General features: G+C 64.7%; 54 protein-coding genes and 3 tRNA genes (1 of these 57 cut by a window edge). 29 read left to right on the forward strand and 28 right to left on the reverse strand.

Annotated elements, in window-relative coordinates; all coding sequences use genetic code 11:
- Together B4M43_RS05890 and rdgC are read right to left on the reverse strand one after the other, a co-directional pair.
- Positions 1-31, reverse strand: the beginning of a protein-coding gene (locus B4M43_RS05890; RefSeq protein WP_296265035.1) for a bile acid:sodium symporter family protein. The gene continues 932 nt to the left of window position 1, outside the view; only the first 31 of its 963 coding nucleotides appear in the window; the start codon lies at positions 29-31; its stop codon lies off the left edge, out of view.
- A gap of 109 nt (positions 32-140) precedes the next feature.
- Positions 141-1,061 (reverse strand): recombination-associated protein RdgC, encoded by a 921-nt coding sequence (rdgC, locus tag B4M43_RS05895; protein WP_296265038.1) that lies wholly within the window; start codon positions 1,059-1,061, stop codon positions 141-143.
- Positions 1,062-1,269: 208 nt separating this feature from the next.
- Here rdgC and B4M43_RS05900 point away from each other — a divergent pair.
- From B4M43_RS05900 to B4M43_RS05910, 3 genes are all read left to right on the forward strand, one after another.
- A tRNA-Val gene (locus B4M43_RS05900) sits at positions 1,270-1,345 on the forward strand.
- Between the two features lie 13 nt (positions 1,346-1,358).
- Positions 1,359-1,435: transfer RNA gene (locus B4M43_RS05905), tRNA-Asp, on the forward strand.
- Positions 1,436-1,686: 251 nt separating this feature from the next.
- Complete coding sequence (locus B4M43_RS05910; protein WP_296265039.1) at positions 1,687-3,405, forward strand: molecular chaperone HscC; 1,719 nt, start codon at positions 1,687-1,689, stop codon at positions 3,403-3,405.
- On the opposite strand, the gene B4M43_RS05915 is transcribed toward B4M43_RS05910, so the two are convergent.
- The 4 genes from B4M43_RS05915 to B4M43_RS05930 form a co-directional block, all read right to left on the reverse strand.
- The gene (locus B4M43_RS05915; RefSeq protein WP_296265041.1) at positions 3,399-6,059 is read right to left on the reverse strand and encodes a DUF805 domain-containing protein; all 2,661 of its coding nucleotides are present in this window, start codon (positions 6,057-6,059) and stop codon (positions 3,399-3,401) included. The two genes, B4M43_RS05910 and B4M43_RS05915, sit on opposite strands and share 7 nt — an antisense overlap.
- Complete coding sequence (locus B4M43_RS05920; protein ID WP_296265042.1) at positions 6,056-6,748, reverse strand: DUF1266 domain-containing protein; 693 nt, start codon at positions 6,746-6,748, stop codon at positions 6,056-6,058. The genes B4M43_RS05915 and B4M43_RS05920 overlap by 4 nt, the downstream gene beginning before the upstream one ends.
- A gap of 118 nt (positions 6,749-6,866) precedes the next feature.
- The gene (gene map, locus B4M43_RS05925; protein WP_296265044.1) at positions 6,867-7,655 is read right to left on the reverse strand and encodes a type I methionyl aminopeptidase; all 789 of its coding nucleotides are present in this window, start codon (positions 7,653-7,655) and stop codon (positions 6,867-6,869) included.
- Positions 7,652-7,855 carry a ParD-like family protein gene (locus B4M43_RS05930; RefSeq protein ID WP_296265046.1) on the reverse strand — a complete coding sequence of 68 codons (204 nt, stop codon included), beginning with the start codon at positions 7,853-7,855 and terminating at the stop codon, positions 7,652-7,654. The genes map and B4M43_RS05930 overlap by 4 nt, the downstream gene beginning before the upstream one ends.
- 134 nt (positions 7,856-7,989) lie before the next feature.
- Between B4M43_RS05930 and pcaQ the strand changes: the two genes are divergently transcribed.
- From pcaQ to B4M43_RS05955, 5 genes are all read left to right on the forward strand, one after another.
- Positions 7,990-8,922, forward strand: a complete 933-nt coding sequence (gene pcaQ, locus B4M43_RS05935; protein WP_296265048.1) for a pca operon transcription factor PcaQ — start codon at positions 7,990-7,992, stop codon at positions 8,920-8,922.
- A 192-nt stretch (positions 8,923-9,114) separates the two neighbouring features.
- Entirely contained in the window at positions 9,115-9,873 is a 759-nt protein-coding gene (locus B4M43_RS05940) for an FKBP-type peptidyl-prolyl cis-trans isomerase (protein WP_296265050.1), read from the forward strand.
- A gap of 288 nt (positions 9,874-10,161) precedes the next feature.
- Positions 10,162-10,602 carry a YkvA family protein gene (locus B4M43_RS05945; RefSeq protein ID WP_296265052.1) on the forward strand — a complete coding sequence of 147 codons (441 nt, stop codon included), beginning with the start codon at positions 10,162-10,164 and terminating at the stop codon, positions 10,600-10,602.
- Between the two features lie 99 nt (positions 10,603-10,701).
- On the forward strand, positions 10,702-11,043 hold the full coding sequence (locus B4M43_RS05950; protein ID WP_296265054.1) for a helix-turn-helix domain-containing protein: 342 nt from the start codon (positions 10,702-10,704) through the stop codon (positions 11,041-11,043).
- Complete coding sequence (locus tag B4M43_RS05955) at positions 11,040-11,408, forward strand: hypothetical protein (protein ID WP_296265056.1); 369 nt, start codon at positions 11,040-11,042, stop codon at positions 11,406-11,408. The genes B4M43_RS05950 and B4M43_RS05955 overlap by 4 nt, the downstream gene beginning before the upstream one ends.
- A gap of 151 nt (positions 11,409-11,559) precedes the next feature.
- Here the strand turns inward: B4M43_RS05955 and B4M43_RS05960 are convergent, their stop codons facing one another.
- Entirely contained in the window at positions 11,560-13,641 is a 2,082-nt protein-coding gene (locus B4M43_RS05960; RefSeq protein WP_296265058.1) for a carboxy terminal-processing peptidase, read from the reverse strand.
- Between the two features lie 140 nt (positions 13,642-13,781).
- Between B4M43_RS05960 and B4M43_RS05965 the strand changes: the two genes are divergently transcribed.
- The gene (locus tag B4M43_RS05965) at positions 13,782-14,744 is read left to right on the forward strand and encodes an NAD(P)H-quinone oxidoreductase (protein WP_296265060.1); all 963 of its coding nucleotides are present in this window, start codon (positions 13,782-13,784) and stop codon (positions 14,742-14,744) included.
- 60 nt (positions 14,745-14,804) lie between these two features.
- Here B4M43_RS05965 and B4M43_RS05970 read toward each other — a convergent pair whose 3' ends face one another.
- The 6 genes from B4M43_RS05970 to B4M43_RS05995 form a co-directional block, all read right to left on the reverse strand.
- The gene (locus B4M43_RS05970) at positions 14,805-15,455 is read right to left on the reverse strand and encodes an HAD family hydrolase (protein WP_296265062.1); all 651 of its coding nucleotides are present in this window, start codon (positions 15,453-15,455) and stop codon (positions 14,805-14,807) included.
- A 66-nt stretch (positions 15,456-15,521) separates the two neighbouring features.
- The gene (locus tag B4M43_RS05975) at positions 15,522-16,511 is read right to left on the reverse strand and encodes an ABC transporter ATP-binding protein (protein WP_296265064.1); all 990 of its coding nucleotides are present in this window, start codon (positions 16,509-16,511) and stop codon (positions 15,522-15,524) included.
- On the reverse strand, positions 16,512-17,306 hold the full coding sequence (locus B4M43_RS05980) for an ABC transporter permease (RefSeq protein WP_296265065.1): 795 nt from the start codon (positions 17,304-17,306) through the stop codon (positions 16,512-16,514).
- On the reverse strand, positions 17,296-18,135 hold the full coding sequence (locus tag B4M43_RS05985; protein WP_296265067.1) for an ABC transporter permease: 840 nt from the start codon (positions 18,133-18,135) through the stop codon (positions 17,296-17,298). Before B4M43_RS05985 ends, B4M43_RS05980 begins: the two co-directional genes overlap by 11 nt.
- Positions 18,132-18,938, reverse strand: coding sequence for an alkaline phosphatase family protein (locus B4M43_RS05990; protein WP_296265069.1), 807 nt, complete (start codon positions 18,936-18,938; stop codon positions 18,132-18,134). Before B4M43_RS05990 ends, B4M43_RS05985 begins: the two co-directional genes overlap by 4 nt.
- A gap of 62 nt (positions 18,939-19,000) precedes the next feature.
- Complete coding sequence (locus B4M43_RS05995) at positions 19,001-20,065, reverse strand: ABC transporter substrate-binding protein (protein WP_296265071.1); 1,065 nt, start codon at positions 20,063-20,065, stop codon at positions 19,001-19,003.
- Between the two features lie 311 nt (positions 20,066-20,376).
- Between B4M43_RS05995 and B4M43_RS06000 the strand changes: the two genes are divergently transcribed.
- Entirely contained in the window at positions 20,377-21,132 is a 756-nt protein-coding gene (locus B4M43_RS06000) for a UTRA domain-containing protein (protein WP_296265074.1), read from the forward strand.
- Here B4M43_RS06000 and B4M43_RS06005 read toward each other — a convergent pair.
- The 5 genes from B4M43_RS06005 to minC form a co-directional block, all read right to left on the reverse strand.
- The gene (locus tag B4M43_RS06005; protein ID WP_296265076.1) at positions 21,083-23,245 is read right to left on the reverse strand and encodes a mechanosensitive ion channel family protein; all 2,163 of its coding nucleotides are present in this window, start codon (positions 23,243-23,245) and stop codon (positions 21,083-21,085) included. The two genes, B4M43_RS06000 and B4M43_RS06005, sit on opposite strands and share 50 nt — an antisense overlap.
- Before the next feature lie 18 nt (positions 23,246-23,263).
- Positions 23,264-23,899, reverse strand: a complete 636-nt coding sequence (locus B4M43_RS06010; RefSeq protein ID WP_296265078.1) for an RluA family pseudouridine synthase — start codon at positions 23,897-23,899, stop codon at positions 23,264-23,266.
- Positions 23,900-24,081: 182 nt separating this feature from the next.
- Positions 24,082-24,336, reverse strand: a complete 255-nt coding sequence (gene minE, locus B4M43_RS06015; protein WP_296265080.1) for a cell division topological specificity factor MinE — start codon at positions 24,334-24,336, stop codon at positions 24,082-24,084.
- 3 nt (positions 24,337-24,339) lie between these two features.
- Entirely contained in the window at positions 24,340-25,152 is an 813-nt protein-coding gene (gene minD / locus B4M43_RS06020; protein ID WP_296265082.1) for a septum site-determining protein MinD, read from the reverse strand.
- 111 nt (positions 25,153-25,263) lie between these two features.
- Entirely contained in the window at positions 25,264-26,019 is a 756-nt protein-coding gene (minC, locus tag B4M43_RS06025; protein ID WP_296265084.1) for a septum site-determining protein MinC, read from the reverse strand.
- Between the two features lie 111 nt (positions 26,020-26,130).
- Between minC and B4M43_RS06030 the strand changes: the two genes are divergently transcribed.
- Positions 26,131-27,069, forward strand: coding sequence for a lipid A biosynthesis lauroyl acyltransferase (locus B4M43_RS06030; RefSeq protein WP_296265086.1), 939 nt, complete (start codon positions 26,131-26,133; stop codon positions 27,067-27,069).
- A 105-nt stretch (positions 27,070-27,174) separates the two neighbouring features.
- Here the strand turns inward: B4M43_RS06030 and B4M43_RS06035 are convergent, their stop codons facing one another.
- Both B4M43_RS06035 and B4M43_RS06040 read right to left on the reverse strand, forming a co-directional pair.
- Positions 27,175-28,002 (reverse strand): MlaA family lipoprotein, encoded by an 828-nt coding sequence (locus B4M43_RS06035; protein WP_414707814.1) that lies wholly within the window; start codon positions 28,000-28,002, stop codon positions 27,175-27,177.
- Positions 27,995-29,293 (reverse strand): serine/threonine protein kinase, encoded by a 1,299-nt coding sequence (locus B4M43_RS06040; RefSeq protein ID WP_296265088.1) that lies wholly within the window; start codon positions 29,291-29,293, stop codon positions 27,995-27,997. Before B4M43_RS06040 ends, B4M43_RS06035 begins: the two co-directional genes overlap by 8 nt.
- Positions 29,294-29,530: 237 nt before the next feature.
- On the opposite strand from B4M43_RS06040, the gene B4M43_RS06045 reads away from it, so the two are divergent.
- Entirely contained in the window at positions 29,531-29,893 is a 363-nt protein-coding gene (locus B4M43_RS06045) for a hypothetical protein (protein ID WP_296265090.1), read from the forward strand.
- Here B4M43_RS06045 and B4M43_RS06050 read toward each other — a convergent pair.
- Positions 29,867-31,465 (reverse strand): beta (1-6) glucans synthase, encoded by a 1,599-nt coding sequence (locus B4M43_RS06050; RefSeq protein ID WP_296265092.1) that lies wholly within the window; start codon positions 31,463-31,465, stop codon positions 29,867-29,869. The genes B4M43_RS06045 and B4M43_RS06050 overlap by 27 nt on opposite strands.
- A 283-nt stretch (positions 31,466-31,748) precedes the next feature.
- On the opposite strand from B4M43_RS06050, the gene B4M43_RS06055 reads away from it, so the two are divergent.
- Positions 31,749-32,597, forward strand: a complete 849-nt coding sequence (locus B4M43_RS06055; RefSeq protein ID WP_296265094.1) for a glycine betaine ABC transporter substrate-binding protein — start codon at positions 31,749-31,751, stop codon at positions 32,595-32,597.
- A gap of 48 nt (positions 32,598-32,645) precedes the next feature.
- Here B4M43_RS06055 and B4M43_RS06060 read toward each other — a convergent pair whose 3' ends face one another.
- Positions 32,646-33,239 carry a biliverdin-producing heme oxygenase gene (locus B4M43_RS06060; protein WP_296265096.1) on the reverse strand — a complete coding sequence of 198 codons (594 nt, stop codon included), beginning with the start codon at positions 33,237-33,239 and terminating at the stop codon, positions 32,646-32,648.
- A 280-nt stretch (positions 33,240-33,519) separates the two neighbouring features.
- Here B4M43_RS06060 and B4M43_RS06065 point away from each other — a divergent pair, with 280 nt between their 5' ends.
- Together B4M43_RS06065 and nadA are read left to right on the forward strand one after the other, a co-directional pair.
- Positions 33,520-35,016, forward strand: coding sequence for a YdgA family protein (locus B4M43_RS06065; RefSeq protein WP_296265097.1), 1,497 nt, complete (start codon positions 33,520-33,522; stop codon positions 35,014-35,016).
- 385 nt (positions 35,017-35,401) lie between these two features.
- Positions 35,402-36,460: a quinolinate synthase NadA gene (nadA, locus tag B4M43_RS06070; RefSeq protein WP_296265099.1), complete on the forward strand. Its 1,059-nt coding sequence runs from the start codon at positions 35,402-35,404 to the stop codon at positions 36,458-36,460.
- A 73-nt stretch (positions 36,461-36,533) separates the two neighbouring features.
- Here the strand turns inward: nadA and B4M43_RS06075 are convergent, their stop codons facing one another.
- Positions 36,534-37,967 carry a M48 family metalloprotease gene (locus tag B4M43_RS06075; RefSeq protein ID WP_296265101.1) on the reverse strand — a complete coding sequence of 478 codons (1,434 nt, stop codon included), beginning with the start codon at positions 37,965-37,967 and terminating at the stop codon, positions 36,534-36,536.
- 104 nt (positions 37,968-38,071) lie between these two features.
- Between B4M43_RS06075 and B4M43_RS06080 the strand changes: the two genes are divergently transcribed.
- Entirely contained in the window at positions 38,072-38,311 is a 240-nt protein-coding gene (locus B4M43_RS06080; protein WP_296265102.1) for a sulfurtransferase TusA family protein, read from the forward strand.
- An 18-nt stretch (positions 38,312-38,329) separates the two neighbouring features.
- Positions 38,330-39,400: an AI-2E family transporter gene (locus B4M43_RS06085; protein ID WP_296265104.1), complete on the forward strand. Its 1,071-nt coding sequence runs from the start codon at positions 38,330-38,332 to the stop codon at positions 39,398-39,400.
- Between the two features lie 104 nt (positions 39,401-39,504).
- Here B4M43_RS06085 and B4M43_RS06090 read toward each other — a convergent pair whose 3' ends face one another.
- Positions 39,505-39,978, reverse strand: a complete 474-nt coding sequence (locus B4M43_RS06090) for a peroxiredoxin (protein ID WP_296265105.1) — start codon at positions 39,976-39,978, stop codon at positions 39,505-39,507.
- A 10-nt stretch (positions 39,979-39,988) separates the two neighbouring features.
- Entirely contained in the window at positions 39,989-40,549 is a 561-nt protein-coding gene (locus B4M43_RS06095; RefSeq protein ID WP_038412467.1) for a glycine cleavage system protein R, read from the reverse strand.
- Positions 40,550-40,797: 248 nt separating this feature from the next.
- Here B4M43_RS06095 and dapA point away from each other — a divergent pair, with 248 nt between their 5' ends.
- The 7 genes from dapA (at position 40,798) to B4M43_RS06130 (ending at position 46,075) form a co-directional block, all read left to right on the forward strand.
- Positions 40,798-41,676: a 4-hydroxy-tetrahydrodipicolinate synthase gene (gene dapA, locus B4M43_RS06100; protein ID WP_296265108.1), complete on the forward strand. Its 879-nt coding sequence runs from the start codon at positions 40,798-40,800 to the stop codon at positions 41,674-41,676.
- A gap of 17 nt (positions 41,677-41,693) precedes the next feature.
- Positions 41,694-42,809 carry an outer membrane protein assembly factor BamC gene (gene bamC, locus B4M43_RS06105; protein WP_296265110.1) on the forward strand — a complete coding sequence of 372 codons (1,116 nt, stop codon included), beginning with the start codon at positions 41,694-41,696 and terminating at the stop codon, positions 42,807-42,809.
- Entirely contained in the window at positions 42,810-43,568 is a 759-nt protein-coding gene (locus tag B4M43_RS06110; RefSeq protein WP_296265111.1) for an MBL fold metallo-hydrolase, read from the forward strand.
- Between the two features lie 28 nt (positions 43,569-43,596).
- Complete coding sequence (purC, locus tag B4M43_RS06115; protein ID WP_296265113.1) at positions 43,597-44,307, forward strand: phosphoribosylaminoimidazolesuccinocarboxamide synthase; 711 nt, start codon at positions 43,597-43,599, stop codon at positions 44,305-44,307.
- Between the two features lie 91 nt (positions 44,308-44,398).
- A tRNA-Ser gene (locus tag B4M43_RS06120) sits at positions 44,399-44,488 on the forward strand.
- Between the two features lie 157 nt (positions 44,489-44,645).
- Positions 44,646-45,269 carry a dimethylsulfonioproprionate lyase family protein gene (locus B4M43_RS06125; protein WP_296265115.1) on the forward strand — a complete coding sequence of 208 codons (624 nt, stop codon included), beginning with the start codon at positions 44,646-44,648 and terminating at the stop codon, positions 45,267-45,269.
- A 167-nt stretch (positions 45,270-45,436) separates the two neighbouring features.
- Positions 45,437-46,075, forward strand: coding sequence for a LysE family translocator (locus tag B4M43_RS06130; protein WP_296265117.1), 639 nt, complete (start codon positions 45,437-45,439; stop codon positions 46,073-46,075).
- 36 nt (positions 46,076-46,111) lie between these two features.
- Here B4M43_RS06130 and B4M43_RS06135 read toward each other — a convergent pair whose 3' ends face one another.
- Positions 46,112-46,906, reverse strand: a complete 795-nt coding sequence (locus tag B4M43_RS06135) for a dienelactone hydrolase family protein (protein WP_296265119.1) — start codon at positions 46,904-46,906, stop codon at positions 46,112-46,114.
- Between the two features lie 122 nt (positions 46,907-47,028).
- Between B4M43_RS06135 and B4M43_RS06140 the strand changes: the two genes are divergently transcribed.
- The 4 genes from B4M43_RS06140 to B4M43_RS06155 all read left to right on the forward strand — a co-directional run bounded on the left by B4M43_RS06140 (position 47,029) and on the right by B4M43_RS06155 (position 51,334).
- Complete coding sequence (locus B4M43_RS06140; RefSeq protein ID WP_296265121.1) at positions 47,029-47,631, forward strand: outer membrane protein; 603 nt, start codon at positions 47,029-47,031, stop codon at positions 47,629-47,631.
- 69 nt (positions 47,632-47,700) lie between these two features.
- On the forward strand, positions 47,701-48,378 hold the full coding sequence (locus tag B4M43_RS06145) for a response regulator (protein WP_296265122.1): 678 nt from the start codon (positions 47,701-47,703) through the stop codon (positions 48,376-48,378).
- Complete coding sequence (locus B4M43_RS06150; RefSeq protein WP_296265124.1) at positions 48,375-49,721, forward strand: ATP-binding protein; 1,347 nt, start codon at positions 48,375-48,377, stop codon at positions 49,719-49,721. Before B4M43_RS06145 ends, B4M43_RS06150 begins: the two co-directional genes overlap by 4 nt.
- Before the next feature lie 290 nt (positions 49,722-50,011).
- The gene (locus B4M43_RS06155) at positions 50,012-51,334 is read left to right on the forward strand and encodes a dicarboxylate/amino acid:cation symporter (protein WP_296265126.1); all 1,323 of its coding nucleotides are present in this window, start codon (positions 50,012-50,014) and stop codon (positions 51,332-51,334) included.
- A gap of 68 nt (positions 51,335-51,402) precedes the next feature.
- Here the strand turns inward: B4M43_RS06155 and B4M43_RS06160 are convergent, their stop codons facing one another.
- Together B4M43_RS06160 and B4M43_RS06165 are read right to left on the reverse strand one after the other, a co-directional pair.
- Positions 51,403-51,897 carry a SprT family zinc-dependent metalloprotease gene (locus B4M43_RS06160; RefSeq protein WP_296265128.1) on the reverse strand — a complete coding sequence of 165 codons (495 nt, stop codon included), beginning with the start codon at positions 51,895-51,897 and terminating at the stop codon, positions 51,403-51,405.
- 95 nt (positions 51,898-51,992) lie between these two features.
- Positions 51,993-52,592, reverse strand: a complete 600-nt coding sequence (locus B4M43_RS06165; protein ID WP_296265130.1) for a Yip1 family protein — start codon at positions 52,590-52,592, stop codon at positions 51,993-51,995.
- A 258-nt stretch (positions 52,593-52,850) separates the two neighbouring features.
- On the opposite strand from B4M43_RS06165, the gene ttcA reads away from it, so the two are divergent.
- On the forward strand, positions 52,851-53,675 hold the full coding sequence (gene ttcA, locus B4M43_RS06170) for a tRNA 2-thiocytidine(32) synthetase TtcA (RefSeq protein WP_296265132.1): 825 nt from the start codon (positions 52,851-52,853) through the stop codon (positions 53,673-53,675).

Consider the following 53,675-nt stretch of genomic DNA (forward strand, 5'->3'; position numbering starts at 1 on the left):
CGAAGCGACTCAGGGCGGCGAGGGCACGCATGGGGAAGTCCTTGTCTTTATAAGAAGGGAGGTGCGGGTCGTTGCGGTGAGGCCGAGTCCAAGCGCGGGGCGGCACCGACATGGCGCGCGCCCCGCAGGTTAGGGTAGGGTCAGACGCCTTGCGGAATGTCTTCGCCGCCCAGCGCTTCGAACAGCGCCGGAAGGAATTCGGCGAAGGTCATCATCATCAGCTGGAAGCTGGCGTCGAATTGCTGCGCGGCTTCTTCGCCACCGTCCTGCTCGGCTTGCTCCTGCAACAGCTCCTCGAATTTCAGACGCTTGATGACGGTCTTGTCGTCGAGCACGAACGACAGCTTCTCCTGCCAGCCCAGGGCCAGTTGGGTCACCACCTTGCCGGCATTGAGGTGCAGCTGGATCTCTTCGCTAGCCAGGTCCTGGCGCTTGCAGCGCACGGTGCCGCCGTCTTCGTGGGTGTCGCTCAGTTCGCATTCGTCCTGGATGACGAAGTCGGCGACCGGTTGTTGCGTCTTGACCCAGTCGGTGAGGGTGGCGCTCGGGGCGATCTTCACGGCGACCGGGCGCACCGGCAGCGAGCCCATCACTTCACGCAGGGTCGACAGCAGGTCTTCGGCACGCTTGGCGCTGGCCGAATTGACCAGCACCAGGCCCAGGCGCGGAGCGATGGCGGCGAAGATCATGGCGCGGCGGATGAACGCGCGCGGCAGGAAGGCCTGGATGATCTCGTCCTTGATCTGGTCGCGTTCCTTTTTATAGACCTTGCGCATCTGCTCGGTCTCGATCTCTTCGACCTTCTCCTTCACCGCATCGTTGACCACACTGCTGGGCAGGATGCGTTCTTCCTTGCGTGCGGCGATCAGCAGGTATTCGCCGCTGACGTGCACCAAGGGGGCGTCTTCACCTTTGCCGAACGGCGCGACGAAGCCATAGGTGGTCAGCTCCTGGCTGGCGCAGGGGCGGGCCGGCTTGGTGGCCAGAGCGGCCTCCAGCGCTTCGGACTCGAACGGCACATCCTGGGTCAGACGGTAAGTCAGCAGGTTCTTGAACCACATGAGGGGGTAACTCTCCTTAATGCATGAGGCGGGCATTATTCTCCGATGGGCAGATACAGGCCAGTCCTGTCATCGCACAATCGGACGCCCTGCCGGTGGGGCGAAATACAGACACGCTAGGTCCTTGAAAGGCCTGAAAAAAATTTTGAAAAAAGTGCTTGCCAGGGTAGGACCTCCTCCGTAGAATGCGCGCCACACCGAGACGAAAGGGTGATTAGCTCAGCCGGGAGAGCATCTGCCTTACAAGCAGAGGGTCGGCGGTTCGATCCCGTCATCACCCACCACTCGATGTATAGCGCAGCGGTAGTTCAGTCGGTTAGAATACCGGCCTGTCACGCCGGGGGTCGCGGGTTCGAGTCCCGTCCGCTGCGCCATATTGAGTTTCCAGGCCCACTGAACACCTGGAAACGACAGAGAAAGCGACCTTAGGGTCGCTTTTTTTGTGCCTGCGATTTCACTGGCCCCCATGGCTTGCCCAGTGTCATTTGCATGATCCAGGCGCTCGTCCTGTCGAACGCCCATGCAACGCCTTCACCTCATCCTTCCATTGCGTCACAATCCCACAGGTCTGCCGAACGCAACTGCTGGTTGCGCCCGCCATCCACCGCAAGCCAGAGACCGACCCATGCAGGACGCCCCCACCGCCGACACGCCCGTTTCCACGCCTACCATCACCGCGCCGCTCCTGGGCATCGACCTGGGCACCACCAACAGCCTGATCGCCGTTTGGCAAGACGGTCAGGCGCGGCTGATCGCCAATGCCTTGGGTGAGGTGCTGACGCCGTCGGTGGTCAGTGTCGACGAAGACGGCAGCGTGCTGGTCGGCAAGGCGGCCAAGGCGCGTCTGACCACCCACCCCGAGCGCACGGTCGGTGCGTTCAAGCGTTTCATGGGCAGCGACAAACGCTTCGAGCTGGGCGAGCACCGTTTCAGCCCCGAAGAGCTGTCGGCACTGGTACTGGGTGCGTTGAAGCAGGATGCCGAGGCCTACCTGGGTGGCAGCGTCAGCGAAGCGGTGATTTCGGTGCCGGCCTATTTCAGCGACGAGCAACGCAAGCGCACGGTGTTCGCCGCGGAGCTGGCGGGCTTGAAGGTGCAGCGGTTGATCAACGAACCCACGGCAGCGGCCATGGCCTACGGCCTGCACGAACAGAAGTTCGAGCGTACGCTGGTGTTCGACCTGGGCGGCGGCACCTTCGACGTGACCGTGCTCGAATACGCCTTGCCGCTGATCGAAGTGCATGCCTCCACCGGCGACAACTACCTGGGCGGCGAGGATTTCACCGACGCGTTGCTCACCGCCTGCCTGCGCGATTGGAGCCTGCCGTTGGAAAGCCTCGCGCCCCAGGCGCTGGCCAGCCTGCATGACGCCATCGAGCAGCTCAAATGCGAGACGGGTGAGGGCAGCCGTGTGCTCGACTGGAACGGCGATGGCCAGCAACGTCGATGGCAGTTGGACGACAGCACCCTGCAAAGCATCTGGGCACCGCTGCTGGCGCGGGTTCGCGCACCCATCGAGCAGGCCCTGCGCGATGCCCGTCTGAGCCCGCGCGAACTGGACAGCCTGGTACTGGTCGGCGGCGCCACGCGCATGCCGCAGGTGCAACAACTGGTGGCCAAACTGTTCGGCAAGTTGCCCTATCGTCATCTGGACCCGGACACCATCGTCGCCCTCGGCGCCGCAGCCCAGGCCGCGTGCAGGGCGCGCGACGCGGCCATCGACGAACTGATCCTCACCGACGTGTGCCCCTATACCCTGGGGGTCGCCTCGCAGCGCGGCGACGACGTTTCAGGCGCATTCTCGCCGATCATCGAGCGCAACACCGTGATTCCCACCTCCAAAGTGCAGCGCTTCTACAGCACCCACGCCGAGCAGACCAGCGTGCGCATCGCCGTCTACCAAGGCGAGCGGCCCTGGGTGCGCGACAACATCCTGGTCGACAGCTTCGAGATTCCGTTGCAGCCCACCGGTCAGGTGCAGCCGCTGGACGTGCGCTTCAGCTACGACATCAATGGCTTGTTGGAAGTGGACGTGACCTTCATCGACACCGGTCTCAAGCACAGCCACAGCATCGACCGCAGCCCCACCGGCCTCGACCCGCAGGCGCGCCAGGCCAGCCACGAGCGCCTGGCCGGGTTGAAGATCCATCCGCGCGATACGTTGCCCAACCGCACCTTGTTGGCGCGCCTGGAACGCGCCTGGGTGCAGGCCTTGGGCGATGAGCGCGAGTTGATCGCGAGCTGGTTGGACGCCTTCAACGGCGTGTTGGCAGGGCAGCAGCCCGGCGAGATCAGCCGCCAGCGCCAGGCGTTGAGCCAGGCGCTGGACGAACTGCGCTACTGACCGTTGAGCCAGCGCAGCACGGTTTGCAGGCCGTGCTTGAGCTGATCGGGCGCGTTCGGCGGCGAGCCGTAGCGGTTGGGCAGTTTGTCGCCGGGTAGCGCCAGCAGGATCAGTGTCATGAAGGGCACGACGGCGCTCACCCCCAGTACCACCGCCAAGACGATCCCTCCATAGCCCAGATCGCGGACCCGGCGGATCATGGCGCACACCAGCCACGGCACGATCAGCAGCACGATCGCCTCGCGCAGCGCCGCCCAGCCGAGCGCCGCGGGGACGACTTTCAGCCCGAACATCGCCAGCAGGTGCAGGCCGTAGCTTCTGCGGTCCAAACGGCTGCCGAGCTTCCAGAATTTCCAGGCCGGCTCGCTGGGGTAGTTGGCCATGTTCGCCAACATGCGCTCCGACCAGGTCAGCAGCGCCATGATCGCGCAGCGCAGGCCAGGGTCCTGGCGCTCATCGTCCTTGCCCTTTTGCAGGGCTTGCAGCACGGCCGTCCTGGGCGGTCGGCACTCGTCGACCAGATGGTGCAGCGCCTGCAACGCTTGTTTGAACAGCTTGGCGTCGACGCCCAGGGATTGGATCTCGCTGTCTTTGGGTGCCTTGAACTGGCCTGCGATCAGCTGCTGGCGCAGGGTCTCGAACCAGGCGTGCGGCGCCGCCAGTCTTTCCATCCGCTCGCGCATGTGACCGCGCTGTTCTGCCTCGAGCGAGCGGTCATGCAGCAATACCGCACCCAGCAGCAAGTCGCCCAACGCATGGTCGTCGAGTACCCAGGGTTCTTGTACCAGGAAGGAATGAAGCTGCGCGGCGCTCGGCAGGCGGTCGCTCTGCAAGGCCGTGGCCAGGTTCAGCAACTTGATGCCGACCATGCTTTGCAGCGGGTCGTTGGGGTCCAACCAGTCGAGCAGGCCTTCGTTGACGGAGCTGGCTTGGGCCTGGAGCAACTGGCGGTGCAGGCCGTGGAACGGATGCTCGGCCGGATACTGCAGGCGCTGGCTGACTTGTGAGTCGACCAGCTCCATCCAGCGTGCCGGCTGGTCGAGCATGGCCAGCATGAACAGCTGATGACGGTGCCAGTCCCACAGCGCCTCGCCGCCCGGCAGTGACGGCAGCACGATGCCTTGCTCGGCCATACGGCCTTGCACGGCCAGGGCGAAGGGCACGGTGAACATGCTGCGCATCTGGAACTGACGGTTCAGGTTCAGCACGGCGGTCGCCGAGTACGGGCGCATGCGCCGCAGCCATTCGCGGCAGGCCGGATGCACCTCCAGCGCCAGCAGCGATTCCGGCAGGTCCAGCGTGGCATCCTCGCTGTCGCAGTACTCATTCAATGCCGAAGCGACGGTCGAGGTCTCCAGCCAGAGCATTTGCTGCCGGGCCTGGCGTTGGAAACCTTCGAGAATCAACCCATCGAGCGGGTCGTCAGTGGGCGTGGCCTGGGTGATCCGTTGCAGCAGCCCGGCTTCGCCACGGTGCAGCGCCCAGGCTTGCCAATAACGGCGTTGCAACACCGGGTCGGGTTGTTCGTCGAGCAGCCAGGCCAGCAGCGGCAGTTCGTCGTCGCCATCCAGCCGCCAGTCGATGAACGTAGCGGCGATGCCGCCCAACCGGCGGCGCGAGGCTTCGGACCAGCGCGACAGGGTACCGACGTTCTGCGCAGGGGCGCCCAGCAGAGGCTCGCTGAGGCCTTGCGGCAGGGGCTCGGGCGCTTCTTGCCGGTCGAACGCCTGGATCAACAGCGGCAATCGCTCGGGCTGTTCCCGCGCGCAGTAGTCCAGCAGCCAACGCTCGGCCTGCGGATGCCGGTGCTCGCGCCACAGGCGAATCCAACCGCGCAGGGCCTGCTCGGTCTGCATCAGCGCATCGGCTTGGCGGGTCAGCAGGTAGAGCAGGTCGGGATCGTCGGGCGAGGCGTGCAACGCTTCCTGCCAATGGTCGTGGACGAGCGGGTTGGGAATGCCGGCCAGGCTCATCTGCATGTACAGGCGTTCTATCAGTGCCGGGTCGTCCGGTATCGCCATGCAGGTGTGCTGGCCCACGAACTGCTCGAACTCGAACAGGGCGCGGTGCTGGAAGATGAATTCCAGGGTGCGGAAGTACCACAGGCTTTCCATCTGCACCATGGGCGGCCAGGCGCGCATCAGGCCGGTGTCGAACGGGTCGGGAATCTGCAGGTGTTGCAGCAGGGCTTCGAGTTCCTGCGGATTTTCCACGCGCAGGAGTTGATCGGCCCAGGCCAATCGCTGCGCCAGCAGGCCCACGCAGCGGTGCGAGATCGGCCCGCATTCGCCCAGGCAGGCGAGCATCTGCCAGCCGACGGTGTCGAGCTCTTCCAGGGGCAGGTCGTCGAGCTCGTCGACCAGGCGCTGCCAGGCCTGCGGGTCGAAGCGCAGCGTCGGTTCTTCGAGCACGTGGTGCAGTGCCCGCAGGGTCGGGTGCAGATCGTCTGGGGCGGCCTCGTCGACAGAGGGTTCGACGTCGGCTTGGGCCGGTTCCCGGGCCAACCGCTGGGCCTGCTCGTAGGCTTCGCGCAGGGCCTGGAAACCTTCCGGGTCGGTTTCGGGGTGGTGCGCCGGCAGCTGCTTGCGGTAGGCCAGGCGAATGGCGTCGAGGTCTTGGGTCGGTTCGATGCCCAGGCGTATCCAGCACGTCATGACCAGCAGTCCTCTTCCAGCGTGTGCGGGCGTTCGGGTTCGGACAGCCGGGTATCCCACGGCACGTCGACGAACCACTGTTCGGCGCCCAGGCGCAGGTTCAGCGCGATGCAGCGGTTCCAGTGCTCGCTGCCCTGGCGCTGCAACTCGGCCTGCAACTGGTCGTCGCTGCACTCCGACGCGTTCCACAGCGCCTTGCCCACCAGGTAACCGGCGATGTAGCCGTCCCAGCCGTCGTAGTAGTGACGGGCGCGCAGGGCCAGGCGGTAGTGCAGCCACAGGCTTTCTTCGCGGCTCAGGTAGGCTTTCTTGACGCCGTTGCGCAGTAGGAAGCTCATGCGTGCCAGGTCCCAGGCGCGGATGCCGCCCGGGCCGCAGTCGGGGTAGGTGCGCGCGGCGTACTCGTACTTGATGCGTTCGCGTGGCGAAAGCTCGGCCAGGCGGCGCTGCCATTGCAGCGGCAGGCAGCGCTCGTATTGCCAATAGGCGTCGGCCAGCTCAAGGGCGTGGCCGCGGTCGGCCATGCCCAGGGCGTCGAGCAGTTGCGCGCGGTTGCCGATGCCCCAACCGCGCTCGAGGTCGGCCTTGTCTTCGTCTTCGTAGTATTCGGGGGCGGTGAAGCTCGCCCCATTGAGGGCGGCGACGGGGGCGGACAGCAGGTGCAGCCAATGCTGCGCGTGTTCATCCATGAAAGGGCTCCAGGCAAGGCTCACGCGAGAACGATGGATAGGGAAGGGCACGGGCGGAAGGCTGCGCAGCACCCGCTGCTCTGACCGCCGATCCGCCGCTTGGTGCCGTGCGCAGGGGTTACAGCGCCGACAGCGGACCGCCGCGCTCCTGCTCGCGCAAGGTCAGCACTTCGACGCCGCTTTCGGTGACGGCCACGGTGTGTTCCCACTGCGCCGACAAGCCGCCGTCGCGAGTGACCACCGTCCAACCGTCGCGCAGGGTGCGGGTGCCGCGCGCACCCTGGTTGAGCATCGGTTCGATGGTGAAGACCATGCCGGGCTTGAGTTTCATGCCCATGCCACGCTGGCCGTAGTGCAGCACCTGCGGTGCTTCGTGCATGTCCTTGCCGATCCCGTGGCCGCAGTATTCGCGCACTACGCTGTAGCCGGCGGCCTCGGCATGGCGCTGGATGGCATGGCCGATGTCGCCCAGGGTGGCGCCGGGGCGGACCTGTTCGATCCCTTTGCACAAGGCTTCGTAGGTGGTGTCGACCAAGCGCCGGGCCTCACTATTTACTTGGCCAATGCAATACATTTTCGAAGAGTCGGCGATGTAGCCGCCCTGTTCGAGGGTGATGTCGACATTGACGATCGAGCCGTCGAGCAGCACTTCGTCGTCCTTGGGCATGCCGTGGCACACCACGTGGTCGATCGAAGTGTTCAGCGCATAAGGGAAACCGTACTGGCCCTTGCTGGCCGGGCGTGCATCCAGGGCGCGGATGAACGCTTCGGCGCGGTCGTTGATCTGCAGGGTGGTCACGCCCGGGCGGATGAAACCGTCGAGGTCGGCGAACACCTGGGTCAGCAGGCGGCCGGCATGGCGCATCAGCGCCAGTTGTGCCGCGTCCTTGATGATCACGTTGCTCATTGCAGCAGCTCCTGCAGGTTGGCCTGTTCCTGGCGCAGCAATTGGCGCAGCAGTTGCTCGTAGGTGGATTGGGGGTGCAGCTCGGCGAGCATGCCGAGGCGAATCCAGTGTTCGGCCTGGGCGTTGATCGAGCGCGACAGCGCCGTACTGGCGATGCGCAGGTCCTGGTGCAGGGCGTCACCGATCTTGACGATACCCATGGGCAGTCCTCCTGATATACGAAACGTATGCGAAGCATATCGTCCGCAAGTGCGGGTGGGCTAGCGCTGCGTGCCTCTTTCGCAGCGGCGATGCGCTAAGCTGCCGGTCTTTACTGGCCTGCGCCCCTCTGCCGATGAACCTCGATACCCGCATCAAATACCGCCACCTGCTGTGTTTTCTCGAAATCGCCCGCCAGGGCAGCCTGGCGCGGGCGGCAGACGCTTTGGCGATCAGCCAGCCGGCGATCTCGAAAAGCCTCAAGGAGTTGGAGGCGCTGCTGGAGACGCGCCTGTTCGAGCGTTCCCGCCAAGGCGCCCAGCTGACCGTGACCGGCACGCGCTTCATGCGTTACGCCGCGCCCAGCGTGCAGGCCTTGCGCGAAGGGGTGGGCAGTGTCCGCGGCGCAGCGCGTGCGCCTTCGCAGGTGCGCATCGGCGTGCTGTCGACGGTCGAAGGGTTGCTCATGCCCGAAGTGCTGTGCCGGCTGCACCAGCGCCACGAGGCGCTGGTGGTGAGCGTGGCCACCGGGGTCGGCGCGCAACTGCTCGGCCAGTTGCACCTGGGCGAGCTGGAGCTGGTGGTCGGGCGCATGACCGACAGCCCGCAGATCCAGGGCTTGTCGTTCGAGCACCTGTACAACGAGTCGATGAGCCTGGTGGTGCGCGCCGATCATCCACTGCTGGGCGCAGGCGCCAAGGCCCGCGAGCGGGTGAGTCGCTACCCGCTGGTGCTGCCGCCGGAAGGCACCACCATCCGCCGCCATGCCGACAGCCTGTTCGTGCAGTGCGCCATCGAGTTGCCGGCGCAACGTCTGGAAACCTTGTCGCTGTCGTTGAGCCGCCGGTACGTGCTGGGCAGCGACGCGATCTGGGTGGCGCCACGCGATGCGGTGCTGATCGACCTGCGTCAGGGCGATCTGTGCGAACTCGACCTGGGCGGCCAGGAGCCCGGCGGTTCGGTAGGCATCTGCCGCAACGCGGCGCTGCCGTCGAGCCTGCCGGCGCAATGGTTGTGCGAGGTGTTGCGCGAAGTGGCCGAGGCTTACCGCGCCGGCCTCTATCCCTGAAACGGCCCGCCTCGGCGCATCGATGGGGCGGGGCCGTGCGACGCGCTGCCCAGGCGTTCGATGAAGAAGCTTTTACCTGAGGAACTTCATGCCACCCCATGGCTCTCATGCCGGTAGCCATTGGTCGTGACCGCCTGCTAAGCTCGCGGCCTTACCTGATTTGCCCCCCTGGCGCATGAACAAGGAATCAGCATGAAACAACATCGTCTGGCGGCTGCGGTTGCCCTGGTAGGTCTGGTGCTTGCAGGCTGCGACGCGAAGACCAGCGACGTCGAGCTCAAGACGCCTTCGCAGAAAGCCTCCTACGGCATCGGTCTGAACATGGGCAAGAGCCTGGCCCAGGAAGGCATGGACGACCTCGATTCCAAAGCCGTCGCGCTGGGCATCGAAGACGCGGTCGGCAAGAAGGACCAGCGCCTGAAGGACGAAGAATTGGTCGAGGCCTTCAGCGCATTGCAGAAACGCGCCGAAGAGCGCCTGGCCAAGGCCAGCGAAGAAGCTTCCAGCGCCGGCAAGAAATTCCTCGAGGAAAACGGCAAGAAATCCGGCGTGGTCACTACCGCATCGGGCTTGCAGTACGAAGTCGTCAAGAAAGCCGACGGCCCACAGCCCAAGCCTACCGATGTCGTGACCGTGCACTATGAGGGCAAGCTGATCGACGGCAAGGTCTTCGACAGCTCCGTCGAGCGCGGCAGCCCGATCGATCTGCCGGTCAGCGGTGTGATTCCAGGTTGGGTCGAAGGCCTGCAACTGATGCACGTCGGCGAGAAGTACAAGCTGTACATTCCGGCCGAACTGGCCTACGGCGCCCAGAGCCCGAGCCCGCTGATCCCAGCCAACTCGGTACTGGTCTTCGATCTGGAGCTGCTGGGCATCAAAGACCCGGCCCAGGCCCAGCCGCAAGAATCGGCACCCGAAGCGCCGGCTGCCGAGCCTGCACCCGCGCAGTAATCGGTTCTACGGTACGAAGCGCCCCGTCTCGACGGGGCGTTATCGTTTCTGGCCGTCGGTGAACCGCTGCGAACCCTGTCTGGATGCTGCGGTCCCACACAGTACAGGGCTAGCTGAAAGGCTTTAGCTGAAGCGCTTCAAACGGTTACACGTTTGAAATAACTGTGTAAAAAACGCCCGATTTAAGTGCGGCCCTTATCCTGTGGGCGCAATACGCTGAAAACATGACCCTGTTCACAAGGTTATCCACAAAAAATGTGGATAACCCGCCCGTCATTTGGAGGTTTCATGAGCGCACCCTGGAATTTCGCTCGGTTTCTGCCTCTGGCCGAACGCCTACTCAGCCGTGGGCGACTGCCCGCTCTGCTGTTCGCGGTTGCGCGCAAGGGACCGAAGCTGGGCAAGATGCGTGACGATCTGCGCCTGATGCAGTCGCTGTGCCTGGCGTGGTGGCGAGGCGAGTACCGCGCCATCAGTACCCGGGCCCTGGTCACCATCGTCGCCGGCCTGCTGTATTTCGTCAGCCCCATCGACGCCATTCCCGACTGGATTCTGGGCGTCGGCTTTCTCGACGACATCGCCGTACTGGGTTGGGTGATGAAAACCGTGGCCGACGAGCTGGCGCGTTTCCGCGAATGGCGCGACAGCCAATCGCCAGAACGGCTGCGCGTCGTCGAACGCCTGCCTGCCAGCCCCGAGGCGTTGCAGTTGGAAAAGCGCGACCCTTGATTTGGCCTGTGGCATACCCTTCTTCGCCTGCGTGGATATAATCGGCCCTTCGATCATGCCAACCGGGTGCCATGGGCACCCCGAAAACGAGGGTCAGCAATGGGTATTCAGGTCATCAGCCGCGACGGTCAACCCGAGTACGCCGTGGTCCCCTGGGCGCAGTTCCAGGCCTTGCTCAAAGCGGCTGGCGAATCGCCCGCCGAGGCGCCCGCCCCCGAACGCCCCGCCGAAACCGCGCCGCCTGCTGCTCTGCCAGCCTTGATCGAGCTAGGCTCGTTGCGCCAAGCCAAGCAGATCGCCCCCGAAGCCCTGGCGCGCAACGTCGGCATCAGTCCGGCTTACCTGACCATGATCGAGGCCGGAGAGCGTGAACCCGGCGCAGCCATCCGCCGAGCACTGGCCTGGCACCTCGGTGTGGCGGGCTGGAGCGATGAGCCGTGAGCCAGGTCAGGATCAGCCGGCAGCATTGGCAGAACCTGCTCGGCGAGCTGGACCTCGCCCGTCGCCAACGCCACCTGCTGACGTACCGTGCGCTGATCGAGCGCCTGCACTTGCCGACTCCGGCCATGCAGACCCTCACCGCCGCCTTAGAATACCTGGCCATGCTCGATACCCGTGCCGAGCAGCCGTTGCGCAGCGCACTGGTGATCAGCCAGGGCGCGAGCCGGTTGCCGCGTACGGGGTTTTTCGAGTGCGCCGCACGGCTCGGTCGCTTCAGCGGGCCGGCCGATGGTCTGGAGGCGGCGTCATGGCATGCCTCCGAAGTAGCCAGGGTATTCGAATACCGTTATCCCGAAACGGATTAGGCACCAGTAGGCGACCGGCCCATGGGCTCGTGACTTCCCCAACGAGGCAGCGACCCGATCGAACGCTCCTGCGCCCGCCGGTTGCAGCGGCAACAAAAAAGGCCGGACATCCACATGTCCGGCCTCTTCAGTTCTGCCGCTTACCTATCGATCACTTTTTGGAAACCGCACCGCTGGCGCTCAGGTAATCGATCAGAATGCGCCCGGTCTCTGCGAGGTAGGCATCGTCTTCGGGCTTGGTGTCCTTGTCCTCCTCCGGCAACGCGTCTTCGTCGACTTTCTTCAGCTCTTTGAGCGGCTCTTCGCCCTTGGCCTTGCGGCGGATGTTCTCCAATGCCAATTGCTTGGCATCGATCTCATCGTGGCGGGTGCGGCGCTCCTGCTCGTTGAGGCTGACGGTCTTCTCGGTCATCAGCTTTTGCGTCAGCGCCAAGCGGTCGCGGATGTAGATGAACTCGGCGTCCTTCTCGCTACGCGCCTCGTGTTGCGCTTTGAGGCGTGCCAGGTAAGGCTTGAACGGGTCCACGGCGGGCTTGACCACCGGGCGGATGGTATCCCATGGCATGGCCTCGGGCAGGGCGCTTTCACCGATCTCCTTGGTGTCGATGATCGACGGATAGTCGATGTCGGGCAGCACGCCCTGGTGCTGGGTGCTCTGGCCCGAAACGCGATAGAACTTGGCCAGGGTCAGTTTCAGCTCGCCATGGTTGAGCGGCTGGATGGTCTGCACGGTGCCCTTGCCGAAGGTCTGGCCACCGATGATCAGCGCACGGTGGTAATCCTGCATGGCGCCGGCGAAAATCTCCGATGCCGAAGCCGAGAGACGGTTGACCAGCAGGGTCAGCGGGCCTTTGTAGAACGCGCCGGGGTTCTCGTCTTCCAGCACATCGACGCGACCGTCGCTGTTGCGCACCAGCACCGTCGGCCCCTTGTCGATGAACAGGCTGGTCAGTTCGGTGGCTTCCTGCAACGAACCGCCGCCGTTGTTGCGCAGGTCGATGACCACGCCGTCGACTTTCTCTTTCTGCAGCTCGGTCAGCAACTTCTTGACGTCGCGTGTGGTGCTCTTGTAGTCCGGATCGCCGGCGCGGAAGGCTTTGAAGTCCAGGTAGAAGGCTGGAATTTCGATGATGCCCAGCTTGTAGTCGCGGCCGTCCTGCTTGAGGTTGAGGATCGACTTCTTCGCCGCCTGCTCTTCGAGTTTGACCGCCTCGCGGGTGATCGACACGACCTTGCTGGTCTGGTCGTTCGGCGCGTTGTTGGCCGGGATGACTTCCAGGCGCACCACAGAGCCCTTCGGCCCGCGGATCAGCTTGACCACTTCGTCCAGGCGCCAGCCGACCACGTCGACCATTTCCTTGTCGCCCTGGGCCACGCCGACGATCTTGTCGGCCGGGGAGACCTGCTTGGTCTTGGCCGCAGGCCCTGCCGGCACCAGGCGCACGATCTTGACCTGGTCGTTGTCGCTCTGCAGAACCGCACCGATGCCTTCGAGCGAAAGGCTCATGTTGATGTCGAAGTTCTCCGCGCTGTCGGGCGACAGGTAGTTGGTGTGCGGATCGTAGGACATGGCGAAGGTGTTGATGTAAGCCTGGAAAATGTCTTCGGCACGGGTCTGGTCGAGGCGGGCCAGTTGATTCTTGTAGCGTTTGGTCAGGGTTTCCTGGATCTGCTTGAGGTCCTTGCCGGCGATCTTCTGGCGCAGCACTTCGTCTTTGACACGTTTGCGCCACAGGTCGTCGAGCTCGGCGTCGTTCTTCAGCCAAGGCGCGTCCTTACGGTCGACCAGCAGGGTTTCCTGGGTATTGAAGTCGATCTTGTCGACGCCCTTGTTCAGTTCGGCCAGGGCGAAGTCCAGGCGCGCCTTCACGCGGTTGAGGTAGCGCTTGTAGATGGTAAAGCCCGGATCGAGGTTGCCACTTTTGAGGAAGTCGTCGAATTGCGTCTTCCACTTGTCGAACTCGGCGATGTCCGCGGCAGTGAAATAACTGCGCGAGGGATCGAGCAGCTTGATGTAGCTGTCGTAGATGATGACCGAACGGGCATCGTCCAATGGCGGCTTGCTGTAGTGGTGGCGCTTGAGCAGCTCGACCACGTTGAGGCTGGCGACCACTTCGTCGCGGTCGGGCTTCAACGAATCCCACTTGTTGGCTGCCGAAACGTTACCGACCAGCGCGAAGCTGCCCAGACCGATGACAAGGGCGAGTGCGGAGCGAGGTAGGAAGTGCTTCATGCTGATTCGACGTGGGGGCAATTGAACACGCATAGTAGGCCGTCTTTTCCGTGCGCCGGTTCCATCGAGCCGGACAAATACTGCAAAAAGCCCGCGGCGTGGCGCCGCGGGCTCAGTCATGAATCAACTATGGAGGCACTGTGAAGGCATTGCAAGGCGTTGACGGACACGTAGCTTGGGTGGACGCGCCGCGTCCCACCTGTGATGCAGGGCAAGTGCGCATTCGCGTGGCGGCTGCGGGATTGAACCGCGCCGACCTGCTGCAAAAAGCAGGCAATTACCCGCCACCGCCGGGTGCGAGCCCCTACCTGGGGCTGGAGTGCGCCGGTGTGATCGAAGAAGTCGGCGCGGGTGTCGATTTCATCGTCGGCGAGCGCGTCTGCGCGCTGCTGGCCGGTGGCGGCATGGCCGAAGAAGTGGTGGTCGATGCCCGCCACGTGCTGCCGGTACCCGAAGGGCTGAGCCTGCACGAGGCCGCAGCGATTCCCGAGGTGTATGCCACCGCTTGGCTCAACCTGTTCCAGTTGGCGGGCTTGCAAGCCGGTGAAAAGGTGCTGGTACATGCCGGGGCCAGTGGCGTGGGGTCGGCGGCCATCCAGCTGTGCAAGGCGTTCGGCAACCCGCTGTGGGTCAGCGTCGGCTCGGCGCAGCGGCTGGCGTATTGCGAGTCGCTGGGCGCCAGCGGCGGCGTGGTGCGCAACGAGAACCTCGACGCCCTGGGCGAACTGGGCCCGTTCGACGTGGTGCTCGACCCGGTGGGCGCGGGCTACGTGGACATGAACCTGGACCTGCTGGCGCGTGACGGACGCTGGGTCATCATCGGCCTGATGAGTGGGCGCAAGACCGAATTCGACCTGGCCAAGGTGCTCAGCAAGCGCTTGCAGATCACCGGCTCCACCTTGCGCAACCGCAGCGACGAGTTCAAGGCGCAGTTGCTGAGCGATCTGCGCTTGCAGGTCTGGCCGCTGTTCGGCGAAGGCCGCTTGAGCCCGCAACTGGTCGACACCTACCCGATTGCCTTCGCCGAAGCGGCCTACGCCGAACTCGAAAGCAACCAGGTGTCGGGCAAGCTGGTGGTGGTGGTCGATCCGTCCTTGAACTGATCGCCGCGTCGACCTGGCCCGTCGCGTCGGCGGGCCAGGCATCGAGGCTGGATGACGCGGTCAGGCCCAGTCGAGGATGGGCCAGCCGTTGGTCTGCGCATGCTCGCGCAACACTGCGTCGGGGTTGACCGCCCGTGGGTGGTCCACGCGCAGCAATAGCGGCAGGTCGTTGCGCGAGTCGGAGTAGAAACTCGCCCCTTCGAGGTTTTCCTGCTCCTGGTCCAGCCAGGCCATCAACCGCGTGACCTTGCCTTCGCGGTAGCTCAACTCGCCTCGGGTGTTGCCCGTATACACGCCATTGGCCGTCTCCAGGTCGATGGCCAGGAATTCCTCGACGCCCAAACGCTGCGCGATCGGCCCCACCAGGTGCGCGCCCGACGCCGAGATGATCAGCACCCGGTCGCCGTTTCGACGGTGTTCGGCGATGCAGCGGCAGGCGTCGCCGAAGATGATCGGCTCGATGACCTCTTCGACCCAGGGTTGCACCAGGTGCTCGATTTCTTCCAGCGTGCGCCCGGCGATGGGTTCCAGGCTGAAGGCCATGTACTCCTCCATGCGCAAATGGCCCTTGCCATAGGCCTCCTGCAGTTGCGCATCGCGGCGCAGGAACGCTTCGTCGACCCAGCCCAGTTTTGCCATCTGCGCGCACCATAGGGCCGAGCAGTCACCGTGGATGAGGGTTTCGTCGAGATCGAATATTGCCAACGCCATGTGTGAAAAATTCCCCGAATTCGTGTGGAAGTCGTTTGTGCGCGCAAAGCGCCATGCCCGCTAAGCCTAAGCCACTTCGCACAGCGCCGCGGGATCGATGGACAAGGATACTCGCTTACCGTCCTCGTGCAGATCGGCGGCCGAACGATTGAGCACGTCCACCACCAGCTCCACCTCCCGAATCAGCACCCGGTAGCGAATGACGTTGCCCAGCAGGCTGTGGCTGCGGATCAGGGCATCCGGCGCGCCGCCATCGCCCAGACTGATGGCTTCCGGGCGAATGGCCAGGCGGCTCTGCACCGGGCGTTGCAGCAGGCGGCTGGCGGCGTCGGCATCGAGCAGGTTGTAGTTGCCGATGAAGCCGGCGGCGAAGGCGTCGACCGGTGCGGTGTACAGCGTTTCGGCGTCGCCGCTCTGCACGATGCGGCCCTGGTTCATGAGGAAGATGCGGTCCGACATCGTCAGCGCCTCTTCCTGGTCGTGGGTGACGAAGATCGTGGTCAGGCCCAGCTCGCGCTGGATGGCGCGGATCTGTTCGCGCAGATGCTTGCGGATGCGCGCGTCCAGGGCCGACAACGGCTCGTCGAGCAACAGCAGGCGCGGACGGGTGACCAGCGACCGCGCCAAGGCCACGCGCTGGCATTGCCCGCCGGACAGCTGATGCGGGTAACGACCGGCGAATGCGCCCAGTTCGACCAGCTCCAGCGCTTCGCGCACCCGCTGGCGGCTGGCCTCGCCGGCGACCTTCTGCATGCGCAGGCCGAAAGCGACGTTCTGTTCGACCGTCATGTTGGGAAACAATGCATAGCTTTGAAAGACCATGCCGATGCCGCGCTTCTGCGGGCTGACCGGCACCAGGTCCTGGCCGTCGAGCAGGATGCGCCCGCCGTCCACCGGGGTGAGGCCGGCGATGCAGCGCAACAAGGTGGACTTGCCGCACCCGGAAGGGCCGAGCAGGGTGACGAACTCGCCGCGGGCGATCTCGCAGTTGATGTCGTCGAACACGGGGCTGTTGGCATAACGTTTGTGCAGGTGCTGCACGCTGACGAAGCTCATTCAGGTCTTGTCCTTGTTCAAACGGTTGGCGATCCAGGTCATCACCAGCACGAAGCTGAAGTAGGAGATCACCAGCGCACTGTTGAAGTGGCCGCTGCTGTTGCGCATGTTGTTGAGGTACACCTGCAGGGTTTCGTAGCGGGTGCCCACCAGCAGGTTGGCGAACACGAATTCCCCGAACAGGAACGAGAACGACAGCAGCAACGCCACCATCAGACCTTTGCGCAGGTTGGGCAGCACCACCAGCCAGGCCGCCTGCCAGGTGCTGGCGCCCAGCAATTGTGCGGCGTCCATCAGGTCGCGCAGATTGATCGCCTGCAAGTTGTTGGTAATGGCCCGGTACATGAAGGGCAGGGCGATGGTGAAGTAGCAGCCGATCAGGATCCACGGCGTGCCGACCATGGCCAACGGGCCGCTGCCGTACAGCTGCAACAGGCCCACCGATGACACCACCGGCGGCACCGCGAAGGGCAGCAGGATCAGCACGTTCATCAGCCCGTCCAGGCGCGGAAAGTGGTAATGCACCACGAACAGCAGCGGCAGGATCAGCACCACCGACAGCAGCAGCGCACCCACGCACACCAGCAACGACTGGCCGAAGGCCGCGAGAAAGCGCGGCTCGCTCCATAGCGCCACGTACCATTTGAAGGTCAACCCGCTGGGCAGCAGGCTCGCCGACCAGCTGGTGGCCAGCGAGTACAGCAGCGTGCCGGCCAGCGGCAACAGCAGCAGGGTGAACAGCAGGTACACCACCACGCGGTGGTACAGCCCGCCTTTGCCAGGTTCAGCGCGCATGGTAGCTCCTGCGTAACAGCCATTGATGGGCCACCGTGACCACCGTCATCAGACCCACCAACACCATTGCCAGGGCACTGGCCAGGTTCGGGTCGAGGCTGATGTCGCCGGCCACCAGCGCGGCGATGCGGATCGGCAGCACGTTGAAGTTGCCGGTGGTCAGCGCATACACCGTGGCGTAGGCGCCCAGGGCGTTGGCCAGCAGGATCACGAAGGTGCCGAGCAGCGCTGGGGTCAGCACCGGCAGGCCGATGTGGCGCCAGTACTGCCAGCCGTTGGCGCCGAGCAGCGCCGCCGATTCGCGCCAGTCTTCGCGCAAGGCGTCGAAGGCCGGGTAGAGCAGCAGCACGCCCAGGGGGATCTGGAAGTAGGTGTACACCAGGATCAACCCGGTCTTGGAGTAGATGCTGAAGTCGTCGAGCAGGCCGATCTGCTTGAGCAGCAGAGTCAGCGCGCCGTTGAAGCCCAGCAGGATGACGAAGGCGAAGGCCAGGGGCACGCCGGCGAAGTTGCTGGTCATGTTGGCGAAGGCGCTGACGAAGTCACGCAGGCGCGAATCGACCTGGCGCAGCGAGTAGGCACCCAGTACCGCGATGAGCAGGCCGAACACGCTCGACCACAGGCTGATCTCCAGGCTGCGTTGCAGCGCCTGCAGGTAGAACTTGGAGCTGAACACCTTGGCGAAGTTGTCCAGCCCCCAGCCGGCTTCGCCGTGCAGGCTGTTGAGCGCCACCCAGACCAGCGGCGCGACCTGGAACACCACGAAGAACACCGCGAACGGCAGCAGGCAGAGCAGCGCGAGGTAGCGCCCCTTGGGCCGGGCGCTCATCGCAGCAGCGCCCGGCACAGGGGTTTGTCGTGCGCTGCGCCGAGCAGCTCGCACAGGGTGCCGCACAGCTCGGTCTGCTCGGGTCGGGCGTTGGGGTCGAGGCTGAAACCTTCGCCGAAGACGAACAGCGGCACTTCGCGCTCTTCGGCCAGCAGGCCGTTGTGCGAACGGTCGTTGTTCATGCCGTGATCGGCGGTGACCAGCACCTGATAGCCCTCTTCGAGCCAGCGCGGCAGGTAGTCGGCCAGCAGGATGTCCAGGCTGCGCGCGGCGTTGCGGTACTGGCTGCTGTCCAGGCCATGCTGGTGGCCGGCATCGTCGATGCCCATCGGATGGACCAGCAGAAAATTCGGTGCGTGGCGGCGGCGCAAATATTCGGCGTCGGCCAACAGGTGCGAGTCGGGGTAAGGGTCGGCGAAATAGAACAGGCCGTGCTGGATCGGCAGCTTCGGCGCGTGGGTGTGGCGATCGCGTTGTGGGTCGAACGGCGAGCGGTTGTACAGCTCGCTGACCCAGTGGTAGGCCGCTGCGGCCGTGCCCAGGTTGGCCTCGCGCGCATAGTGGAACACGCTGCGCTGGTTGGACAGGCGCGTGACCTGGTTGTGCACGATGCCGCTGTCGATGGGCGCGGTGCCGGTGAGGATGCATTCGTACAGAGGGCGCGACAGCGACGGCAGTTCGCACTCCAGGCGGTACAGCGCGGCGCGGCCGGCTTCGACATAGGCGTGCAGATGGCCCATGGCGTGCCGGGCGACCTGGTAGTTGAGGCCGTCGAGCAGGACCAGGATAACGTTGTGTTTCATGCGGGGCTCCGAACCAGGGCGGGCCGAAGGTGCCAGCAGGCACCCCCGGGGTCAGGCAGGCGTCACTCCATCTCGACGATGACCTGCTCCTGCCACTTCTGCGGCAGCGTCTTGGACGTGCGCTCCCAGGCTTCGGCGTTCTTGATCGGTTGCGCGGGGGCGTACTGCTCGTTGGGCAGCAGCTTGGCCTGGACGTCCTCGGGCAGCTTCAGGTGCTCGGCGCGGATCGGGCGGGCATGGCCGCGTGCCAGGTTGGTCTGGCCGGCATCGCTGAAGATGTACTCGCGCGCAAGCTTGGCGGCGTTGGGGTTTTTCGCGTACTTGTTGATGATCGTGGTGTAGCCCGAGGTGATCGAACCGTCGGACGGAATCAGCACTTCGAAACGCTTGGGGTCGATCTGGTCGCGGTAGCTCAGGCCGTTGAAGTCCCACACCACGCCCACTTCCACCTCGCCTTTTTCCAGGGTCTGGATGGTCGGGTTGGCCAGCGACAGGCGCTTCTGCTGGGCCAGCTTAGTGAACAGTTGCAGGCCGGGTTCGACGTTGCTTTCGTCGCCCTTGTAGGCGATGGCGGCCGCCAGTACGCCGTTGGCGGCCTGGGCTGCGGTGCCGACGTCACCGATGGCGACCTTGTACGTGCCTTTTTCCAAGTCGTGCCAGGTCGTAGGCCGCTGGTCTTCCTTGACCAGGTCCTTGTTGATGATGAACGCGATGGTGCCGGTGTAGGCCAGCGCCCAGTGGCCGTCCTGGTCCTTGGCCCAGGTCGGGATCTGTTCCCAGGTGCTGGGCTTGTAGGGCTGGGTCACGCCCTTGGCCAGGGCGATGGGGCCGAAGGCTGCGCCCACGTCGCCGATGTCGGCGCTGGCGTTGTCCTTCTCGGCGTCGAACTTGGCGATTTCCTGGGCCGAGCTCATGTCGGTGTCGCTGTGTTTGAGGCCGTACTTCTGCGCCAGGTCGTCCCAGGTGCCTTTCCAGTTGGCCCAGGCGTCGGGCATGCCCACGCTGTTGAGGGCGCCTTCTTTGCGGGCGGCGTCTTCCAGGGTTTTCAGGTCGGTGTCCGCGGCCATCGCCGAGGTGCACAGGGCGATGCTCGCGCCCAGCAGTGAGGCCATGAAGAAGTGTTTCATCCGAAGCTCCTTGGGTGGATGCGGTGCATTCAATGTCGAAGGAAAGCGTGCTTGCGAACTGGCTGGTCTAGGTCAGCAACTCTCGGGCCAAAGTAGGCCCTGTGCGTGACAGTTTGATGTAGCGGGGCAGCCGAACTGCGTGGGCGGGCGCCCTGGGGCTCAAGCGTAGACTAGGCTGTGGCGTTGCGATGCCGGACGACGAGGGATGGAGCTAAAACCTGTCACAGCTTGTTCATGGCCCCTGCCTAGGCTGACAGGGTCCGCCAGCGGCCCCATCGAGGTGCTGGACTAGTCCAGGAAGGTAACTTGTGATGCATCCATCGCCACCACGCGCGGTAACAGCCATCTGCCATGCCCTGCAGGAGCAGATCGAACACAGCCTGCTGGCGGCGGGCGAGCAGTTGCCGGGCGAGCGCCGGTTGAGCGAAGTGTTCGCCACCACCCGCATCACCCTGCGCGAAGCGCTGGTGCAACTGGAGGCCAAGGGGTTGATCTACCGGGAAGAGCGGCGCGGCTGGTTCGTTTCGCCGCCACGGCTGACCTACGACCTGATCGAGCGCAGCCACTTCCACGCCATGGTGCAAGGGCAGGGGCGCAGCCCCACCACCGAACTGTTGTCGGCTTGCCTGCAACCGGCCTCGGCAGCGATTTGCGCACGCCTGCAATTGCCGGCGCTGTCGAGCGTAGTGCGTATCTGCAGGTTGCGGCGCATCGACGGACGCGCCGTGCTATATGCCGAGCACTACCTCAACCCGCTGTATTTCCCGGGCATTCTCGCGCTCGACCTGAACCAGTCGCTGACTTGGCTCTATGCGAGCCAGTACGGCATCCACTACGGTCTCGTGGACTTCGAGATCCTGCCCACGGCCTTGCCGACCGCCGCAGCCGGCGCCCTGCGCGTTTCGAGCGGCAGCGCAGGGCTACAGGTGCTGCGCAGCAACAGCGATCAGCACGGCCGGCTGATCGACTGCGATCTGGAATATTGGCGGCACGACGCCATCCGCCTGCGCGCCCACGTCACTCCGTCACCGGCGCCTGGGGCTGCGCCTGCCCACTGCCGGCCGTGACCACCTGCACCGACAGACGCGGCGTGGCCAGGTCCAGGCCCTGTTCGTCGAGCTCGCGCTTGAGTGCCAGGTTGAATGCCCGCGACACTTCCCACTGCTTGATCGGCGCCGTCTTGAACCGCGCGCGCAGGATGGCCGAGCCCGACTCGAAGCTTTCCACCCCCTGGAATTCCAACGGCGACCAGATGTTGCGGCGCATCAGCGGGTCGTTGCGCATCTTCTGCCCGACTTCGCGGATCAGCGTCAGGGCCGTGTCGATGCTCATGCTGTGCGGCACGGCGATGCGGAAGATGGCGTAGCCGAACTCGCGCGAGTAATTCTTGATGCTCTTGATTTCGCTGAACGGAATGGTGTGCACGATGCCGTCGATGTCGCGCAGGCGCACGGTACGGATGGTCAGGCCCTCGACGGTGCCGAGGTGGCCGCCGACATCGACGTAGTCGTCGATGGCCAGCGAGTCTTCGATGATGATGAACAAGCCCGTGATCAGGTCGGCCACCAGCGACTGCGCACCGAAACCGATGGCCAGACCGATCACACCGGCACCGGCCAGCAGCGGCGTGACGTTCATGCCCATGTTGGCCAGGGCCACGATCAAGGCGATGATGGCGATGGCCACGAACAGCACGTTGCGGATCAGCGGCATCATGGTCTGCGCCCGGGCGTTGGCCATGCCCCGTCGCGAGCGCACCAGGGCGTGGTGTACGGCGGTGTCGGCCAGAATCCATACCAGCCAGGCGACGATCAACGTAGTGGCCAGGCCCAGCAGGCGCATGCTGATGTCGTGGCCTTCGCCGTCGGCGAAGCGCAGCATCGACAGGCCCCACACGCGCAGGCCCAGCTCGATGAACACCAGCCAGATGAACAGGTGCGCCAGGGCGTAACCGAAGCTCATCAGGCGCTCGGCATACACCGCGTGGCGTCGCTGCTTGAGCGCCGACTTGGCGGCGTGCCGACGCACCAGGCCGTTGAGCACCATGCACACCACCAGCAGCACGGTGCACACCAGCGACTGGCGCAGGGCCGTGCTGGTGTCGCCTGCGGAAACGAAGGTGGCGAACAGCGAGATGGCCACCAGCACCAGGGCCGGCAGGTACCAGAAGCTGCCGAGGATTTCGATGGTGTCGCTCAGAGTGCGGCGGGTCAGGCGCCGCGACAGCGGCTGGTTGCGGATCAGGTGGGCGATGGGCCGGCGGAAGCGCAGGATGAACAGCCCGGTGCACAGCGCTGCCAGCACGTTGGCGAGCGTGGCGATGGTGTGCGCCAGGTGCGTGCCCAGCGCGGTGGTCAGGCGCGGGTCGCTCATCGCCTCGCCGAAGGCGGCGAAGCTGCCGATCAGCCACAAGGGGTTGAAGGCGCGGTGGCGCAGGATGTGCAGCGCGCGGTGGCGGTGCGGGCCGTCGAGCAAGGAGAAGGCGATCACGCAGATGGCCGAGAAACAGGTACCGACCACCAGGGCGTAGGCCAGCACCATGGCCAGCGACTTGCCCACCGAAGAGGGCAGCACCAGGCTCAGGTAGACCGTGAAGATCAGCGCCACCAACCAGGGGCCGAGCTTGCGCAGGGCAAAGCGCACCAGGTCCCAGGTGCGCGGATGTTGCGGCAGTTCTTCGCTCAGGCCGAAGCGCAGCCGTACGCGGTGGCTGACCCAGTTGAAGGCATAGGCCAATAGGCTCCACAGGGCGATCACGGCCGCGAAGCCGAACAGGATGGCCGGCCATTCCTGCATCGGTACCACGCGCTCGACCAGTTCCGCCTTGGCCTGCTCGAACTCCTGGGACCAGCGCAGGAACGGGCTGGCCTCGCCGCTGAACTGCGCTTCGAAATCGTGTAGTGCGCCAGTGATCAGGCCCAGCACCCCTTGCTCGACGGTGGGCTGCGAGTGGCGCGTGGCGTCGCGCAGCTTTTTCAGGTCGGTGAGCAGCTTGGCGCGCTGTTGGTCGTTCTCGAGGTTCTTGATCACCTCGTCGAGCGACTTGCCCAGTGGTTCGGTGGCTTCGGGTTGCTGCGAGCCGCTGCTGCCGCTACCCAACAGCCCAGGCAATCCGGCCGCCTGGGCCGGGACGACGAACAGCATCAGCAGCAAGGTCAGGCAACGCAGGAAAACTGGCACGGGGGAATCTACCTGGGGTCAGAACGGAGCAGGGCACTCGAAGCTCAAGCGCTCGCCGCTTTGCGGGTGGGTGAAACGCAACAGGCTGGCATGCAGGCACAGGCGCTCATGGGCGGCCAGGGCTTCGGGGTTGGCGTACAGCCGATCGCCCAGCAACGGATGGCCGACCGACAGCATGTGCACGCGCAACTGGTGCGAGCGGCCGGTGATGGGCGTGAGCTCGACGCGGCAGTGGTCGGCATGGCGCTCCAGCACGCGCCAGAAGGTCAGGGCGTGCTTGCCTTGCTCGTGGTCCACCACGTGGCGCGGTTTGGTCGGCGGATCGTAGCGCAGCGGCAGGTCGATGCTGCCGCTGTCCAGCGCCGGCTGGCCCCAGCACAGCGCGGTGTAGGCCTTTTCCGTTTCACGGTCGTGGAACTGCCGCGACAGTTCGCGGTGGCTGGCGGCATCGCGGGCCAACAGGATGATGCCGGAGGTTTCCCAATCCAGCCGATGCACGATCAGCGCATCGGGGTAGCCGTTTTCCTGCAGGCGGGTGATCAGGCAATCCTTGTTGTCGTCGGCGCGGCCGGGCACCGACAGCAGCAGGGTAGGTTTGTTGATCACCAGGATGGCGGCGTCTTCGTGGAGGATCTGGACGTTCGACAGCGGCATTGCGGGCTCTCGGCAGAGGCCAACGGGCGTTGGCAGAGGGCGGAAACGGAAGGGGAGCGGCGCGGCGTCTCCCCGGTCAGCTCGCCACTATACCCGTTATGGGGCTGCCCGTTATGGGGCAACCCGTTATGGCGCGGTGGCTACTGCCGGGGCGACGCTGGGCCGCTCCCCTCGAGGTGCGATCAGCGTTCGGGCAGGGTGATGTTGAGTTCGAGAATCGAACAGTTGCCCTGGTTCTCCAAGGCCACCTGCACATCGTCGCTGCCGATGTTGACGTATTTGCGGATCACCTCGACCAGCTCCTGTTGCAGGGCGGGCAGGTAGTCCGGGGTACTGCGCTGACCGCGCTCGTGCGCCACGATGATCTGTAGACGCTCTTTCGCTACCGACGCGCTGGTGGTTTTCTGCCTGCCACGAAAGAAGTCAAAAAGGTTCATGGTTTATTTGCTCCCGAAAAGGCGCTCGAAGAATCCCTTCTTCTTTCCATCGATGAAGCGCAGTGGCTTCTCCTTGCCCAGCAGACGCTCGATCGTGTCGCTGTAGGCCTGACCGGCATCGCTCTGGTCGTCGAGAATCACCGGCACGCCCTGGTTGGAGGCCTTGAGCACCGCTTGCGACTCGGGGATCACGCCCTTGAGCTTGATCGACAGGATTTCTTCGACGTCTTCGATGCTGAGCATTTCACCGTCGGCTACCCGCTGCGGGTTGTAACGGGTAATCAGCAAATGCTCGACGATAGGGTCTTCGCCTTTTTCGGCGCGCCGCGACTTGCTGGCCAGCAGGCCCAGGATACGGTCGGAGTCGCGTACCGAAGACACTTCCGGGTTGGTCACCACGATGGCTTCGTCGGCGAAGTACATCGCCAGGTGTGCGCCCTTCTCGATGCCGGCCGGAGAATCGCAGACGACATAGTCGAACTGTCCCTTCAAATCCATCAGGACTTTCTCGACGCCTTCGGTGGTCAGCGCATCTTTGTCGCGCGTCTGGCTGGCGGCCAGCACGAACAGGTTCTCGAGGCGCTTGTCCTTGATCAGGGCCTGTTGCAGGTTGGCTTCGCCATTGACCACGTTGACGAAATCGTACACCACGCGGCGTTCGCAGCCCATGATCAGGTCGAGGTTACGCAGGCCGACGTCGAAGTCGACGATCACGGTCTTATAACCACGCAGGGCGAGACCCGTACCGATGGCGGCGCTGGTGGTGGTCTTGCCCACGCCCCCTTTGCCGGAAGTCACTACAAGAATTTTGGCCAAGGTAGGTCACCCCTAGTTATATGGGACGTGTGTCCCGACAAATACACAAAAAATGGCAACGGTACTTAAGTTGCTATAAATAACTTCGGTAAAAATGGCGGCAAGTATCGATCAAAGGCGGGTGATGTTCAACACATCTCCACTGAGACTGACTTGCACGCCCGACCCCCACAGTGGATCGCGGCGCAAGTCTTCGGAAACGCGGTATTGACCGGCGATGGAAACCATCTCGGCGGTCATCTGCTGGCAGAAGATACGGGCGCGGGTATTGCCCTTGATGCCGGCCAACGCACGGCCGCGCATGGCGCCGTACACATGGATGTTGCCGTCGGCGAGAAGTTCCGCACCCGGACTGACCGAGGTGGTGACCACCAGATCGCCACCTTGGGCGTAGATCTGCTGGCCGCCGCGCACGGGCGCGGTGATGATGCGCGTGGCCCGTATTTCCGGTTCCAGCGTCACGACCACGGGCGGTGGCTCGGGTTTCTTCACCTCCGGCTCCGGCTCGAGCGGCCGCTCGCGGGCGCCCGAAGGCGGCAGCACCGGCAGGTCGATGGCGATGGCCGCGGCGATGTCTTCGATGCGGTTGGCGCGCAGGGCCAGGGTGCGCAGGCCGTGGTGGCGGCAGATGCGCATCAGGGCCGGCAGGTCGAGCGGGCCGGCGCTGGCGGGCAACTTGTCCAGCGCCAACACCAGTGGCGTGTTGCTGAAGAAGTTCGGCGCCAGGGCCACTTTCGCCGCCAATTGCCGGTCGAGTGCATCCAGGTCGTTGCGCGCCAGTTCCAGCACGGTAATGGCCAGCATGCTGCCTTTTAGCTGGAAGGCGGCGGAGGTGTCGGGGGTCTGGTTCAGGCTCATGGTCTGCATAGACAGCTTGTTACGGAAAAAGTGCCCTGACTTATAGCGAGAAACCGCGATGGGCCGCAACCGGTGGCAAAGGTTGTAGAATGCCCGGCCTTCGTCTTGCCGGAAGCAGTAATGGATCGTCCGCGTTTTCGCACCGCATTTCTTCATCCCAGGTTCTGGGCCTTGTGGCTGGGGCTGGGCGTGCTCTGGCTGATCGTGCAGTTGCCCTATCGGGCGCTGCTGGCCATCGGCCGGGCGCTGGGCGCGGTCATGTACCGTGTGGCCGGCGAGCGTCGGCGCATCGCCGCGCGCAACCTGGAACTGTGCTTCCCACAGTATTCGAGCGACGAGCGGCAGCGCCTGCTCAAGGAAAACTTCGCCTCCACCGGCATCGCCTTCTTCGAAATGGCCATGAGCTGGTGGTGGCCCAAGGCGCGCCTGGCCAAGCTCGCCCACATCGAGGGGCTGGAACATCTGCAGGCGGCGCAGCGCGACGGCCAGGGCGCGATTCTCATGGCCGTGCATTTCACCACCCTGGAAATCGGCGCCGCCTTGCTGGGCCAGGTGCACACCATCGACGGCATGTACCGCGAGCACGGCAATCCGGTGTTCGATTTCATCCAGCGCAGCGGTCGCGAGCGGCATAACCTCGATTCGCTGGCGGTGGAGCGCGAAGACGTCCGCGGCATGCTCAAGCTGCTGCGCGCCGGGCGTGCCATCTGGTACGCGCCCGACCAGGACTACGGCACCAAGCAGAGCCTGTTCGTGCCGTTGTTCGGCATCCCCGCTGCCACGGTCACCGCCACCACCAAGTTCGCGCGTCTGGGCAAGGCGCGGGTGATCCCCTTCACCCAGCGGCGTCTGGCCGATGGCAGCGGCTATCGATTGGTGGTGCATCCGCCGCTGGCGGATTTCCCGGGAGAAAGCGAAGAGGCCGATTGCCTGCGTATCAATCAATGGGTGGAGGGCGTGCTGAGCGAGTGCCCGGAGCAATATCTATGGGCGCACCGCCGCTTCAAGTCGCGCCCGGAAGGGGCGGCGCCGTTGTACGAGAAACGCAGAAAACGTTGAGCGTCCATGGCTCGATGCAGGACGCGCATCGGTAGGGGAGGGAAGGCCTGTTGGCCAGACACCGGGGAGCGCATCGCGCTCCCCGGTTTTTCTTTGGGGGCGCCGTTATTCGGCGATCTGCAACTTGCGCGATTGGGTGTACACGTAGCGCACCTTCTCGTATTCGAACGGCGAGTTGAGCTGGCCGTAGCGGAAGTTGGTGTTGTAACGCCTGTCCACCGCACGCAGCGCGAAGATCTCCGGATGGCGGCTGGATTCCTCCGGCACGTTCATGTAGTTGATCGACTGCTCGCCCGCGTAGTCGACCACCAGCCCCGTGGTGTCGCGCAGGTTGGACGGGCCGAAGATCGGCAACATGATGTAAGGCCCGTCATGCACGCCATAGAAACCCAGGGTCTGACCGAAGTCTTCGCTCTGGCGCGGCAGGCCCATCTTGGTCGCCGGGTCCCACAGGCCGCCTACACCGATGATGGTGTTGAACATCAAGCGCGCGGTGATCTGCCCGGCGCGCTCGCCCTTGAGCTGCAGCACGCTGTTGAACAGGTTCGACACATCGCCCAGGTTGTTGAAGAAATTGGTCACGCCGGTGCGCACGAAGTGCGGCGTCACGTAGCGATAGCCGTCCACGGCCGGCAACAGCACCCATTGGTCGAAGCGGTAGTTGAAGTGGTAGATGCGCCGGTTGATCGATTCCAGCGGGTCGTAGATGTTCAACGCCGTCAGGGTCGAGCGCTCGAACTCGCGCTGGTTCAGACCGGGGTTGAACTTGAGTTCGCTCAGCGGGTTTAGGAAACCGTCCGGGCCGGGCGTGAGCACGTGGTGCGGGGTGTCGAGCACATCGGCTTCGACCACGCTGGTGCGCGGCGCGACTTCGGCGGCCTGGACGGAGCTGGCGAGCAGCAGGGCGGTGACGATCAGCAGTCGATTAACCACGGAAGAACTCCAGCATGGCGTCGCTGTTGACGCGGTAGTTGAGGTTGCCGCAATGGCCGCCGTGCGGGTAGAGGGTCAGGCGGTCGCCGAAGACCTTGCGCAGGAAGCCGATGTCGCCCGGGCCGAGGATGACGTCGTCGGCATTGTGCATCACCGCCACTTTCGGCGTGTTGTGCAGGTAGTCGGCCAGTGCGTACAGGCTCACCTGGTCGACCAGCTGCGGCAGGCTGTTGCCATCGCTGCGGGCGCGCCACATGGGGATCACCTGCTCGTTCAGGTAGCACTCGAAGTCGCATTGCAGCGCACGCTTGAAGAACGGCGTGAGGCTGGTGCCTTCGGTGATCGGGTACTTGGGCGGAATGATCAGGCCGCGGCGGTTGATCAGGTCGGAGGTGAAGGCGATGTCGGCCGCCGAGAAGCGGAACGAGGTGCCGATCAGCATGGCCATCTGTTCGTTGGACAGGTGCTGGCGCGAGTTCTGGAAGTCGTAGAGCAGCGCTTCGTTGAGGTCGACGAAGCCTTTCTCCTGGAAGTAGCGGGTGAGCTTTTCCAGCATCAGTTCATAGAAGGTGGTGCTGCGGTCGATGCCCTTGACGCGGGTCTGCACCAGCTTGTCGAGGTTGTTGACCGAGGTGAGCAGGTTCACCGGCGGGTTGAGCAGCAGCACTTTCTTGAAGTTGAAGCTGCGCCGGGTTTCGTCCAGGCGGCTGACGAAGGCCGCGTCCAGGGCACCGAGGCTGTAGCCGGTGAGGTTGAAGCTGGTCACCGGCAGGCGTGGGTGCTGGGCACGCACCGCCTGCATCACGCGATACAGGTCTTCGGCGTCTTCCTGGCTGACACCGGGGGTGGCGAAGCGCGAGGCGGCGCTCATGAAGTCCCAGCTGGTGGGCGAGGACAGCTGCACCACATGGTAGCCGGCCTGGTAGTAGAGCTTTTTCAGGTATTCGTTGATGCTCGAGTAATACGGCGCGCCGGTGCCGGCGATGATGAAGATCAGCGGCGCGGCGTGGTCCTGGCGGGCGATGCGGTACTTGAGCTTCTTCACCGACCAGAAGTTGTCGGGCAGGGTGAAGGCGCGCTCCGGGCGCAGGTTGAGGCTGTAGTCCTTCTGATCGATGTCCTCGTCGCTGGGCAGCGTCGGACGATCTTCGGGCGGTGTGGTGGCGATGGTCGCCTCGAATGGGTTGGTCAGCGGATAGCCATAGCTGGCCGCGTCTATATCCCGCGCCGAGGCGGCCGCAGCCAGGAGCGAGCCGCACAGCAGGGCGGCGAGGCGCAATGATCGAAGCATCAGGGGTTCCCCAGGAAGAGCAGCAAGACGGTACGTGCAGTAGGACAGTCGTGCCATAAGCAAAGTTGCCGAATGGCGCTACTGTTTATTGCGCCGCTTATTGCCGTACAGGTCGTTGCGCCGACCCTTGACGCGGCGATGGCTATTTTAAGGCAACATGGTCCGTCTAGCGCTGGCTGTATGTGTAGCGATTATGTAAACGGGCTTGGTTTCCCTGGTGATTCTCTGGAGCGCTGCATGTCACGTAGCACCGCGGTGGTAAGCATTGTGCTGGCCTTGGGCGCGCTGTTGGCGGCCAGCTACGGCGTGCGTTACACGCTGATGGAGGACCCGCGCTGGGTCGGTGCCTGCCTGGGCGATGCCGGGCCATGGCAGTGCCAGGTGCGGGCTGGGCTGGGCTGGCTGATTCATTTCAAGGCGATCGCCGGTGCGGCGCTGGCCTGCGCGCTGCTGGCGCAGGTGCTGGCCGGGCGCGCCGGCCGTGCGCTGGCGTTGCTGGCGCTGCTCTTCGGCGTGCCGGCACTGGTGCTGTACAGCGCCAGCCTGGCGGTGTTCGCCGTGGTTCTGGGCGGTCTACGCCTGGTGCGCAAGCGCGTTTGAACCCGGCAGCGTAGCGCCACGTTCCAGGCCGCGACGCCGACAGCGCAGCAGTGCCACCGCCATCGCCAGGCTCACCCCGGCCCAGCCCCAGGCCTGGACGCTGTGCAGGCCCTCCTGGTACAGCTGCGGCAGTATGCCCAGGCCTACGATGGCTGCCAGCAAGGCGCATTCGCGTGGCGGCGCGGCCAGAGGGCGCAGCGACAGGACCAGCGCCGGCAGTACCAACGCCGCCGTCGGGAAACTGCGGTAGCGTGGTTCGAACACCATCTCCAACATGCTCACCGCTGCGGCGAAACCTGCCGCCAACACCAGCCAGCCCCCCATGCCCTGCAACCGTGCGAACAACGCCGCACGCCAGCCACGGCGTCCACCCAGGGCCAGCGCGGCATGCACCACCAGCACGGCACTGAGCAGCGCCAGCGACACGGCCCACGCCCATTCGCCGGCAAAACGCGCCTGGGTGCGCGTCAGTTCGCCCCACAAACCCAGGCTTCCCGCGCCGAACGCCGCCAGCAACGGCAGGCCCAGGGCTGCGACCCGGTCGCGCGGGCGGCCGGCGATCAGCAAGGTCGCCAGCATCAGTACGCCGCTGGCTAGCCACCAGTATGGCCACAAAGCCAGGTTGCTCACCGGCCCTTCGAGCACGCCCTTGTCTTGGCGGTCGGCGTCGTACAAACCCCAGTAGCCGCCCACCGCGCCCTCGCTCACGCGTTTCCACGGCTGGTCGAAGGCCTCGATCAGGTTGTAGCGCCAGCCGCCGGCCTCGGCCTGGGCGACGAAACCGCGCACGAACCGCGCTTCGTTGACCCGGCTGGGCAGGGCGGTCTCGCGCTGGCGGCCCTCGCTAGGCCAGCCGGTCTCGCCAATGAAGATCGGCTTGGGTGCGAATCGCTCGACGAACCGCTGGTGGATGCGGGCGACGTGTCGCAACGCGTCGTCGATGTCCCGCGGCTGGTCCTCCCAATAAGGCAACAGGTGGATGGTGAGAAAATCCACGGCCGGGGCGATCTGCGGATGTTGCAACCAGAACTCCCAGACGTCGGCATAGGTCACCGGCACCGACACCTCGCGTTTGACCTGGGCGATCAGCCCGGCCAGGGCGCTGCCGGTGATCTCCTTGCGCAGCAGCGCTTCGTTGCCGACGATCACGGCCGTGACCACATCGGGGTTGGCGTTGGCCGCGTCGATCAGCAGCCGCACCTCGCGGGCGGTGTCGACCGGGTTGGCGTTGACCCAGGCGCCGAGCATCACCTTCAGGCCATGTTTGCGTGCCAAGGCGGGAATTGCCTGCAAACCGGTCATGGAATAGGTGCGGATGCACTCGAATCGCTCAGCCAGCAGCGCCAGGTCGGCCTCCATGCGCGCCGGGCGCAACTGGAATGGCTGGTCGAACGGCGACTGGTCCTTGTCGAACGGGGTATAGGAGGCGCATTGCAGCTTGTGCGTCGGGCCTGCCGCATCGGCCAGCACGACCGGCCTGCCCAGGCCATGCCATACGGCGCCCAGGCCCAGCAGGACAAGCATGCAGACAAGTGCATAGAGCGGCATGGGCAAACGGGCAGGGCTGGGCATCGGGCGGTCCGTCGTCGAAAGCGGGGCGGGTGGCATGGCAGCGAAGGCGAGCGGGCGTTGCACGAGAGGTGCGTGCGGACGCGGGCCTGGCCTTCGGCCGGGTGATAGTAGCCCGTCGTCGAGCCTTTGACATGCAAGGATCGCGCAGGCCCTCGTAGGCGAATGGCGCTAATGGCCAAGTGCTGTCGCTGAGGACGTGCTGAGGGTCGTAGCTGGAGCAGGTTGACCTGCCGCAGCGGTTGATGATGAACCCTCAAACAAGACCTGACGCGGGGATGCTTTGATGAAGATGCGACGTTTGCTGGGTGTGGGTTCGGCCTTGGTACTGGCCATGGGTGCTACCCATGCGATGGCCAAGGAAGTGAGCATCGGTTATGTGGACGGGTGGGCCGACAGCGTCGCCACCACCAACGTGGCCGCCGAAGTGATCAAGCAGAAGCTGGGCTATGACGTCAAACTCCAGGCCGTCGCCACCGGGATCATGTGGCAGGGCGTGGCCACCGGCAAGCTCGACGCGATGATGTCGGCCTGGCTGCCGGTGACCCACGGCGATTACTGGGCCAAGAACAAGGACAAGGTGGTCGACTACGGCGCCAACTTCAAGGACGCCAAGATCGGCCTGATCGTCCCCGACTACGTCAAGGCCAACAGCATCGCCGACCTCAAGACCGACACCAGCTTCAAACAGAAGATCGTCGGCATCGACGCCGGTGCCGGCGTGATGATCAAGGCCGAACAGGCGATCAAGGACTACGACCTCACCGGTTACAAGCTCCAGGCCAGCTCCGGCGCCGCCATGACTTCCGAGCTGGGCCGTGCCTACGCCAAGAAAGACTCCATCGCCGTCACCGGTTGGGTGCCGCACTGGATGTTCGCCAAGTGGAAACTCAAGTTCCTCGAAGACCCCAAAGGCGTGTTCGGCGAAGCCGAAACCGTCAACAGCGTCGGCAGCAAGCAACTGGCGAGCAAGGCGCCGGAAGTGGCCGAGTTCCTCAAGAAGTTCTCCTGGCAGTCCAAGGACGAGATCGGCGAAGTGATGCTGGCCATCCAGGAAGGCGCCAAGCCCGAAGCCGCCGCCAAGGACTGGGTCGCCAAGCACCCCGAGCGTGTGAAGGAGTGGACCGGCAAGTAATCCTCGTTGCGTAAAGGAGGGGACTGGCCGGCGCAGTGGCCAGCCCCCTCAGGCATCGAGCGCGTTGCCCAAGACCTGGCGCATGTGCGCACGGTAGCTATCGAACGCGGCGATCGCGCCCTGCACCGCCTGCGCTTCCTCTTCCTCCCGCAACACCTGCCCATCGACCTGCTCGACGAACGCCCGCCAGTGCAAGGCGCGGCCTTGCGGGTGCGCCGCCAGGTGCCGAGCGCCAAACGCCGCGTCTAGCCCCAGCTGTTGGGTCTGCTTGAACAGGAATGCCGCGCCCAGGTTCGATCCCTCGCTGCAATACAACCAACCCAGCGCTTCGGGCGCCTCTACGGCAACCTGCGCCGGCACAGGCGGCACGCCCAGGCCCAGATCGGTCATGTCCGCCTGCACGGCGGCGAAGCGCGACAACTGCGCAAGCCCGGGCAGCCAGCGGTTGAGGGTCGCGTCCTGGTACAGCCCTAGCAAACTGCCATGAAAGGCGTGTTGTACGCGCAGGAAGCGTGCATAGCGTTCGCGGTCGGCGAACGGCCGCGCCGCCATCACCAGCGTGTCGACGGTATCGTGGTCACGGCTGCTGGCCAGTTTCAGGCGCTGGCAGCGGCCTTGGGCGGGGGCGGGCGAAGGGGGCATCGAAGGCATCCGTAGGCAAGAGCGAGTGCGGGCGGTAACGCAGGCAGTTGACTGTCCATGGCGTGTTTCGATCCGCTCGGGCTGTATTGTGACGGCCATCGCTGCGCGACGGTCACCAAGCGTTGCGGGAATCTTGTCCGGGCGGCGCGGTCTGCGCTGTGAACGTCATCGCGGTGCGACAGCGGCAGGACGGTTGTCCCGAGCCGGGTGTGACGGTCATACTCTTGCACCCTCACGCGGCCGTCCGCGTCGCCCCTATGGACAGCAATCGGTTCTATTCATGAAGAAATCAGTAGGCATTCTCTGCGGTCTGGCCGTCGCCATCGCCGCCGTCACCGTCGCCGGCGCCTGGTACACCGGCAAACAGCTTCCCGCGGAGCTGGAGCGCTCGATCGCGCGCGCCAACACCGAGTTCAAGAACGCGGCGGCCGGCACCGGCGGCACCTTGACCGCCGAGCTGGTCTCGCTCGACCGCCATTTCTTCAGCAGTGACGCGCGCTACCGCATCAGTGCCAAGAACCTGTGGCTGGGCGGGCAGAGCGAGCCGATCGATTTCGACGTCGCCATCGACGACCATATCGAGCACGGGCCATTCCCCTGGTCGCGGGTCAAGTCGTTCAAGCTGCTGCCGGTCATGGCGGTCAGCAACAGCGCCCTGGTCAAGGACGAGCAGACCGCAGCGCTGTTCGACGCCGCCGGCGGCCAGTCGCCGCTGACCGCGCAGGTCAGCCTGGGCTATGCCGGTGGCATCGATAGCCTGCTGCACGTGGCGCCGATGAAAGTCACCCAGGACGACGGCGGCAGCGTCGACTTTTCCGGCATGCGCCTGCAGGTCGAGGGCGACCGCGACGGCAATGCCATGAAGATCCACGGCACCGCCGACCGCCTGCAGGTCAAGATCGTGGGCGATCGCCCGCCGGCGACCCTGGTGTTCGACGGCTTCAAGGTCGGCGGCGACCTGACCAAGACCGACCACGAGATGGTCTACGTCGGCAAGCTCGACCTGTTCCTGTCGCAGTTGCAGGCCACCCTGGGGCCGAAGCAGGACGTGCTGCTGCTCAAGGGGCTGGAACAGAACAACCTCTACAGCCTGGAAGGCAAGGACCGCCTCGGCGGGCGTCTGGAATACAAGGTTTCCGACATCACCTACGCCGACCGCGCCGTCGGCAGTGGGCAGATGGTGTTCAACTTCCGCTCCGTCGACATTCCGGCCATGCGCGCGTTGACCGAGTGGTACCAGACCAAGCTGCCGCAGGTGCAGCAGGCCGCCGCCGAAGGCCAGCAAGTGCCGTCGTTCGAGATGACCGACGCCGAACGTGCCCAGGTCCAGGCCAACCTGCAGAAACTGCTGGCCGCCAAGCCCCGGGCCGAGATCGAAGACCTGTCGTTCAAGACGGCCCGTGGCACCAGCCAGTTCAAGCTGGGCGTCGACTTCACCAACCCGACCTCCTTCGACTTGCCGCCCGACCAGTTGGGCAAGCAACTGGTCGCCCTGGTGGACGGCAAGCTGACCTTGTCCAAGCCCATGGTCGGTGACCTGGCGACCTTGCAGGCGTTACTCGACGGGCAGACCGACGCCCAGGCTATCGCCCAGCAATCGAGCCAGGCCGGCGAGATGCTCGGCGTCATGGCGCTGCAAAGCGGCCTGGCCACGGTGCAGGGCGACGACGTGGTGTCGTCGCTGCATTACGCCGACGGTACGGTGGACTTCAACGGCAAGAAGATGCCGGTCGAGCAGTTCCTCATGATGCTGGCCTCGATGTTGCCGCAACGCTGACGGGCCTGCGGCCCTGCCCGGTGCGCGGGCAGGGTCGTGCATCCGCTTGGGGACGCAATGCCCATGGCTTTGCAACGGCCACTGCGCCGTTGCGCCGCTTGGCCGCTTGGCCGATGGCGTGGGCGTGCGACCGGACGCCTGTCAGCCGCACCGTTTGGCTAGCCCGAGTAGGCTGCAACACACGCTCGAAGCATCCCCCCGCGCAGCAGAAATATCGCTTTTGCATTGACCCGATTCTCTGTAGCCTTCGGCGTCCATAACAATCCGGGCCCGCAAATGGGCCGCGACGGCGCGCGCCAGCAACCGTCCGGCACCTTTAGCCGATTTGCCAGGGCCGGGTGCTACTCTCGACTGACGCGCACACGCGCCCGCAGGTCCAGCGATCATGACCCAGATTTCCGAACGTCTCCTGGTTCAAGCCCACCTTGATGCCCAGCAGCCCCAGCCCCTGACGCCCGAGCAGCAGGCCGACTACCGCGCCGCCATCGCCGCCGAACTCAAAGCGCAGAACGCCGTGCTGGTGGCCCATTTCTATTGCGATCCGGTGATCCAGGCGTTGGCCGAGGAAACCGGCGGATGCGTGTCCGACTCCTTGGAAATGGCGCGCTTCGGCCGCGACCACGATGCCGACACGGTCATCGTCGCCGGGGTGCGTTTCATGGGCGAGACGGCGAAGATCCTCACACCGCACAAGCGCATCCTCATGCCCACCCTGGAGGCGACCTGCTCGCTGGACCTGGGCTGCCCGGTCGAAGCGTTTTCGGCGTTCTGCGACCAGCACCCGGAGCGCACGGTGGTGGTCTACGCCAACACCTCGGCTGCCGTGAAAGCGCGCGCCGACTGGGTGGTGACCTCCAGCTGCGCGCTGGAAATCGTCGAAACCCTGATGGACAACGGCGAAACCATCCTCTGGGGGCCAGACCAGCACCTGGGGCGCTACATCCAGAAACAAACCGGCGCCGACATGCTGCTGTGGGACGGCGCCTGCATCGTGCACGAAGAGTTCAAGTCGCGGCAGTTGGTCGACATGAAGGCGCTGTACCCGGATGCGGCGATCCTGGTGCACCCCGAGTCGCCCGAGTCGGTCATCGACCTGGCCGATGCGGTGGGCTCCACCAGCCAGTTGATCAAGGCCGCGCAAACCCTGCCGAACACGACCTTCATCGTCGCCACCGACCGCGGCATCTTCTACAAGATGCAGCAGCTGTGCCCGGACAAGGTCTTCATCGAAGCGCCCACCGCCGGCAACGGCGCGGCGTGTCGCAGCTGTGCGCATTGCCCGTGGATGGCGATGAATACGCTCGAACGTACGCTCGATTGCCTGCGCACCGGCAGCAACGAGATCAGCGTCGATGCGGCGTTGATTCCACGCGCAGTGAAGCCGTTGCAGCGCATGCTCGATTTCACTCAGGCGGCGCGCTTGAAGTTGTCGGGTAATGCCTGAGCTGTAGGGGGCGAGGGCGGGGCCGCAACACGGCTCCGATCGTCTTTTCCACAGAGCCCTGAAGCCCTGCGCCCTATCGCATCATGTCCTTGACCATGCGCTCCTGCTCCATGATTTCCCGCTGGCGCTGGTCGATCAACGAAGCCAAGGGGAAGTTGCTGCCCGCACGGCGCTTGGCGAAATCCAACTGCTGGATGGCCTGGTCGAAATCGCCGACCAGGGTGAAGTATTCCGCCCGCGCCCGGTGCAAGCCGACGGTGTTGCCTGACAGCCCGCGCACTTCGGCCACTTCGTACCAGACGTCCGGGTCTTCGGGGCGATCCTTCAGCAGGCTGTCGAGCACCTTTTCCGCCTCGGCCGGCTTGCCCTGCTTGATCAGCAGGTCGGCGCGCACCTGGTTGAGCGGGTAGTTGCCCGGATACAGACCTTGCAGGCGCTCGACGCGCTGCTGGGCGTCGGCCAGGCGGTTGTTGGTGATGTCCAGGTCGATCTGCGCCAGGTTGTAGGTGATGTCGTTGGGAGCCTTGGCCAGCAACGGCTTGAGGTTGGCGCGCGCTTCGTTGAGCTGCCCGCCGCGGATCTGCGCCAGGGCCAGGCCATAGCGGGCGGCGTCGAGGGTCGGGTCTTCGTCGAGCTGGGCGCGGAAGCGCTTGGCCGCCAGGCCCGGCGTGCCTTCGTAGGTGAGGGCCACGCGGGCGCGGATCAACTGATAGCGCAGGCTGTCTTCGACGCCGCCCTTGGGCGCCTGCTCGGCGCGGTTGCGGGTGTCGGCGATGCGCGATTCGGTGACCGGGTGGGTCAGCAGGAACTCCGGCGGCTTGCCGTCGTAACGGTATTGGCGCGCCAGGCGCTCGAACATGCTGGGCATGTTGCGCGGGTCGTAGCCGGCTTTTTCCAGGTTGAGGATGCCGATGCGGTCGGCCTCCTGCTCGTTCTGCCGGGAAAAGCGCCGCTGCTCCTGGATGGCCGCGGCCTGGCTGCCGGCGATCAGGCCGATGCCGGCATCGCCGCCGCCGCCGGCGGCCAACACGATCCCGGCCAGCAGCGCGGCCATCATCGGCAACTGCATGCGCTGCTGCGCCTCGACGCCGCGGGCGAAGTGGCGTTGCGACAAGTGCGCCAGTTCGTGGGCCAGCACCGAGACGTACTCGCCTTCGGTCTGGGCATTGAGGAACAGCCCGCCGTTGACCCCGACGATACCGCCCGGCGCTGCGAAGGCGTTGAGCTCGCGGCTGTCGATGAGGATGAATTCCAGGCGCCGGTCCTGCAACTGGCTGGTCTCGGCCAGGCGATAGACGCTGGTCTCGACATAGTCCTTGAGCTGCGGATCGTTGAGCTGTTTGACGTTACCGCGCAGCAGGCTCAGCCATGCCCGGCCCAGGTCGTGTTCCTGCTTGGGCGAGACGATCGAGGAGCTGGCATCGCCCAGCGACGGCAGGTCGTCGGCATGGCCGGGAACGGCCAGCAGGCAGGCCAGCGCCAGCAGGGTAGGGCGCAGTGGATTCATGGATGCAGCTCGCGTCGGTAAAAGACGTCTACTGTAGCCGGCTCACACGCCACCGACCAGTGGCGCTATCCTAGCGGGCTCTCTACTTTGCCCCGGAGCTGTCCATGACCGAATCCCTCACCTGCGCCGCCGAAGTCGACGCCAGCGGCCTCAACTGCCCACTGCCATTGCTCAAGGCGAAAATGGCGCTCAATGGCCTGGACAGCGGTGCGGTGCTCAAGGTGATCGCCACCGATGCGGGCTCGCAACGTGACTTCCACACCTTCGCCCGCCTCTCAGGTCATGCCCTGGTCGACGAGCGCATCGACGGCGGCGTGTACACCTACTGGCTGCGCAAGGCCTGAGCCTTTCAAGGATCTTCAATGTTCAACGTGCTTCGCGGCTGGGTTCAGCGTTATTTCTCCGACGAGCAGGCCGTGGTGCTGGCGGTGCTGCTGGTGCTGGCCTTCACCCTGGTCCTGACCCTCGGCGGCATGCTGGCGCCGGTGTTGGCAGGGCTGGTGCTGGCGTTTCTGATGCAGGGGCTGGTCAACACCCTGGAGCGCTTCAAGGTGCCGACCCGGGTCGCGGTGGGGGTGGTGTTCACCCTGTTCTTGGGTGCCTTGGCGGCGTTTTTGCTGATTCTGGTGCCGTTGCTCTGGCATCAATTGATCACCTTGTTCAACGAGCTGCCAGGCATGCTCGGCAAGTGGCAGTCGCTGCTGTTGCTGCTGCCAGAGCGCTATCCGCATCTGGTGTCCGACGAGCAGGTGCTGCGCGCCATCGAATCGGTGCGTGGCGAGATCGGCAAGTTCGGGCAATGGGCGCTGACCTTTTCGCTGTCGAGCCTGCCGCTGCTGGTCAGCGCAATGATCTACCTGGTGCTGGTGCCGATCCTGGTGTTCTTCTTCCTCAAGGACCGCGAGGTGATCGCGCGTTGGGTGTCGGGTTACCTGCCGCGCGAGCGCACCCTGCTCAACCGCGTGGGCGACGAGATGAACCGGCAGATCGCCAACTACATCCGCGGCAAGGGCATCGAGATCCTGATCTGCGGCATCGCCACCTACATCGCCTTCATCAGCCTGGGGCTGAACTACGCCGCCTTGCTGGCCCTGCTGGTGGGGCTGTCGGTGGTGGTGCCCTACGTAGGGGCGGTGGTAGTGACCGTGCCGGTGACCCTGATCGCGCTGTTCCAGTGGGGCTGGGGCGATCAGTTCATCTACCTGATGGCGGTGTACGCGATCATCCAGGCGCTCGACGGCAACGTGCTGGTGCCGCTGCTGTTCTCCGAAGCGGTCAGCCTGCACCCGGTGGCGATCATCTGCGCGGTGCTGCTGTTCGGCGGGTTGTGGGGGTTCTGGGGGATCTTCTTCGCCATTCCGCTGGCGACCTTGTGCAAGGCCGTGCTCGACGCCTGGCCCCGGCAGGAGCCGCCTGTGGCGCCGCTGTTGTAGGGTCAGGTTTGCCGATTTATCCGCGATGGCCTAGCGCGGCGCCACTCGGGGCGCTGCGCACGATCGCTTCCATCGCGGCTGCACGGGCAGGGCGCCGGGGCTCGTCAGCCCTTGTGCAGAGCCTGTGCCGCGGCCAGTACCGCATCCACATGCCCCGGCACCTTCACCCCACGCCACGCCTGGCGCAGCACGCCTTCGCGGTCGATCAGGAAGGTGCTGCGGTCTACGCCCAGGTACTCCTTGCCGTAGAGCTTCTTCAACTTGATCACGTCGAACAGTTGGCACAGCGCCTCGTCCTTGTCGCTGATCAGCTCGAAGGTGAAGCCCTGCTTGGCCTTGAAGTTCTCGTGCGACTTCAGGCCGTCGCGCGAGACGCCGAAGACCACCGTGTTGGCCGCTTCGAACGCCGGCAACTGGTCGCGGAAACCCTGGCCTTGGGTGGTGCAGCCCGGCGTGCTGTCCTTGGGGTAGAAGTACAGCACCACCTGGCGGCCCCTGAGCGCGGCGAGGTCGATCGTCTGGCCGCCGGTGGCTTGGGCCTGGAAGTCGGGTACGGACTGGTCGAGGGCAATGGTCATGGCAGGTTCCTCACACAGGGTTCTGCGGGCGCCAAGGTTCGATCAGCGCGTCGAGGTTCAAGGCATCGGCGAAGTCCAGGAACTGATCGCGCAGCCAGCTGATTTGCGTGCCGGCCGGCAGGATTACGGTGAACTGCGCGTTGAGCATGCTGCTGCCGGTCTGCGGTGCCAGGTAGGTGTCGCAGGTCATCGCGTCTAGCTCGACACGGTGGTCGAGGAAGAACTGGCACAGCTCGTTGATGATGTCGGGGCGATAGGCGGCACTGACATAGGCCACATAGGGCAGGGCCTGAGGGCGCACTTCCTGCTCGGCGCTACGGACGACGTCGATGGTCATGCCGTGCTTCTTGGCAAGGCCGGGCAGGGTGCTTTCCAGGCGCGCCAGGGCGTCCCAGTTGCCGCCGACCTGCAATACCAGTGCACTGGTCTCGCCGTGGCGCGACAGGCGCGAGGTGACCACCGCGCAGCGGTTGTCGAACGCGGCGCGGCTCAGGATGTTGGCCAGCTCCATGGGGTTTGGCCCCAAGGCGCTGATGACGAGAAATTGTTCGCGAACGGTTGGGGTGGACATGCAGCATTCCTAAAGCGATGAGTGGTCGGTGCGCAGGCCGGTGGCTACCGACTTCCGGGTGTTACCCGAAGGGGTGCGGACGGGCGTTGGACGGCGTTGGCGGCCCGGTGGACCGAGTGCTGCCGAGCAAAGAGCGCAGGGTAGCGAAATCCTGCCGCCAGGGGAATGCTCCACCCGCCAGCTTCGCTTGTACAAGGCCGAAGGCGCCAGTACCATTACCGCTCTCTTTTTCCGGCAGGAGCAGTTACATGATTGCGGGCAGTATGGTGGCATTGGTCACTCCCATGGATGCACACGGGCGTCTGGATTGGGACAGCCTCGGCAAACTTGTAGACTTCCACCTGGAAAAAGGCACCCACGCAATCGTCGCCGTCGGCACCACCGGCGAGTCGGCCACCTTGAGCGTGGACGAGCACATCGCGGTCATCGAGTTCGTCGTCAAGCGCGTCGAAGGGCGTATCCCCGTCATTGCCGGCACGGGCGCCAACTCCACCAGCGAAGCGGTCCACCTCACCCAGAACGCCAAGAATGCCGGCGCCGACGCCTGCCTGCTGGTGGTGCCGTACTACAACAAGCCCACCCAAGAGGGCCTGTACCAGCACTTCAAGCACATCGCCGAGTCGGTCGACATTCCGCAGATCCTCTACAACGTGCCCGGCCGCACTGCCTGCGACATGCAGGCCGACACCGTGGTCCGCCTGTCCGGCGTGCCGAACATCATCGGCATCAAGGAAGCCACCGGCGACCTGGCCCGGGCCAAGGCCATCCTCGAAGGTGTGCCTGCCGACTTCCTCGTGCTCTCGGGCGACGACCCGACCGCAGTCGAGCTGATCCTGCTCGGCGGCAAAGGCAACATCTCGGTCACCGCCAACGTGGCCCCACGGGAAATGGCCGACCTTTGCGAAGCGGCCCTCGCAGGCGATGCCGACAAGGCCCGCGCCATCCACGAAACGCTCCTGCCGCTGCACAAGCACCTGTTCTGCGAAGCCAACCCGATTCCGGTGAAATGGGCGCTGGTGGAAATGGGCCTGATGCAGCAAGGCATCCGCCTGCCGCTGACCTGGCTCAGCGCAGGTTGTCACGAACAAGTCCGTACTGCCTTGCGCCAGTCCGGCGTACTGGTTTAATCGAGGAAGTACACCGCATGAAGCGATTGGCTGGTTTATCCGCCCTTGCATTGATCATCTCCAGCACCAGCGGTTGCGGCTGGTTGTGGGGCGACGAAGGTTATTTCCGTGATCGCGGCAGCGACTACCTGCAAGCGCAGACCACTGCGCCCATGCAGCTGCCGCAAGACGCCACCAGCGTCAAACGTCTCGATCCGCTGCTGCCGATCCCGCGCAACATCGCCGACGAAGGCGCCAAGACCGAATTCGAAGTGCCGCGTCCGCAGCCGCTCAATGGCGTCGCCAACGCCAGCGAATACAGCTTGCAACGCAGTGGCAACAGCCGTTGGGTACTGGCCCAGCGCGCACCCGCCGAAGTCTGGCCGGTGGCCCGGCAGTTCTTCGAAGACAATGGCTTCCGCATCGCCGAAGAGCGTCCGCAGACCGGTGAATTCAACACCACCTGGCAGCGCTTCGACGAGTTGTCCGCGTCCCTCGGCCAACGTCTGGCCAGCTCCGCCAGCAGCGGCGACAGCCAGGTGCGCGTTCGCGTGCGCATCGAGCCGGGCGTGCAGCGCAATTCCAGCGAGGTCTACATCGCCAGCATCGAGCGGCCGGCCGGCGGCACCGTCGAGGGCGAGTTCCCGTCCAACAGCAACAACACCGGCGTGGACGCGCTGCTGGTCGACGAAATGCTCGCCAGCATGAACCGCAGCGCCGAAAAAGGCGGCTCGGTCTCGCTGCTCGCCGAGCGCGATTTCGATACCCCCAGCCGTGTGACGCTGAGCGAAGACGGCAGCGGCAACCCGGTGCTGTTCGTGGGCTCGGACCTGGACCGCGCCTGGTCGGGCGTGGGTCGCTCGCTGGAGCAGGGCCAGTGGCGCGTCGAAGACATCAACCGCAGCCTGGGCCTGTACTACATCAACCTGTCGGAAAAACCCGAAGACAAGCAGAGCAAGCCCGGCTTCTTCGGCCGTCTGTTCGGCAGCGAGGCCACCGAGCAAGAGCGCGAAGCCCGCGCCGAGCGCTACCAGGTGCGTCTGAGCAAGGTCGGCGAGAACGTGCAGGTCACGGTCGAGAAGAACATCAACACCGTGGCCCCGGCCGATGTCGCCCGCCGCGTGTTGAGCGCCATCCAGGACCACCTGGGCTAAGTGCGCTTCGCGGTCCTCGGAAGCGGCAGCCAAGGGAACGGCACGCTGGTCGCCAGTGATGACACCTTCATCCTGGTCGACTGCGGCTTTTCCCTGCGCGAAACCGAGCGGCGCCTGGCGTTGCTCGGCGTCGCGGCCTCACAACTGAGCGCCGTGCTGGTCACCCACGAACATGCCGATCACGTGCATGGGGTAGGGCTGCTGGCGCGGCGCTATGGCATTCCGGTGTACCTCAGCCAGGGCACGCTGCGCGGCCTGCGCAAACCGGTCGAAGTGGCCGGTTTTCTCGGCTGTGGCGACAGCCTGGACATCGGCGGTCTGACGGTCAGCGCCGTTCGCGTCGAGCACGATGCCCATGAGCCCTTGCAGTACGTGATCAGCGACGGCACGCGACGCTTCGGCATGCTCACCGACCTGGGCAGCTACGATGCCCGCCTGCTGGAGCACTACCGCGAACTCGACGCCCTGCTGATCGAGGCCAACCACTGTCGCGACCTGCTCGCCCGCGGTCACTACCCGATGTTCCTCAAGCGCCGCGTCGGCGGCAGCCAGGGGCACTTGAACAACCACCAGGCCGCGAACCTGGTGGCCGAGCTGGGCTGGAACACCTTGCAGCACCTGGTGCTGGCCCACCTCAGCAGCAAGAACAACCTGCCACAGCTGGCGCTCCAGTGCTTCGTCGACACCCTCGGGTGCGACCCGGACTGGCTCCAGGTGGCCAACCAGGACACCGGGCTCGACTGGCGCCACATCGCCTAGCCCACCCACACTGCAAGCGGAGCCCCCCATGGAAAAACGCGACGAACTCTACCGCGGCAAGGCCAAATCGGTTTACCAGACCGACGACGCCGACCGCCTGATCCTGTTGTTCCGCAACGACACCTCGGCCTTCGACGGCAAGCGCATCGAGCAGCTCGATCGCAAGGGCATGGTCAACAACAAGTTCAACGCCTTCATCATGCAGAAGCTCGAAGCGGCGGGCGTGCCAACGCAGTTCGACAAGCTCCTGGGCGACAACGAGTGCCTGGTCAAGAAGCTCGACATGATTCCGGTCGAGTGCGTGGTGCGCAACTACGCCGCCGGCAGCCTGGTCAAGCGCCTGGGTGTGGAGGAGGGCATCAAGCTCGAGCCGTCCACTTTCGAGCTGTTCCTGAAGAACGATGAGAAGGGTGATCCGTTCATCAACGAATCCCACGTCGTGGCCTTCGGTTGGGGCACCGCCGAGCAATTGGTGGAGATGAAGAAGCTGTCGCTCAAGGTCAATGAAGTGCTGACCCAGCTGTTCGACGAGGCCGGCCTGCTGTTGGTCGACTTCAAGCTAGAGTTCGGCGTGTTCCATGGCCAGATCGTGCTGGGCGACGAGTTCAGCCCCGATGGCTGCCGCCTGTGGGACAAGCAGACCCGCGAGAAGATGGACAAGGACCGCTTCCGCCAGGGTCTGGGCGGTGTGATCGAAGCCTACGAAGAAGTCGCCAAGCGCCTGGGCGTGCCGCTGTAAGCGGGCCGTTCACGCAAGCGCCTGATCCCACGCGGTTTTTTGTAGAAAAAGGTTTGCCTTTCAAAGAATCGCTGGTATGATGCGCGCCACTGGAGAGATGCCGGAGTGGTCGAACGGGACGGATTCGAAATCCGTTGTACTGGCAACAGTACCTAGGGTTCAAATCCCTATCTCTCCGCCATATCGAAAAACCCCGTAGATTTGATCTACGGGGTTTTTTTTGGTCTGCGTTTCCAGCTCTCGGTTAACAGCCTTACATCCCATCGCCGACTAAGCTGAACGACAACAGGCAGGGTTTCTAAACAGGCCCTGCCAGCGTTCCGCCCAGGAGTCGACCTGTGACAGCCCTTACCTCCAAAGCCTGCGCCACCTTGGCCGACGTCCGCTCGTTCAACCACGCCGTTGCTTCCCAGCTAGGCACTGCCCAGCCCCTCACTTGGCAGCGCTCGGCAATAGACCACTGCCGCGAAAGGCTCGAAACCGCCATGTGCGCCACGGCCGAAGACGTCCGGCCCAGGCGACCTCCAACGCACCTTCATGCCTTGTTCAAGCAGGCATTGGTCGATTGCCTGGCGGCCAACCCCGCCTTGTCGCCGATCATCGAGGCCCTGTCGCCTCTTCTGGCACACGCCGACTGGATGAAGCGCGAAGCCGCGCCGGGTGCAGACGACCATTTCGTCGAGCGTCACCGCCATGCGTTGCTGCTGGGGCCCGATCAGCCGATCGCCTGCACCTCGCTGTTGCTAGGGGTGGCGATTCTTGAGCCGCAGGTCACCTACCCATTCCACCGGCACCCGCCCGAAGAGTTCTACCTGGTGTTTTCACCGGGGCGCTGGTACCAGGAAGGCCTGGGCTGGTGGCAGCCGGGTTGCGGCGGTGTGGTGCACAACCCGCCGGGCGTGCGCCATGCCATGGCCTCGCAGGCCGAGCCGCTACTGGCTTTATGGGGCTTGCTGCTCTGAGCTGAAAAGGTGTGCGGAAACGATTCGTCCTCGGCGCTCGTAGGCTTGCGTCTGTGGATGGCTGCCATCGTTTCATCCACCCGGTACACTCCTTGCACTGCCCCTGACGCCCATCCATCCACACTGGCCTTCTTTAAGATCCGCCGCCTTACGCTACGAGCCTTCGCATGCCTTTCTCCAACGGTTTTCTCCTCAGCCTGTCCCTCTGCCTGGACATCGGCATCGCCAACATCGCCATGATCACCCTCGCCATGCAGCGCGGTTTCCTGCAAGGCTTCTGGCTGGGCCTGGGCACCTGCGTGGGCGACCTGATCTACGCCATCGCCGCCTTGGCCGGGATGACCGTGCTGCTGCAATTCGAAGCCGTGCGCTGGGTGCTGTGGCTGGGCGGTTCGGCCCTTCTGGTGTGGTTCGCGTTGAAGATGCTGTGGGCGGCGTGGCGCGGTGGGCAGGTGCAAGCCGAAGGAGAGGTGAAGGTCGAGTCGGGTTGGCGGGAATTCGTGCGCGGTATCGTACTGGCGATGTCGTCGCCCAGTGCGATCCTGTGGTTCGCGGCGGTGGGTGGGGTCTTGATCTCGCGCTCCGGTGCCGGCAGTGCGTTGGATGCAGGGCTGTTTTTGAGCGGGTTCTTCGTGGCGGGCCTGGTGTGGTCGGCCACCCTGTGCGGCGTGGCCAGCCATGGCGGGCGGCTGCTGGGCGCACGCCTCTTGACCTGGTCGTACCTGGCTTCGGCGGCGATCTTCTGCTATTTCGCGGTGTACGTGATCGTTTCGGGCTACCGCGAATTCATGGTGATGGGCGGCTGAGGCGGGCCGCACGATAGGCAGCCCGATCGTGGCCGTCTACTGCTGGAACACCTGTTTGAAGAAGCGTTGCAGGTCGGCCCAGGAGCGCTGATCGGCAGCCTTGTCATAGCCGATGTCGGGCCCGCCATGCTCGCCATGGCCCAAACGATCGGCGTCCGGGTTGCTGAAGCCGTGCTTGGCGCCCGGCAGACTGACGAATTCGAGGTCGGCGTTGGCGCTGGCCATTTCCTGCTTGAACGCTGCGACCTGCTCGGGGGTGACCATGCTGTCGGCCGCGCCGTGCTCGACCAGAATCTTCGCCCGCACTTGGCCGGGCTGCGCTGGGGTCTGGGTGACCAGCGCGCCATGCACGCTCACCACACCATCGAGTTTTTCACCGCGGCGGGCCGCATCCAGCACCACTTTGCCGCCGAAGCAGTAGCCCACGGCGCCTAGGCGATGCTTGTCGGTCTGCGGTTGCAGCTTGAGCAGGTCGAGCCCGGCGTCGAAGCGTTGTGCGGCGGCCTTGGGGTCTTTCAAGGCGGCGGCCATGAACGCCTGGGCATCGGCCGGGTGTTCGGTGTGTTTGCCATCGCCGTACATGTCGATGGCCAGGGCGTTGTAGCCCAGGCCCGCCAGCTCGCGGGCGCGACGCTTGGCGTAGTCGTTCAGGCCCCACCACTCGTGCACCACCAGCACGCCTGGGCGTTTGCCGCTCAAGGCGTCGTCGTAGGCGTAATAGCCGACCAGGCGGTTGCCGTCGGCGTCCTGATAGGGAATTTCGCGGGTCTGCACCGCCGCCTGGGCGAAGGCGGCGGTGCACATCAAGGCCACGGCAAGCGGGAAACGCATGGTCACTACTCCTGTGAAGGTTCGTTCAGCCGAGGTTCAGCCAGGGTTCAGCGGTCGTTCAGCGTCTGCTGCTTACTCTAGCTGCCAGACACCTCAAGCGCATCCACACGGGAGTGACCTTCATGAAAACCTTCAACAGCCTCATCGCCGCCATGGCCGTTTGCGCCGCAGGCCTTACCACCGCCCAGGCCGATGACACCTTCGCCAGCCTCACCTATGGCCAGACCAGCGACAAAGTGCGCAAATCCGGCCTGCTGCAGCGCAACACCGGCCACCTCGACGCCGACGGCATCATCGGCAAGGACGGCACCTGGGGCGTGCGTCTGGGCAAGCTCAACGACCAGGGCCGCTACTACATGACCTACGACAACGTCTCGGGCGACCACAGCGGCCTGAAACTGCGCCAGGAAAACCTGCTCGGCAGCTACGACCTGTTCTACCCGGTCGGCGACACCACCAAGCTGTTCGGCGGCGCCAGCCTGGGCATGACCAAACTCACCCAGACCTCGTCGGGCCTGAGCCGCGACACCGACTACGGCTATGCGGCCGGTCTGCAAGGCGGCGTGATCCAGCAGGTCACCGACAACGCATCGGTCGAACTTGGCTACCGCTACCTGCGCAGCAACGCCAGCGTGGAAGTCTCGCCCCACAACGAAGCCAAGGCCGGCACCCTGCGCCTGACCAGCAGCGCCCAGACCTACCTGTCGGCCAACTACCGCTTTTAAGCGCCAGAACGGCTGATATGCTGTGCCGGCTACACAGCCGGCACAGGCCATTCACGAGGAGGGGACGCGATGAAACTGCTGGTGGTCGAGGACGAAGCGCTGCTGCGCCATCACCTCTTCACGCGCCTGGGCGAGAGCGGCCATGTGGTCGAAGCCGTGGCCAACGCCGAAGAGGCGCTGTACCAGGCCGACCAATACCATCATGACCTTGCAGTGATCGACCTGGGCCTGCCAGGCATGAGCGGGCTCGAACTGATCGGCGAGCTGCGTCGCCAGGGCAAGACCTTCCCCATCCTGATCCTCACCGCTCGCGGCAACTGGCAGGACAAGGTCGAAGGCCTGGCCGCCGGGGCCGACGACTATGTGGTCAAGCCGTTCCAGTTCGAAGAGCTGGAGGCGCGCCTGAACGCGCTGTTGCGCCGTTCCAGCGGCTTCACCCAGTCGACCATCGCCGCCGGCCCCTTGATCCTCGACATCAACCGCAAGCAGGCCAGCCTGCACGACCAGCCGCTGGCGCTGACCGCTTACGAGTACCGCATCCTCGAGTACCTCATGCGCCATCACCAGCAGGTGGTGGCCAAGGACCGCCTGATGGAGCAGCTGTACCCCGACGACGAAGTGCGCGACCCGAACGTCATCGAAGTGCTGGTCGGGCGCCTGCGCCGCAAGCTCGAGGGCGACAGCGGCTTCAAGCCCATCGATACCGTGCGCGGCCTGGGCTACCTGTTCACCGAGCGCTGCCGATGATCCGCTCGCTGCGCTTGCGCTTGATGCTGGCGGCGGCGGTGCTGGCAGTGTTGTTCATGCTGGCGTTGCTGCCGGCGTTGCAGAAGGCGTTCAGCCTGGCGCTGCAAGAATCCATCGAACAGCGCCTGGCGTCGGACGTCACCACCCTGATTTCGGCCGCGCGCGTCGAGCGGGGCCAGTTGAAGATGCCGGCGCTGCTGCCGGACGAGCGCTACAACCTGCCCGCCAGCGGCCTGCTGGGCTACATCTTCGACCGCGAGGGCAAGCTGGTCTGGCAATCGCGCGCCACCGATACCCAGCACATCAACTACCAACCGCGCTACGACGGCCGCGGCAACGAATTCGCGCGCATCCGTCAAGGCGACGGCGAAGAGTTCTTCGTCTACGACGTCGAGGTCAAGCTGCTCGGCGGCAAGAGCGCGGCCTTCAGCATCGTCGCCCTGCAGCCGGTGAGCGGCTACCAGCACACCCTCGACGGCCTGCGCGAAAAACTCTACCTGGGCTTCGGGGCGGCGCTGTTGGCGTTGTTAGGTTTGCTCTGGGCAGGCCTGACCTGGGGGCTGCGCTCGCTGCGCCACCTGAGCCGCGAGCTGGACCAGGTGGAAGCCGGCGTGCGCGATGGTCTGAGCCGTGAGCACCCCAGCGAACTGCTGCGCCTGACCGGCTCGCTCAACCGATTGCTGCACAGCGAGCGCGAGCAGCGCCAGCGTTACCGCGATTCCCTGGACGATCTGGCGCACAGTCTGAAAACGCCCTTGGCGGTGTTGCAGGGTGTGGGCGAGGGCATGGGGCAGGGCGCGGACGAGCGCGAGCAGGCGCGGGTGTTGCAAAGCCAGATCGAGCGCATGAGCCAGCAGATCGACTATCAATTGCAGCGCGCCAGCCTGCGCAAGAGCGGCCTGGTGCGCCACCAGGTGGAAGTCCGGCCACTGCTCGACAGCCTGTGCAGCACCCTGGCCAAGGTCTACCGCGACAAACAGGTCCACGTCAGCCTGCATCTTCCTGCGCGCGCGCGGCTTCCCGTAGAGCAGGGCGCCTTGCTCGAACTGCTGGGCAACCTGCTGGAAAACGCCTATCGCCTGTGTCTGGAGCAGGTGCGCGTGAGCCTGCGCCAAGGCGTCGGGATCATCGAACTGTGCGTGGAAGACGACGGCCCGGGCGTGCCGGCCGAGCAGCGCCAGCGCATTTTGCAACGGGGCGAGCGCCTGGATCGTCAGCACCCAGGGCAAGGCATCGGGCTGGCGGTGGTCAAGGACATTATCGACAGCTATGACGCCGAACTGAGCCTTGACGATTCGCCCTTGGGCGGCGCGGCGTTCCGTATCGTGTTCCACTTGGACTGAGCCAGGGGCGGATTTCCGCCACAGCCCCTGTTCATTTCCCGCCACTGGGCGGAAACCCGCCACGCCCCCAGTCCTGATTTGCGTCATTGCAGCGCACTTCGGCCGCAGAAAGCCTGGACACGCACCGTTGCTGGGCATATTGGCATCACCTTTGCTAACTAGCTCGTAGAGGCCTGCGCCACGCAGCTCTACCACAACGACAAATCCCTCCATGTGCAGGAGGGTTAGCGATTCAGGTCCCCCTCGCTCTGGGAAGAGTGAAGCCGGTACCCTCGAGGAAAAATCTAGCCATGACGACACGTCAGCCGCTGTACAAGTCTCTTTATGTCCAGGTGTTGGTTGCCATCACCATCGGCATTCTGCTCGGCCACTTCTATCCGGAAACCGGTGTTGCGCTCAAACCCTTGGGTGACGGCTTCGTCAAACTGATCAAGATGGTCATCGCGCCCATCATCTTCTGCACCGTGGTCAGCGGCATCGCCGGCATGCAGAGCATGAAGTCGGTCGGCAAGACCGGCGGCTACGCACTGTTGTACTTCGAGATCGTGTCGACCATCGCCTTGATCATCGGCCTGATCGTGGTCAACGTGGTCAAGCCCGGCGCTGGCATGCACATCGATGTCACCACCCTGAACGCCAGCAGCGTGGCCGCCTATGCCGCCGCCGGTGCGCAGCAGACCACCGTGGGCTTCCTGCTCAACATCATTCCCAACACCGTGGTCGGCGCCTTCGCCAACGGCGACATCCTGCAAGTGCTGATGTTCTCGGTGATCTTCGGCTTCGCCCTGCATCGCCTGGGCAGCTACGGCAAGCCGCTGCTGGACCTGATCGATCGCTTCGCCCATGTCATGTTCAACATCATCAACATGATCATGAAGCTGGCTCCGCTGGGCGCCTTCGGTGCCATGGCCTTCACCATCGGCCAGTACGGCGTGGGTTCGCTGGTGCAGCTGGGCTACCTGATGGCCTGCTTCTACATCACCTGCCTGCTGTTCGTGCTGGTGGTGCTGGGCGGCATCTGCCGCGCCCACGGTTTCAGCGTGTTGAAGCTGATCCGCTACATCCGTGAAGAACTGATGATCGTGCTGGGGACTTCCTCGTCCGAATCGGCCCTGCCACGCATGCTGGCCAAGATGGAACGCCTGGGTGCCAAGAAGTCGGTGGTCGGCTTGGTGATCCCCACCGGCTACTCGTTCAACCTCGACGGCACCTCGATCTACCTGACCATGGCCGCCGTGTTCATCGCCCAGGCGACCGACACCACCATGGACATCACCCACCAGATCACCCTGCTGCTGGTGCTGCTGGTCGCCTCCAAAGGCGCTGCGGGTGTGACCGGTTCGGGCTTCATCGTGCTCGCTGCCACCTTGTCGGCGGTCGGTCACCTGCCAGTGGCGGGCCTGGCGCTGATCCTGGGCATCGACCGCTTCATGTCCGAAGCGCGCGCCCTGACCAACCTAGTCGGCAACGCGGTAGCGACCGTGGTCGTGGCCAAGTGGGTCAACGAGATGGACGACGACAAGCTGCAGTCCGAGCTGGCTTCCGGTGGCGGCCCGCTGGAGCTGAACCGTCCGACCGACGACCTGGGCGTGGCCGAAGGCCCTGCTCGCTAAGTCGACACCCTGCTACATGAAAAAGCCTGTCTTCGGACAGGCTTTTTCGTTTCCGGCCTGCGGGCCGTTCACGCCTGGCGGGTTTCGCCGCTGTACGTGAGCACCTGCCGACAGCGCTTGCAGACGTAGCGCCGGCCCTGGCGCACCAGGCGATGGCGTTGCGGGCTGAACGGGAAGTCGCTGTCCGGGCATGGGCAGCGGTAGATGTAGCGGGTCACGGTACGGCGCTGCACCGCGTAGCTGTGGCAGCGCAGCGGGGCCAGGTCGTAGACCCCGCGCATGATCAACTGCCATTCCCGGCCATGGGCCTGGATGCCGCCGCCGAACACCTGGTGGGCGACCAAGTGCGCGACCTCGTGGGGCACGGTCTGGCGCAGAAAGTCGTCTTGATTGGCCTGGTAGAGCGTGGGGTTGAAACGCAGCAGGTTGTCGTGCAGGTGCGCTACGCCGGCTTTCAGACCGCGCAGCTTGAAACTGACTTCGGGGCGGGGGAAGGTGCGTTTGAAGAAAGCCTCGGCCTGCACATAGCAGGCTTCGACCCGTTGTTTGAGCAGTTCGGGCATGGTCGGGGGTCTCCTGGCCGCGCAGTATGCCGCAAGCACCCTGTGCGACCCAGGCCGCCGGTCAGGCGCCAGATCGGCTTGCCGGCCCTGACGGTCTAGCCGGCGGACGTCGGCCCCAATCCCAGCCCCCACAGCGTCACGGCCACCGCCATGATCGCCACCAGCACTACCAGGCCGACCGCCAGCACGGAGCTGGAAAACAGAAAGCCTTCATCGGGCGGTATGTCCATGAAGGTCGGCGAGCCGACGTACAGCAGGAATACGGTGTAGGACACCGCCGCAATCAGGGTCAGCAGACCCAGCCAAAGGTGCGGGTAGAGCGCCGCCAGACCACCGATGAACAATGGCGTGGCCGTGTAGGTGGCGAACGCGATGCACTGTGCGAGCGAAGGCGTCGCGTCGTAGGTGCGCGCCATCCAATGCACGAACGCACCCACGGCGGCGACGCCCAGCAGCAGCGCCAGGTAAGACAGCAGGCCCAGGCTCGCCGCGCTCGACGGCGTCAGCAACACGAGTGTGCCGTTGGCGGGTCGCCAGCCGACCTGGGTAGTGCCGATGAAGGCCGAAACAGCGGGAATGGCAGCCAATGACAGGGTATGGGTGAGGTGCGTGTGGCCGCTGGAGCTCCTTTCCCCGCGAATCTGTCGCCACGCCTTGTCAGGGCGAATGAACAGGCCTAGCACGTGCTGCATCATGGTGTGGTTCCTCTGCGCGCAGGTGGGCAGCGCTCGCAGGCGCATGCCGCCCGGCCAAGGTACCTTCAGGGGTGCGGTAGGGTGGCCGTGATTGCCAGTATAGGTGTGTGTCGGCCACGGCAAGGGTGGCGTTTAGAGCAAAAGGCACGGTCAACCGCCCGCTTGATCGCTCGCGGTCTTTGTCGGATGGGCCTACGCCGACGCTACCTTTGCGGTTAAACTAGCCGGCTTTTGTCACACCTCGCGGATTCAATCGCCATGGGCACCCTCTCGGTCAACCAGAACAAACTGCAAAAACGCCTGCGCCGTCTCGCCGGCGAAGCCATCGCCGACTTCAACATGATCGAAGAGGGCGACAAGGTCATGGTCTGCCTGTCGGGCGGCAAGGACAGCTACACCATGCTCGACGTGCTGCTGCACCTGCAAAAGGTGGCCCCGATCAGCTTCCAGATCGTCGCGGTGAACATGGACCAGAAGCAACCCGGCTTCCCCGAGCACGTGCTGCCGGCCTACCTGGAAGCGCTGGGCGTCGAGTACCACATCGTCGAGAAGGACACCTACTCGGTGGTCAAGGAGCTGGTGCCCGAAGGCAAGACCACTTGCTCGCTGTGTTCGCGTCTGCGCCGTGGCACCCTGTACACCTTCGCCGACCAGATCGGCGCGACCAAGATGGCCCTGGGGCACCACCGCGACGACATCGTCGAAACCTTCTTCCTCAACATGTTCTTCAACGGCGCCCTCAAGGGCATGCCGCCCAAGCTGCGCGCCGACGACGGCCGCAACGTGGTGATCCGGCCGCTGGCCTACTGCAACGAAAAGGACATCCAGGCCTATTCGGACATGAAGCAGTTTCCGATCATCCCGTGCAACCTGTGCGGTTCCCAGGAGAACCTGCAGCGCCAGGTGGTCAAGGACATGCTGGTGGAGTGGGAGCGCAAGCACCCGGGCCGCACCGAGAGCATCTTCCGCGCCCTGCAGAACGTCGCGCCGTCGCAGTTGGCCGACCGCAACCTGTTCGACTTCGTCAGCCTGAGCATCGACGACACCGCCACGCCACGCTTCCTCGAACTGGTCAACCTCTGA

The sequence above is a fragment of the Pseudomonas sp. UBA6562 genome (assembly GCF_002434265.1).
GTDB lineage: Bacteria > Pseudomonadota > Gammaproteobacteria > Pseudomonadales > Pseudomonadaceae > Aquipseudomonas.

What these genes read in the sequence shown, in the direction of transcription:
- rdgC (WP_296265038.1), bottom strand. Translation starts at nt 1,061, where the DNA reads ATGTGGTTCAAGAACCTGCTGACTTACCGTCTGACCCAGGATGTGCCG.
- B4M43_RS05910 (WP_296265039.1), top strand. Translation starts at nt 1,687, where the DNA reads ATGCAGGACGCCCCCACCGCCGACACGCCCGTTTCCACGCCTACCATC.
- B4M43_RS05915 (WP_296265041.1), bottom strand. Translation starts at nt 6,059, where the DNA reads ATGACGTGCTGGATACGCCTGGGCATCGAACCGACCCAAGACCTCGAC.
- B4M43_RS05920 (WP_296265042.1), bottom strand. Translation starts at nt 6,748, where the DNA reads ATGGATGAACACGCGCAGCATTGGCTGCACCTGCTGTCCGCCCCCGTC.
- map (WP_296265044.1), bottom strand. Translation starts at nt 7,655, where the DNA reads ATGAGCAACGTGATCATCAAGGACGCGGCACAACTGGCGCTGATGCGC.
- B4M43_RS05930 (WP_296265046.1), bottom strand. Translation starts at nt 7,855, where the DNA reads ATGGGTATCGTCAAGATCGGTGACGCCCTGCACCAGGACCTGCGCATC.
- pcaQ (WP_296265048.1), top strand. Translation starts at nt 7,990, where the DNA reads ATGAACCTCGATACCCGCATCAAATACCGCCACCTGCTGTGTTTTCTC.
- B4M43_RS05940 (WP_296265050.1), top strand. Translation starts at nt 9,115, where the DNA reads ATGAAACAACATCGTCTGGCGGCTGCGGTTGCCCTGGTAGGTCTGGTG.
- B4M43_RS05945 (WP_296265052.1), top strand. Translation starts at nt 10,162, where the DNA reads ATGAGCGCACCCTGGAATTTCGCTCGGTTTCTGCCTCTGGCCGAACGC.
- B4M43_RS05950 (WP_296265054.1), top strand. Translation starts at nt 10,702, where the DNA reads ATGGGTATTCAGGTCATCAGCCGCGACGGTCAACCCGAGTACGCCGTG.
- B4M43_RS05960 (WP_296265058.1), bottom strand. Translation starts at nt 13,641, where the DNA reads ATGAAGCACTTCCTACCTCGCTCCGCACTCGCCCTTGTCATCGGTCTG.
- B4M43_RS05970 (WP_296265062.1), bottom strand. Translation starts at nt 15,455, where the DNA reads ATGGCGTTGGCAATATTCGATCTCGACGAAACCCTCATCCACGGTGAC.
- B4M43_RS05975 (WP_296265064.1), bottom strand. Translation starts at nt 16,511, where the DNA reads ATGAGCTTCGTCAGCGTGCAGCACCTGCACAAACGTTATGCCAACAGC.
- B4M43_RS05980 (WP_296265065.1), bottom strand. Translation starts at nt 17,306, where the DNA reads ATGCGCGCTGAACCTGGCAAAGGCGGGCTGTACCACCGCGTGGTGGTG.
- B4M43_RS05985 (WP_296265067.1), bottom strand. Translation starts at nt 18,135, where the DNA reads ATGAGCGCCCGGCCCAAGGGGCGCTACCTCGCGCTGCTCTGCCTGCTG.
- B4M43_RS05990 (WP_296265069.1), bottom strand. Translation starts at nt 18,938, where the DNA reads ATGAAACACAACGTTATCCTGGTCCTGCTCGACGGCCTCAACTACCAG.
- B4M43_RS05995 (WP_296265071.1), bottom strand. Translation starts at nt 20,065, where the DNA reads ATGAAACACTTCTTCATGGCCTCACTGCTGGGCGCGAGCATCGCCCTG.
- B4M43_RS06000 (WP_296265074.1), top strand. Translation starts at nt 20,377, where the DNA reads ATGCATCCATCGCCACCACGCGCGGTAACAGCCATCTGCCATGCCCTG.
- B4M43_RS06010 (WP_296265078.1), bottom strand. Translation starts at nt 23,899, where the DNA reads ATGCCGCTGTCGAACGTCCAGATCCTCCACGAAGACGCCGCCATCCTG.
- minE (WP_296265080.1), bottom strand. Translation starts at nt 24,336, where the DNA reads ATGAACCTTTTTGACTTCTTTCGTGGCAGGCAGAAAACCACCAGCGCG.
- minC (WP_296265084.1), bottom strand. Translation starts at nt 26,019, where the DNA reads ATGCAGACCATGAGCCTGAACCAGACCCCCGACACCTCCGCCGCCTTC.
- B4M43_RS06030 (WP_296265086.1), top strand. Translation starts at nt 26,131, where the DNA reads ATGGATCGTCCGCGTTTTCGCACCGCATTTCTTCATCCCAGGTTCTGG.
- B4M43_RS06040 (WP_296265088.1), bottom strand. Translation starts at nt 29,293, where the DNA reads ATGCTTCGATCATTGCGCCTCGCCGCCCTGCTGTGCGGCTCGCTCCTG.
- B4M43_RS06045 (WP_296265090.1), top strand. Translation starts at nt 29,531, where the DNA reads ATGTCACGTAGCACCGCGGTGGTAAGCATTGTGCTGGCCTTGGGCGCG.
- B4M43_RS06050 (WP_296265092.1), bottom strand. Translation starts at nt 31,465, where the DNA reads ATGCCCAGCCCTGCCCGTTTGCCCATGCCGCTCTATGCACTTGTCTGC.
- B4M43_RS06055 (WP_296265094.1), top strand. Translation starts at nt 31,749, where the DNA reads ATGAAGATGCGACGTTTGCTGGGTGTGGGTTCGGCCTTGGTACTGGCC.
- B4M43_RS06060 (WP_296265096.1), bottom strand. Translation starts at nt 33,239, where the DNA reads ATGCCCCCTTCGCCCGCCCCCGCCCAAGGCCGCTGCCAGCGCCTGAAA.
- B4M43_RS06065 (WP_296265097.1), top strand. Translation starts at nt 33,520, where the DNA reads ATGAAGAAATCAGTAGGCATTCTCTGCGGTCTGGCCGTCGCCATCGCC.
- nadA (WP_296265099.1), top strand. Translation starts at nt 35,402, where the DNA reads ATGACCCAGATTTCCGAACGTCTCCTGGTTCAAGCCCACCTTGATGCC.
- B4M43_RS06075 (WP_296265101.1), bottom strand. Translation starts at nt 37,967, where the DNA reads ATGAATCCACTGCGCCCTACCCTGCTGGCGCTGGCCTGCCTGCTGGCC.
- B4M43_RS06080 (WP_296265102.1), top strand. Translation starts at nt 38,072, where the DNA reads ATGACCGAATCCCTCACCTGCGCCGCCGAAGTCGACGCCAGCGGCCTC.
- B4M43_RS06085 (WP_296265104.1), top strand. Translation starts at nt 38,330, where the DNA reads ATGTTCAACGTGCTTCGCGGCTGGGTTCAGCGTTATTTCTCCGACGAG.
- B4M43_RS06090 (WP_296265105.1), bottom strand. Translation starts at nt 39,978, where the DNA reads ATGACCATTGCCCTCGACCAGTCCGTACCCGACTTCCAGGCCCAAGCC.
- B4M43_RS06095 (WP_038412467.1), bottom strand. Translation starts at nt 40,549, where the DNA reads ATGTCCACCCCAACCGTTCGCGAACAATTTCTCGTCATCAGCGCCTTG.
- dapA (WP_296265108.1), top strand. Translation starts at nt 40,798, where the DNA reads ATGATTGCGGGCAGTATGGTGGCATTGGTCACTCCCATGGATGCACAC.
- bamC (WP_296265110.1), top strand. Translation starts at nt 41,694, where the DNA reads ATGAAGCGATTGGCTGGTTTATCCGCCCTTGCATTGATCATCTCCAGC.
- purC (WP_296265113.1), top strand. Translation starts at nt 43,597, where the DNA reads ATGGAAAAACGCGACGAACTCTACCGCGGCAAGGCCAAATCGGTTTAC.
- B4M43_RS06130 (WP_296265117.1), top strand. Translation starts at nt 45,437, where the DNA reads ATGCCTTTCTCCAACGGTTTTCTCCTCAGCCTGTCCCTCTGCCTGGAC.
- B4M43_RS06135 (WP_296265119.1), bottom strand. Translation starts at nt 46,906, where the DNA reads ATGCGTTTCCCGCTTGCCGTGGCCTTGATGTGCACCGCCGCCTTCGCC.
- B4M43_RS06140 (WP_296265121.1), top strand. Translation starts at nt 47,029, where the DNA reads ATGAAAACCTTCAACAGCCTCATCGCCGCCATGGCCGTTTGCGCCGCA.
- B4M43_RS06145 (WP_296265122.1), top strand. Translation starts at nt 47,701, where the DNA reads ATGAAACTGCTGGTGGTCGAGGACGAAGCGCTGCTGCGCCATCACCTC.
- B4M43_RS06150 (WP_296265124.1), top strand. Translation starts at nt 48,375, where the DNA reads ATGATCCGCTCGCTGCGCTTGCGCTTGATGCTGGCGGCGGCGGTGCTG.
- B4M43_RS06155 (WP_296265126.1), top strand. Translation starts at nt 50,012, where the DNA reads ATGACGACACGTCAGCCGCTGTACAAGTCTCTTTATGTCCAGGTGTTG.
- B4M43_RS06160 (WP_296265128.1), bottom strand. Translation starts at nt 51,897, where the DNA reads ATGCCCGAACTGCTCAAACAACGGGTCGAAGCCTGCTATGTGCAGGCC.
- B4M43_RS06165 (WP_296265130.1), bottom strand. Translation starts at nt 52,592, where the DNA reads ATGATGCAGCACGTGCTAGGCCTGTTCATTCGCCCTGACAAGGCGTGG.
- ttcA (WP_296265132.1), top strand. Translation starts at nt 52,851, where the DNA reads ATGGGCACCCTCTCGGTCAACCAGAACAAACTGCAAAAACGCCTGCGC.